Source organism: Sphingobium sp. 22B (genome assembly GCF_001580035.1).
Taxonomy (GTDB): Bacteria; Pseudomonadota; Alphaproteobacteria; order Sphingomonadales; family Sphingomonadaceae; genus Sphingobium; species Sphingobium fuliginis.
On the sequence record NZ_LTAB01000017.1, the window covers coordinates 1 to 55,734 of the forward strand.

The 55,734-nt window shown below is 64.5% G+C and carries 56 protein-coding genes (1 of these 56 only partly in view); 27 read left to right on the forward strand and 29 right to left on the reverse strand.

Annotated features, from left to right (window positions below; all coding sequences use genetic code 11):
• Positions 1-195 precede the first annotated feature (195 nt).
• The 5 genes from A0J57_RS15095 to A0J57_RS15115 all read right to left on the reverse strand — a co-directional run bounded on the left by A0J57_RS15095 (position 196) and on the right by A0J57_RS15115 (position 5,716).
• Positions 196-654, reverse strand: a complete 459-nt coding sequence (locus tag A0J57_RS15095) for a nuclear transport factor 2 family protein (RefSeq protein ID WP_025551479.1) — start codon at positions 652-654, stop codon at positions 196-198.
• A gap of 10 nt (positions 655-664) precedes the next feature.
• Positions 665-1,651 (reverse strand): phytanoyl-CoA dioxygenase family protein, encoded by a 987-nt coding sequence (locus A0J57_RS15100; protein WP_061934421.1) that lies wholly within the window; start codon positions 1,649-1,651, stop codon positions 665-667.
• Between the two features lie 111 nt (positions 1,652-1,762).
• Positions 1,763-2,725 (reverse strand): 3-hydroxyacyl-CoA dehydrogenase NAD-binding domain-containing protein, encoded by a 963-nt coding sequence (locus A0J57_RS15105; protein ID WP_061934554.1) that lies wholly within the window; start codon positions 2,723-2,725, stop codon positions 1,763-1,765.
• 5 nt (positions 2,726-2,730) lie between these two features.
• Positions 2,731-3,564, reverse strand: a complete 834-nt coding sequence (locus tag A0J57_RS15110) for an enoyl-CoA hydratase/isomerase family protein (protein WP_025551473.1) — start codon at positions 3,562-3,564, stop codon at positions 2,731-2,733.
• A gap of 40 nt (positions 3,565-3,604) precedes the next feature.
• Complete coding sequence (locus tag A0J57_RS15115) at positions 3,605-5,716, reverse strand: 3-hydroxyacyl-CoA dehydrogenase NAD-binding domain-containing protein (RefSeq protein ID WP_101756484.1); 2,112 nt, start codon at positions 5,714-5,716, stop codon at positions 3,605-3,607.
• 201 nt (positions 5,717-5,917) lie between these two features.
• On the opposite strand from A0J57_RS15115, the gene A0J57_RS15120 reads away from it, so the two are divergent.
• Genes A0J57_RS15120 through A0J57_RS15130 form a run of 3 tightly spaced genes read left to right on the forward strand, consistent with a single transcriptional unit; the run spans position 5,918 to position 10,117 of the window.
• The gene (locus A0J57_RS15120) at positions 5,918-7,087 is read left to right on the forward strand and encodes an acyl-CoA dehydrogenase family protein (protein ID WP_226869687.1); all 1,170 of its coding nucleotides are present in this window, start codon (positions 5,918-5,920) and stop codon (positions 7,085-7,087) included.
• A gap of 36 nt (positions 7,088-7,123) precedes the next feature.
• Positions 7,124-8,464 (forward strand): SRPBCC family protein, encoded by a 1,341-nt coding sequence (locus A0J57_RS15125; RefSeq protein ID WP_061934423.1) that lies wholly within the window; start codon positions 7,124-7,126, stop codon positions 8,462-8,464.
• Complete coding sequence (locus A0J57_RS15130) at positions 8,465-10,117, forward strand: FAD-binding protein (protein WP_061934425.1); 1,653 nt, start codon at positions 8,465-8,467, stop codon at positions 10,115-10,117.
• Positions 10,118-10,130: 13 nt separating this feature from the next.
• Here the strand turns inward: A0J57_RS15130 and A0J57_RS15135 are convergent, their stop codons facing one another.
• The gene (locus tag A0J57_RS15135) at positions 10,131-11,099 is read right to left on the reverse strand and encodes a GlxA family transcriptional regulator (RefSeq protein WP_025551465.1); all 969 of its coding nucleotides are present in this window, start codon (positions 11,097-11,099) and stop codon (positions 10,131-10,133) included.
• Positions 11,100-11,235: 136 nt separating this feature from the next.
• Between A0J57_RS15135 and A0J57_RS15140 the strand changes: the two genes are divergently transcribed.
• The 3 genes from A0J57_RS15140 (at position 11,236) to A0J57_RS15150 (ending at position 15,572) form a co-directional block, all read left to right on the forward strand.
• Positions 11,236-12,054 (forward strand): SDR family NAD(P)-dependent oxidoreductase, encoded by an 819-nt coding sequence (locus tag A0J57_RS15140; protein WP_061934427.1) that lies wholly within the window; start codon positions 11,236-11,238, stop codon positions 12,052-12,054.
• Between the two features lie 148 nt (positions 12,055-12,202).
• Positions 12,203-14,524, forward strand: coding sequence for a TonB-dependent receptor (locus A0J57_RS15145; protein WP_061934429.1), 2,322 nt, complete (start codon positions 12,203-12,205; stop codon positions 14,522-14,524).
• 169 nt (positions 14,525-14,693) lie between these two features.
• Positions 14,694-15,572 carry a DMT family transporter gene (locus A0J57_RS15150; RefSeq protein ID WP_064232687.1) on the forward strand — a complete coding sequence of 293 codons (879 nt, stop codon included), beginning with the start codon at positions 14,694-14,696 and terminating at the stop codon, positions 15,570-15,572.
• A 7-nt stretch (positions 15,573-15,579) separates the two neighbouring features.
• On the opposite strand, the gene A0J57_RS15155 is transcribed toward A0J57_RS15150, so the two are convergent.
• From A0J57_RS15155 to A0J57_RS15180, 6 genes are all read right to left on the reverse strand, one after another.
• Positions 15,580-16,533, reverse strand: a complete 954-nt coding sequence (locus A0J57_RS15155; protein ID WP_061934433.1) for an SDR family NAD(P)-dependent oxidoreductase — start codon at positions 16,531-16,533, stop codon at positions 15,580-15,582.
• On the reverse strand, positions 16,530-17,405 hold the full coding sequence (locus tag A0J57_RS15160) for an SDR family NAD(P)-dependent oxidoreductase (protein ID WP_235600884.1): 876 nt from the start codon (positions 17,403-17,405) through the stop codon (positions 16,530-16,532). Before A0J57_RS15160 ends, A0J57_RS15155 begins: the two co-directional genes overlap by 4 nt.
• Before the next feature lie 5 nt (positions 17,406-17,410).
• Positions 17,411-18,169, reverse strand: a complete 759-nt coding sequence (locus tag A0J57_RS15165) for an SDR family NAD(P)-dependent oxidoreductase (protein ID WP_061934437.1) — start codon at positions 18,167-18,169, stop codon at positions 17,411-17,413.
• A 26-nt stretch (positions 18,170-18,195) separates the two neighbouring features.
• Positions 18,196-19,539: an aromatic ring-hydroxylating dioxygenase subunit alpha gene (locus A0J57_RS15170; protein WP_061934439.1), complete on the reverse strand. Its 1,344-nt coding sequence runs from the start codon at positions 19,537-19,539 to the stop codon at positions 18,196-18,198.
• A gap of 168 nt (positions 19,540-19,707) precedes the next feature.
• Positions 19,708-20,523, reverse strand: coding sequence for an SDR family NAD(P)-dependent oxidoreductase (locus A0J57_RS15175; RefSeq protein WP_061934441.1), 816 nt, complete (start codon positions 20,521-20,523; stop codon positions 19,708-19,710).
• A gap of 10 nt (positions 20,524-20,533) precedes the next feature.
• Positions 20,534-20,989 (reverse strand): PaaI family thioesterase, encoded by a 456-nt coding sequence (locus tag A0J57_RS15180; protein ID WP_061934443.1) that lies wholly within the window; start codon positions 20,987-20,989, stop codon positions 20,534-20,536.
• Between the two features lie 171 nt (positions 20,990-21,160).
• Here A0J57_RS15180 and A0J57_RS15185 point away from each other — a divergent pair, with 171 nt between their 5' ends.
• The 6 genes from A0J57_RS15185 to A0J57_RS15210 all read left to right on the forward strand — a co-directional run bounded on the left by A0J57_RS15185 (position 21,161) and on the right by A0J57_RS15210 (position 25,507).
• Complete coding sequence (locus A0J57_RS15185) at positions 21,161-22,066, forward strand: crotonase/enoyl-CoA hydratase family protein (RefSeq protein ID WP_235600879.1); 906 nt, start codon at positions 21,161-21,163, stop codon at positions 22,064-22,066.
• 121 nt (positions 22,067-22,187) lie between these two features.
• Positions 22,188-23,168, forward strand: a complete 981-nt coding sequence (locus tag A0J57_RS15190) for a thiamine pyrophosphate-dependent dehydrogenase E1 component subunit alpha (RefSeq protein ID WP_044660664.1) — start codon at positions 22,188-22,190, stop codon at positions 23,166-23,168.
• Positions 23,168-24,193, forward strand: coding sequence for an alpha-ketoacid dehydrogenase subunit beta (locus A0J57_RS15195; protein ID WP_170825573.1), 1,026 nt, complete (start codon positions 23,168-23,170; stop codon positions 24,191-24,193). The genes A0J57_RS15190 and A0J57_RS15195 overlap by 1 nt, the downstream gene beginning before the upstream one ends.
• A 20-nt stretch (positions 24,194-24,213) precedes the next feature.
• A complete protein-coding gene (locus A0J57_RS15200; protein WP_025550263.1) occupies positions 24,214-24,444 on the forward strand; it encodes a biotin/lipoyl-containing protein in 231 nt (76 codons plus the stop codon).
• 5 nt (positions 24,445-24,449) lie between these two features.
• Complete coding sequence (locus A0J57_RS15205) at positions 24,450-24,767, forward strand: DUF4286 family protein (RefSeq protein WP_044660663.1); 318 nt, start codon at positions 24,450-24,452, stop codon at positions 24,765-24,767.
• Positions 24,764-25,507: a 2-oxo acid dehydrogenase subunit E2 gene (locus tag A0J57_RS15210; protein WP_025550267.1), complete on the forward strand. Its 744-nt coding sequence runs from the start codon at positions 24,764-24,766 to the stop codon at positions 25,505-25,507. The genes A0J57_RS15205 and A0J57_RS15210 overlap by 4 nt, the downstream gene beginning before the upstream one ends.
• A 59-nt stretch (positions 25,508-25,566) precedes the next feature.
• Here the strand turns inward: A0J57_RS15210 and A0J57_RS15215 are convergent, their stop codons facing one another.
• Positions 25,567-26,217, reverse strand: coding sequence for a glutathione S-transferase family protein (locus A0J57_RS15215; protein ID WP_061934447.1), 651 nt, complete (start codon positions 26,215-26,217; stop codon positions 25,567-25,569).
• The gene (locus tag A0J57_RS15220; protein WP_061934449.1) at positions 26,214-27,116 is read right to left on the reverse strand and encodes an SDR family NAD(P)-dependent oxidoreductase; all 903 of its coding nucleotides are present in this window, start codon (positions 27,114-27,116) and stop codon (positions 26,214-26,216) included. Before A0J57_RS15220 ends, A0J57_RS15215 begins: the two co-directional genes overlap by 4 nt.
• 239 nt (positions 27,117-27,355) lie before the next feature.
• On the opposite strand from A0J57_RS15220, the gene A0J57_RS15225 reads away from it, so the two are divergent.
• A complete protein-coding gene (locus A0J57_RS15225; protein WP_061934451.1) occupies positions 27,356-28,258 on the forward strand; it encodes a LysR family transcriptional regulator in 903 nt (300 codons plus the stop codon).
• 4 nt (positions 28,259-28,262) lie between these two features.
• On the opposite strand, the gene A0J57_RS15230 is transcribed toward A0J57_RS15225, so the two are convergent.
• Positions 28,263-29,123, reverse strand: coding sequence for a TauD/TfdA family dioxygenase (locus tag A0J57_RS15230; RefSeq protein ID WP_061934453.1), 861 nt, complete (start codon positions 29,121-29,123; stop codon positions 28,263-28,265).
• 110 nt (positions 29,124-29,233) lie between these two features.
• Between A0J57_RS15230 and A0J57_RS15235 the strand changes: the two genes are divergently transcribed.
• Positions 29,234-29,869 (forward strand): TetR/AcrR family transcriptional regulator, encoded by a 636-nt coding sequence (locus tag A0J57_RS15235; RefSeq protein ID WP_061934455.1) that lies wholly within the window; start codon positions 29,234-29,236, stop codon positions 29,867-29,869.
• A 30-nt stretch (positions 29,870-29,899) separates the two neighbouring features.
• On the opposite strand, the gene A0J57_RS15240 is transcribed toward A0J57_RS15235, so the two are convergent.
• The 3 genes from A0J57_RS15240 to A0J57_RS15250 are packed head-to-tail and all read right to left on the reverse strand — an operon-like array spanning position 29,900 to position 32,192.
• A complete protein-coding gene (locus A0J57_RS15240) occupies positions 29,900-31,054 on the reverse strand; it encodes a thiolase (RefSeq protein WP_235600880.1) in 1,155 nt (384 codons plus the stop codon).
• Between the two features lie 2 nt (positions 31,055-31,056).
• Positions 31,057-31,416, reverse strand: a complete 360-nt coding sequence (locus A0J57_RS15245; protein WP_025550280.1) for a Zn-ribbon domain-containing OB-fold protein — start codon at positions 31,414-31,416, stop codon at positions 31,057-31,059.
• 5 nt (positions 31,417-31,421) lie between these two features.
• A complete protein-coding gene (locus A0J57_RS15250; RefSeq protein WP_061934459.1) occupies positions 31,422-32,192 on the reverse strand; it encodes an enoyl-CoA hydratase/isomerase family protein in 771 nt (256 codons plus the stop codon).
• A 166-nt stretch (positions 32,193-32,358) separates the two neighbouring features.
• Here A0J57_RS15250 and A0J57_RS15255 point away from each other — a divergent pair, with 166 nt between their 5' ends.
• Positions 32,359-33,537 (forward strand): acetyl-CoA C-acyltransferase, encoded by a 1,179-nt coding sequence (locus A0J57_RS15255; protein ID WP_061934461.1) that lies wholly within the window; start codon positions 32,359-32,361, stop codon positions 33,535-33,537.
• 57 nt (positions 33,538-33,594) lie between these two features.
• Here A0J57_RS15255 and A0J57_RS15260 read toward each other — a convergent pair whose 3' ends face one another.
• From A0J57_RS15260 to A0J57_RS15275, 4 genes are all read right to left on the reverse strand, one after another.
• Complete coding sequence (locus A0J57_RS15260) at positions 33,595-34,278, reverse strand: SDR family NAD(P)-dependent oxidoreductase (protein ID WP_061934463.1); 684 nt, start codon at positions 34,276-34,278, stop codon at positions 33,595-33,597.
• 65 nt (positions 34,279-34,343) lie between these two features.
• Positions 34,344-34,892, reverse strand: a complete 549-nt coding sequence (locus A0J57_RS15265; protein ID WP_173664368.1) for a nuclear transport factor 2 family protein — start codon at positions 34,890-34,892, stop codon at positions 34,344-34,346.
• Between the two features lie 68 nt (positions 34,893-34,960).
• Positions 34,961-36,718 carry an amidohydrolase family protein gene (locus A0J57_RS15270; RefSeq protein WP_061934465.1) on the reverse strand — a complete coding sequence of 586 codons (1,758 nt, stop codon included), beginning with the start codon at positions 36,716-36,718 and terminating at the stop codon, positions 34,961-34,963.
• Positions 36,719-36,960: 242 nt separating this feature from the next.
• A complete protein-coding gene (locus A0J57_RS15275; protein ID WP_235600881.1) occupies positions 36,961-38,415 on the reverse strand; it encodes an ISNCY family transposase in 1,455 nt (484 codons plus the stop codon).
• Positions 38,416-38,756: 341 nt separating this feature from the next.
• Between A0J57_RS15275 and A0J57_RS15280 the strand changes: the two genes are divergently transcribed.
• Complete coding sequence (locus tag A0J57_RS15280; RefSeq protein WP_061934561.1) at positions 38,757-40,049, forward strand: cytochrome P450; 1,293 nt, start codon at positions 38,757-38,759, stop codon at positions 40,047-40,049.
• A gap of 45 nt (positions 40,050-40,094) precedes the next feature.
• Here A0J57_RS15280 and A0J57_RS15285 read toward each other — a convergent pair whose 3' ends face one another.
• Positions 40,095-40,847: an enoyl-CoA hydratase/isomerase family protein gene (locus A0J57_RS15285; protein ID WP_061934469.1), complete on the reverse strand. Its 753-nt coding sequence runs from the start codon at positions 40,845-40,847 to the stop codon at positions 40,095-40,097.
• A 90-nt stretch (positions 40,848-40,937) separates the two neighbouring features.
• Between A0J57_RS15285 and A0J57_RS15290 the strand changes: the two genes are divergently transcribed.
• From A0J57_RS15290 to A0J57_RS15320, 7 genes are all read left to right on the forward strand, one after another.
• Entirely contained in the window at positions 40,938-42,071 is a 1,134-nt protein-coding gene (locus tag A0J57_RS15290; protein ID WP_061934471.1) for a serine hydrolase, read from the forward strand.
• The gene (locus tag A0J57_RS15295) at positions 42,071-43,666 is read left to right on the forward strand and encodes a GMC family oxidoreductase (RefSeq protein WP_061934473.1); all 1,596 of its coding nucleotides are present in this window, start codon (positions 42,071-42,073) and stop codon (positions 43,664-43,666) included. Before A0J57_RS15290 ends, A0J57_RS15295 begins: the two co-directional genes overlap by 1 nt.
• Before the next feature lie 43 nt (positions 43,667-43,709).
• Complete coding sequence (locus A0J57_RS15300) at positions 43,710-44,324, forward strand: TetR/AcrR family transcriptional regulator (protein WP_025551994.1); 615 nt, start codon at positions 43,710-43,712, stop codon at positions 44,322-44,324.
• 54 nt (positions 44,325-44,378) lie between these two features.
• Positions 44,379-45,620: a cytochrome P450 gene (locus A0J57_RS15305; protein ID WP_061934475.1), complete on the forward strand. Its 1,242-nt coding sequence runs from the start codon at positions 44,379-44,381 to the stop codon at positions 45,618-45,620.
• Positions 45,621-45,641: 21 nt separating this feature from the next.
• Positions 45,642-45,959, forward strand: a complete 318-nt coding sequence (locus tag A0J57_RS15310; RefSeq protein WP_061934476.1) for a 2Fe-2S iron-sulfur cluster-binding protein — start codon at positions 45,642-45,644, stop codon at positions 45,957-45,959.
• A 134-nt stretch (positions 45,960-46,093) separates the two neighbouring features.
• Positions 46,094-47,317, forward strand: coding sequence for a cytochrome P450 (locus A0J57_RS15315; RefSeq protein WP_061934478.1), 1,224 nt, complete (start codon positions 46,094-46,096; stop codon positions 47,315-47,317).
• A gap of 42 nt (positions 47,318-47,359) precedes the next feature.
• Positions 47,360-47,881 carry a MarR family winged helix-turn-helix transcriptional regulator gene (locus A0J57_RS15320; protein WP_061934563.1) on the forward strand — a complete coding sequence of 174 codons (522 nt, stop codon included), beginning with the start codon at positions 47,360-47,362 and terminating at the stop codon, positions 47,879-47,881.
• Between the two features lie 181 nt (positions 47,882-48,062).
• Here the strand turns inward: A0J57_RS15320 and A0J57_RS15325 are convergent, their stop codons facing one another.
• On the reverse strand, positions 48,063-49,037 hold the full coding sequence (locus A0J57_RS15325) for an SDR family NAD(P)-dependent oxidoreductase (RefSeq protein WP_025552002.1): 975 nt from the start codon (positions 49,035-49,037) through the stop codon (positions 48,063-48,065).
• Between A0J57_RS15325 and A0J57_RS15330 the strand changes: the two genes are divergently transcribed.
• On the forward strand, positions 49,036-49,224 hold the full coding sequence (locus tag A0J57_RS15330) for a hypothetical protein (RefSeq protein WP_061934480.1): 189 nt from the start codon (positions 49,036-49,038) through the stop codon (positions 49,222-49,224). The genes A0J57_RS15325 and A0J57_RS15330 overlap by 2 nt on opposite strands.
• Here the strand turns inward: A0J57_RS15330 and A0J57_RS15335 are convergent.
• Complete coding sequence (locus A0J57_RS15335; RefSeq protein WP_061934482.1) at positions 49,203-49,997, reverse strand: SDR family NAD(P)-dependent oxidoreductase; 795 nt, start codon at positions 49,995-49,997, stop codon at positions 49,203-49,205. The genes A0J57_RS15330 and A0J57_RS15335 overlap by 22 nt on opposite strands.
• Positions 49,998-50,008: 11 nt before the next feature.
• Positions 50,009-50,623 carry an EthD family reductase gene (locus tag A0J57_RS15340; protein ID WP_061934484.1) on the reverse strand — a complete coding sequence of 205 codons (615 nt, stop codon included), beginning with the start codon at positions 50,621-50,623 and terminating at the stop codon, positions 50,009-50,011.
• A gap of 83 nt (positions 50,624-50,706) precedes the next feature.
• Here A0J57_RS15340 and A0J57_RS15345 point away from each other — a divergent pair, with 83 nt between their 5' ends.
• Together A0J57_RS15345 and A0J57_RS15350 are read left to right on the forward strand one after the other, a co-directional pair.
• A complete protein-coding gene (locus tag A0J57_RS15345) occupies positions 50,707-51,336 on the forward strand; it encodes a TetR/AcrR family transcriptional regulator (protein ID WP_061934486.1) in 630 nt (209 codons plus the stop codon).
• Between the two features lie 129 nt (positions 51,337-51,465).
• Positions 51,466-52,254 carry an SDR family oxidoreductase gene (locus tag A0J57_RS15350; protein ID WP_061934488.1) on the forward strand — a complete coding sequence of 263 codons (789 nt, stop codon included), beginning with the start codon at positions 51,466-51,468 and terminating at the stop codon, positions 52,252-52,254.
• A 37-nt stretch (positions 52,255-52,291) separates the two neighbouring features.
• Here the strand turns inward: A0J57_RS15350 and A0J57_RS15355 are convergent, their stop codons facing one another.
• On the reverse strand, positions 52,292-53,194 hold the full coding sequence (locus A0J57_RS15355) for an NADP-dependent oxidoreductase (protein WP_061934491.1): 903 nt from the start codon (positions 53,192-53,194) through the stop codon (positions 52,292-52,294).
• A gap of 169 nt (positions 53,195-53,363) precedes the next feature.
• Between A0J57_RS15355 and A0J57_RS15360 the strand changes: the two genes are divergently transcribed.
• Positions 53,364-54,302: an SDR family NAD(P)-dependent oxidoreductase gene (locus A0J57_RS15360; protein WP_061934493.1), complete on the forward strand. Its 939-nt coding sequence runs from the start codon at positions 53,364-53,366 to the stop codon at positions 54,300-54,302.
• Here A0J57_RS15360 and A0J57_RS15365 read toward each other — a convergent pair.
• A complete protein-coding gene (locus tag A0J57_RS15365; protein WP_061934495.1) occupies positions 54,299-55,381 on the reverse strand; it encodes a phosphotransferase in 1,083 nt (360 codons plus the stop codon). The genes A0J57_RS15360 and A0J57_RS15365 overlap by 4 nt on opposite strands.
• A 279-nt stretch (positions 55,382-55,660) precedes the next feature.
• On the reverse strand, positions 55,661-55,734 hold the 3' portion of the coding sequence (locus tag A0J57_RS15370; RefSeq protein WP_061934497.1) for a TetR/AcrR family transcriptional regulator. Its footprint extends 538 nt past the window's final position; only the last 74 of its 612 coding nucleotides appear in the window; the start codon falls outside the window, past its right edge; it ends in the stop codon at positions 55,661-55,663.

A 55,734-nucleotide genomic window follows, 5' to 3' on the forward strand; every position in this document is an offset into this window, starting at 1 on the left:
CAAGACCTTCCCCTCCCGCAGGCGGGAGGGGTTAGGGGTGGGTGCGAGCGCAGCGAGCTTCCAGCTTAGCCGTTGAAAATTCACGCTGATGTCGCGCCAGCCCACCCCCTAGCCCCCTCCCGCCTGCGGGAGGGGGAATGTCCTGATTCCACCCAAATTACTCAGTTCAGCGAGTCCTGAATTTGCCCACGCCGCCTAGAAAGTCGAACTGGGATTAGGCCTCTGACGGACTCGCCCCCAAAAGGCCTGCGCGGGGGCATCCAGCATGTCGGCGCCATAGGTGATCAGGCCCTGCTCCACGCGGTAGAGCATGGCCCATTCATAATGGATGTCCTCGCCATTCGCCGCGCTTTTGCGGTAGGCGCGGGCGTGGACGAAGGCGCATTGCCGGTCGACGCAGGTGATGGCGATGATCTCGTCCCGCCTTTCCGCCAGAGCCTCCGCGCAGGAGGCCGCGAAGGCGAGAAAGGCGTCGCGCCCGACCAGCGTCTCCTTCGTGCCGCTGGGGCCGAACAGGCTGTGCACGACATCGGGATGGAAATAGTCCGCCGGCGACGGCCGGCTTTCGCCTCCGACAGGAAAGATGTCGGGACGGTGCCGGCCTTCTTCCGTGAAGCCGAACATGCGCGTCAACAGCTTCACGGCATCGTTCATCGCCTTGCCCTTACCCCTCCGCCGCCTTGCGCAGCATGACGGCGCGGTCTCCATCCCGCACCACGACCAGCCGCATGCCGGGCTTCATATAGGTGACGAAGCCATCGAAGCTCTCGCGCACACCCGGATCGATGGGCCGCAAATAGCTGTCCTTGTCGATATTCAGCGTGATCTCCCCGACGCGATCCGCGTCCACGGTGACGGTGGTGGGCGTGAAGGACTTGACCGTGGCCGCGATGGCGCTGGGGTTGGCGGCGGACTGCACCCGCGAGTCGAAGGAGACGCGCAGCCGGTCGCTATTATTGGGAAGGCCGCAATGCGGCGTGCACGGATGCACGACCAGCACGTCCCCCGGCATATAGTCGGTCGTCGCCCAGCTTTCCGCCGGGATCGCGTCGCGCGGGATCGGGAAGGGATTGGGCTTGCCGACATTGTGGAAATAGCCGCGCTTGTTCTGGCCAACCGCCAGCGCCAGCCCGCCCATGTCGCGGGTGCAGGGGGTCAGCGACACCCAGACGGGGCGATAGTCCTGAATGCCGGGGCTGTAGAAGCCGTCCTGATGCACGGTGCCCAGCTTGCTCTGGGGCGGATAGGTCCGATATTGCACGATCGGGACGGAGCAGGCCGGTTCGCCCAGCACCTTTTCCATCACCGACTGATTGGCCGGGTCCTCGATCAGCCGCCTGGCGATGCCGGCATAGAGATCGCTTTCCTCCATGCCACCGACCGACGGCTTGCCCGTCCACTTGCCAGTGGGATCGCCCGGTTCGACCAGCCCCATCTGAGCAGCGACCGCGAGCATTTCATCCCGTGCCCGCGCCACCGTATCCGCATCGAACACGCCGCGCAGCAGAATATAGCCCTTCTCCTCGTAGAAGCGGTTGAGCGCTTCCGGGTCGTCCAGCAGATGGTTGCAGCTTTCCAGTTCGCCCGCCGCGACGACATCCTGCACATGCAGGTCTTCGGCTTCCGGGCGATTGATCACATCGACGGTCATCTCTTCCTTCCTCTCCACTCGGACCGGCCAACCTTTGGAGGCGCCGGGACGGGACCATATTATCATGGCCGGGATCGGTAGGGTGGGATGATTTTCGTCTACTTTCGGCTATTATTGCTCATTGTCCGGCGCCAGCAGCTTCAGCATCTGCATCAGCTTCTCGTCCTGCCAGGCGGCGATTTCCGCTACGCTTCGCCCGGCGGCGGCTTCCTCCATCTGCTCGACCAGCATCGCCTGCAAGGCCGGGTCGGCCAGCGGCGGATCGGTCATGCTTTCCCAGCGCCTGACAATGCCCGGCCCGAATTTGGGAAGGAATTCGGCCAGACCGCCCGCCCCGCCTGATGTGTGGAAGGTGGTGAACTGCCCCTGGATCGCCCATTTGAGCGCGAAGCTGTGTTTCATCGCCTTGTCGATGTCACCGACGCTGGCATAACCCTCCGCCACCAGCCGCACCGCCTCCCGGAACATGGCGGCGGTCAGCCGGTTGCCGATATGGCCGAATATCTCGCGCTTCAGCCGGATCGGCTGCTTGCCCATGGCGGCATAGAACGCGAAGGCGATGTCGACCGCTTCTTCCGCGGTCCGTTCGCCGCCGCCCACTTCGACCAGCGGGATCAGGTGCACGGGATTGAACGGATGGCCCAGCACGAAACGATCGGCGGTCGCAAGGCCGGCCTGCAACTCGGTGACGGGCAGGCTCGACGTGCTGCTGGCGATCAGCACATCCGCGGGCGCCAGCCGGTCAAGATCAGCGAACAGCGCCTGCTTGACCTCGGTGCGTTCGGGGGTGCTTTCCTGCACGAAATCCGCGCCTGCGAGCGCATCGGCCACCGTGTCGTGGACCGAAAGGCGCGCAGACCAGTCGTCGTCGGCCTGGGCCAACCCAAGTTCGACCATCTGGTCCCATGCTCCCGCAACATGGGCGCGGGTGCGTTCGCCCGCGCCGGGCATCGGATCGTAAAGGCGCACGGCCCGGCCGCTGCCCAGAAAGGCAGCGACCCAGCCATTGCCGATCACGCCGCCGCCGATCGCGGCGACGGTGCTTATGCTGTCCGCGTCGCGATAGGCGGCCATGGCGATCAATATCCCTTGAAGACCGGCTTTTCCTTGTTGGCGAAGGCGGTCGTCGCTTCCTTGTAATCCTGCGTCAGCATCGTCATCGCTTCATAGGCGATGGACAATTCGCCCGTCAGGTTCACCTGATCGCGGATGCACTTGTTGACCGCCGCCTTGGACCAGCGGACCGCCCACATCGGCTGTCCGGCGATCTCGCGCGCGATCTTCAGCGCTTCCTCCAGCACCTGCTCCTTGGGGAAGGCATAGTTGACCAGACCGATCTCCTCGGCCTTCCTGCCGTTCAGCAGCTTGCCGCGCATCAGATATTCCTTGGCCTTTTGCGGCCCGACCAGCAGCGGCCACATCACCGATCCGCCGTCGCCCGTCACCAGGCCGACGCGCACATGGGTGTCGCCCAGCTTGGCGTCCTCCGCGACGATGCTCATGTCGCAGAAGGCGAAGAGCGACGTGCCAAGGCCGATGGCGTCGCCATTGACCGCCGCGATGATCGGCTGGGGCGTCATCAATATCTGATCCCAGATGCGCAGCGTGTTGATCGGCACGCGCAATGCATATTTCAGGCCATATTCGGTCTGGGCGCGCTCGGCCATCAGCTTGATGTCCCCGCCAGCGGAAAAGGCCTTGCCCGCGCCGGTCAGCACGATGACCTTGACGCGCTCGTCGCGCGCCAGCTTCAGCCAGATGTCCTCCAACTGCCAATGATTATGCGGTCCCACCGCATTCAGCTTGTCGGGATCGTTCATCGTGACGGTGGTGACGCCGTCCTCGGCGATTTCGACCTTGAAGAAGTCGAACTCGCTATAGTCGATGTCGCGCTGAAACTCGTTGTCGCTCATAATCGTCTCCGAAAAATCCCTGTAATATTCTCTGTCTCGTTCAGGCCGCGACGCGGCTTTTCTGCCAGTCGGCGAAGTTCTGGCCCCTGTCCGCCAGCTCCGTCAGAAGGGCGGCGGGCTGCAGCGACGGATCGCCGGGCGTCTCGGCGGCCATCTCGCGCAACTTGGCGACGATCGTCGCCAGGCCGGTTTCGTCCGCATAGAACATGGGCCCGCCCAGATGCCGGGGCCAGCCATATCCGTTGATCCACACCAGATCGACGTCCGACGCCCGCAACGCGATCCCTTCTTCCAGGATGCGCGCGCCTTCGTTGATGAGCGGGAACAGCAACCGCTGCACCATCTCCTCCTCCGCTATGTCGCGGCGGGCGATGCCCAGCTTCTCCGACGTCGCGATGATGAGCGCCTCCGTCTCCGGATTGGGATGGGGCGTGCGGTCGCCCGGTTCGTAGCGATAATAGCCTGCGCCCGTCTTTTGTCCCAGCCGCCCGCTCTCGACGATGGCGTCGGCAATAGGGAAGGGGGTGCCGCGGCGCTTGCGGATCGAATAACCGATGTCCAGGCCGGACATGTCGTTCGTGGTCAGCGGCCCCATCGGGAAGCCCAGATGGGTGAGGGCGGCGTCGACCTGTTGCGGGAAGGCCCCCTGCTGCAACAGCCGTTCGGCCTGTGCGGAGCGCTTGGCGACCATGCGGTTGCCGATGAAGCCGTCGCAATTGCCCGACCAGACCGGCACCTTGCCGATCGTCTTGCCCACCGCCATCGCGGTCAGGATCGCCTCGGGGCTGCTGTGCCGGGCCACCACGACCTCCAGCAGCTTCATGACATTGGCGGGCGAGAAGAAATGCATGCCGACGAAATCCTGCGGACGCTCCAGCACCGACGCGATCTCATCCACATCGAGCGCCGAGGTGTTGGAGGCAAGGATGGTGCCGGGCTTCACCCGCTTTTCCAGATCGGTGAAAATCTCCTTCTTGACGTCCATATCCTCGAACACCGCCTCGATCACGATGTCCGCGTCGGCCGCCGCCGCGCGGTCGGTGGCGCCCGCGATCAGCGCAAGGCGCTCGTCCATCTGCGCCTGACCGATGGACCCGCGCTTGACCGAGGTGGCGTAATTGCCCTTCACCCGCTCCAGACCACGATCCAGCGCTTCCTGCGTCGTGTCGATCACGGTGACGGGCACCCCGGCCCCGGCAAAGCACATGGCGATGCCGCCGCCCATGGTGCCCGCGCCGATGATCGCGGCTTTCTGCACGGGCCGCGCCTTTGCGGTTTCCGGCAGGCCGGGGATGCGGGAGGCTTCCCGTTCGGCAAAGAAAAGGTGACGCAGAGCGCGCGACTGGCTGCCCGCCATCAGTTCCCGATTGGCGGCGGCGTCGATCGCCAGCGCCTCGTCCAGGCTCATGGTGAAGGAGCGGCGGATCGAATCGATATTGGCCTGCGGCGCGGCCTGGCCCTTGCTGCGCGCCGTCAGCTTCTTCGCCAGCGCGTCGAAGGCCGAAGGATCGGCGCGGGTCGCCGCCAGCTTCTCGTCGCGGTCGCGCACCGGCACGGCGGGGATGTTTTCGTCGATCACCCGGCGGGCGAAGGCGGCGCCGATGACGGCAGGATCGCCTTCCTCCACGGCATCGACAATGCCCAGCTCCAATGCCTGCCTAGCGCCGACCGGCTTGCCGGACAGCACATGCTCCAGCGCCTTTTCCGGGCCGATCAGGCGCGGCAGCCGCTGCGTGCCGCCGCCGCCTGCGAACAGGCCCAGGTTGATTTCGGGCAGGCCCATCCGGGCGGAAGGGATCGCGACGCGGAAGGCGCAGCCCAGCGCCGTCTCCAGCCCGCCGCCCAGCGCGGTGCCGTGGATCGCGGCGACCACCGGCCTGGCCGAGCTTTCCAGCGCGGCGATGATGTCCTGCAAGGTGGGCGACTGGCGCGGCTTGCCGAATTCGGTGATGTCGGCGCCCGCGAAGAAGGTCCGTCCCGCGCAATAAAGCACGATAGCCTTCACGCCCGGGTCGGCGTTCAGTTCTTCCAGCGCGCCGACCAGTCCCTGCCGGACGCCGATGCCCAGCGCGTTCACAGGCGGATTGTCGCTGACGATGAAACCTATATCGCCTTCGATGCGGGTGGAGATCTTGTCGTTGATCTGGGTCATGGCTGGATCGAGGGGCCCTGTCTTGAAAATGCGTCTGAAACCTGTCCCCACAAGCTATTTGCCGGTCATAACTGTCAAGCTGGGGCGGCGGGCGGCGGCGATGCATCGTGAATGTGAAGGATCGTAGCGGTAATCTTCGCATCGCGATCATCCCCGATTAGGTCGAGGATAGCAGTTTATCCGCGGCATATGAGCCGCCCTATGGGAAGCGATCGAATGCAGTTCGACCTGAATGAAGAGCAGACCATGTTCCGCGACGCGGTAGCCGCCTTCGCGCAGCGCCATCTGGCCGCCGGAGCGCTGGAGCGCGCGCATAGCGACGATTATCCGTGGGACGTGGCCAGGATGATGGCCGAACAGGGCCTGATCGGCATCACCGTGCCGGAGGACAAGGGTGGTCTGGGCGGAAGCCTGATGGACGCGGTCATCGCGATCGAGACGATCGCGTCGGTGTGCCCCCGGTCTGCGGATGTCGTGCAGGCGGGCAATTTCGGGGCGATCCGCACTTTCGCCCAGTTCGCCACCGACGCGCAGAAGGAACAATATCTGGCCCCCCTGCTACGCGGCGAGGGGCTGATTTCGGTCGCCATGACGGAGCCGAATGCCGGTTCCGCCGTGACAGAGCTGACCACCACGGCAGTGGAGGATGGCGATGGCTACCGCATCACCGGGCAGAAGATCTTCACGACCCACGGCACCCATGCCACCGTGTTCCTGGTCTATGTCCGCTATGGGCCGGGCACCGGCAATATCGGATCGGTGCTGATCGAGCGCGGCCAGGAAGGCTTCAGCTTCGGCAAGCCGATCCGTTTCCTGTCGGGCGAGGAATGGAACCCGCTGTTCTTCGACAATGTCTATGTGCCCAAGGACAAGGTGTTGCTAGGGCCGGGCGGCTTCAAGAAGCAGATGTCGGGCTTCAACGTCGAACGCATCGGCAACACGGCGCGCAGCCTTGCGCTCGGCCGCTACGCCTTCAACGCGGCGGTCGAGCATGCCAAGACGCGCAGGCAGTTCGGCAAGGCGCTGTGCGAATTTCAGGGGTTGCAGTGGAAGTTCGCGGAAATGAAGCTGAAACTCGATGCGGCCCAGTTGCTGCTGTATCGTGCGGCGACCAATGCCGACGCGGGCCTGCCTTCGCCGGAAGAGACCGCCATTGCCAAGGTCGCGTGCAACCGCGCCGGTTTCGAATGCGCCAATGAGGCGATCCAGATCATGGGCGGCGCGGGCTACAGCCAGGACAGCCTGGTCGAATATTGCCTGCGCCGCACGCGGGGGTGGATGATTGCAGGCGGCGCGATAGAAGTGCTGCTCAACCGTATTGCGGAAGGCGTATTCGACATGCGTTTCCCCCAGGGCCCCGCAAAAGGCTGAAAGGCTGAAGCGTCCCGCCAAGGAGAGGATCGGACAATGAACGAAATGATCAGCGTTTCCAGGCAGAAAGTCGCGGTGACGGCCGATCGCATCCCGGTCGACGCCTATATTTCGCGCGACTATGTGCGGCTGGAAAAGGAACGGCTCTGGCCCAAGATATGGCAGGTCGCCTGCCGCGCCGAAGAGATTCCCAATCCCGGCGATTTCTACACCTACGACATCGCGGATGAATCGATCGCGGTCGTCCGCCAGAAGGACGGGACCATCGCCGCCTATTTCAACGTCTGCCCCCACCGGGGCCGCCGCCTGACGGAAGGCTGCGGCCGGATGGGCAAGTTCCACTGCAAATATCATGGCTGGCAGTGGAGCCTGGACGGCAAACCGACAGAGATTGTCGACCGCCACGATTGGGGCGATGCCCTGCCGGACGAGGACGTCGCCCTGCAAAGGGTGAAAGTCGGGCAATGGGGCGGCTGGGTCTTCATCAACATGGACCCGGACAGCGAAAGCCTGGAGGATTTCCTGGGCGAGGCCAAGACGATCCTCGACCCGTTCGAGATCGAGCATATGCGCTATGCCTGGCGCAAGCGCATCGTCATGCCCTGCAACTGGAAGACCGCGCAGGAGGCCTTCATGGAGGGCTATCATGTGCAGACGACGCACCGCCAGCTGCTCGCCTACCAGGACGATTACACCTATTCGAAGGCCTATGGGAAACATGCGATGTTCGGCTATGCGCCGACCGCGCTGTTCGGCCTGCCCAGCCCACGCGTCAGCGACCAGAGCGGCGACATCCGCAAGGGTTTCTACGAGTTCAACAAGGAAATCTGGGACACGCTCCAGGCGACCACCACGCAGGAGATGCTGGCGGCGGGCAAGCGCCTGATGGAATTGCCCGAGGGCGTCGATCCCTTCGCGCTCTACGCCGCCTTCGCCCAGTTCCATGCGGAGGAATCGGCCAGGAGCGGCCGTCCCTTCCCGGCGATCAGCGGGGAGCAGTTGATGAAGGCGGGGACCGACTGGAACATCTTCCCCAACCTCGTCTTCCTGCAACAGGCGACGAACGTGCTCTTCTATCGCGCCCGCCCCTATGGCGACGACCCGGACAAGTGCATCTTCGAGGTCAATGTGCTGGAGCGTTACGCGCCGGGCGCCGAGCCCAAGGTCGAGGTGGAAGACGGCGGCGACGGCAGCGACGGCCAATGGCGCGCCCTCAATTGGGGCCTCATCCTGGAGCAGGACTTCCAGAATATGGAGGAAGTGCAGAAGGGCATGAAGTCGCAGGCCTTCAGGACCGCCCGGACCAATCCCGTTCAGGAGGTGGAGATCAGCAATTTCCACCGCGTCTATCATGAATATATGGAAAAGGTGGACTGAATGGACGAGACGAAGTTCGACGAGGTTGCCGACTTCGTCATCATCGGTTCGGGCGGCGGGTCGATGGCGGCGGGGCTGTACCTGAAGTCCATCGGCAAAACGCCGCTGATCCTGGAGAAGACCGACAGGCTGGGTGGTTCCACCGCCATGTCCGGGGGCGTGCTGTGGGTGCCCAACAATCACATCATCAGGGCCAAGGGCATCAAGGACAGCCATGAGATGGCCCGCACCTATATGGATGCGACCGTCGGCAACGATGGCGGGCCGGGCGCCACGCCGGAGCGCAAGGAGGCCTATCTGCGCAACGGGCCGGTCATGCTGAAATGGCTGGAAGATCAGGGCATGAAGTGGCTGCACACCGAAGGCTGGTCGGACTATTATGACGACCGGCCCGGCGGCGTGACGCGCAGCCGCTCCATTGGCGCGCCGATGCTGGATGCGCGGGAGATGGGGCCGCTGTTCGACAAGCTGCGGCTCGGGCCGATGGTGATGCCGCTGCCGACGGACAAGGCGGGTATTATCGGCCTCGCCACGCGGACCCCCCGCGGCATGTGGGAGGGGCTGAAGCTCCTATGGCGCATGCGTGTCGTCGCCAGGCGCGGAAAACCGATACTCAGCTTCGGTGGCGCATTGCAGGGGCGTCTGCTGATGCTGGCGGACAAGGCCGGCGTCGACATGCGCACGGAGCATGGCGTCACCGAGCTGATCGAGGAAGACGGCAGGATCGTCGGCGTCATCGCGGAGCATGGCGGCAGGACATTGCGCATCGGCGCCCGCGATGGCGTGCTGATCAATGCGGGCGGTTTTTCCCGCAATGCGGAGATGCGCAAGCAATATGGTCCTCAACCCAGTTCGGTGGAATGGACCAACGCCAATCCCGGCGACACCGGAGAGCTGATCCAGATTGCCGAAAGACATGGCGCCGCACTGGACCTGATGGACCAGGCCTGGTGGGTTCCCGGCACGGTCGTGCCCGAAGGCGGACCGGCGAACATGCATAATACGGATATTTCCAAGCCGCATTGCATCATCGTCAACCGCCATGGCCGCCGCATCCTGAACGAAAGCGGCTCTTATATGGAGAATGGCCAGCGTCTGTACCGCAATGACGTGCCTGCCTATGTCATCCTGGATAGCCGCCACCGCAAGCGCTACGCCTGGGGCTATTATCCGCCGGGCAAGACGCCGCAGTCGTGGCTGGACAGCGGCATGATGAAGAAGGCGGATTCGATCGAGGAACTGGCGCGCATCACCGGCATCGATCCCGCCGGGCTGAACGCGGAGATCGAGAAGTTCAACGGTTATTGCGAGACCGGCAAGGATCTGGATTTCAACCGGGGCGGGCGCGGTTACGACAATTGCTTTGGCGATCCGACGGTCAAGCCGAACCCCAATCTGGGCAAGATCGACAAGCCGCCCTTCTACGTCATGGAGATCGTGCCGGGCGACGTCGGCACGTCGGGCGGTATCGTGACCGACGAGAATGCCCGTGTCCTCCGCGCTGACGGATCGGTGATCGAGGGTCTCTACGCCACCGGCAATTCCACGGCTTCGGTGATGGGCCGCTGCTACCCGGCGGCGGGCGCCAGCATCGGCGCGTCCTTCATTTTCGGATGGATCGCCGCCCACCATGCCGTAGGCGGCAATGGCTGATCGGGGTCAGGCTTCATTTTCGCCGCGGTTTCGCCCGCCATTCGCTAGCGGTCATGCCGGCATGCTGGCGGAACATCGCCCGAAACAGGCGGCTGTCCGAATAGCCGACCAGTTGCGCGATGCGGTCTACCGATCGCGTGGATTTTTCGAGCATGCGCACCGCCGCCTGAAAGCGAAGCTGCCCGACATAGGCCTTGGGCGACAGGCCCAGCGCCTTGTGAAAGCGGCGGTTGAGCGTCGCGGGGCTGGTCGACAGATGCCCCGCCAGTTCGGCCATGTTGATCGGCCCGGTGAAACGCTGCTCGATCCACAATTGCGCGCGGGCGACCAAAGGGTCGGGCGCCAGCAGTTCCTTCTCCTCATAGTCCTGCCCCACTATCGAGGAGAGCCATCGCGCGATGTCGGGGGAGATCATCCGCTCCAGCACCCGGATGATCAGTTGCAGGTCGTTGCCCATGCCGTTGCCGATCAGCAGATGGCCGTGATCCACCAGCCCAAACCGCTCCTCGAACGGCTGGCGGGGGAAAAGCATGCGGGTCAGCGGCTGCATCGCCCGCGCCACCGGAACCGCAAGATCGGCGGTGAAACCGCCCGCCATCAACAGGGTGGAAGCCGCTCCGCTGGCCCCGATCACCGCGCCCATCGCCGATTGGCGGCGGAGCCAGTCGAGCAGCGGACCTGCCTCCGCCAGGCGGCGTTCCAATGGCTCGCGCCCCCCGGCGCGGAAGGCGGGCAGCCAGATGAAAGCCATCGGTTCATCCCGGTTCGCCGGGCCGTCGACCGGAAAGGATCGGCCGTCGCCCAGCACGACCGGCCCGCCGTCGGCGGAGAGGATATGCAGCTTCGTTTCCATGCGCATCTGGTCTTCGCCGGCGAAAACATGCTCCACCCGGTCGCGGGCGATCAGGAAGCTGTCCACGAGCGCGCCGATGCTGCTGAAATAGGCGCCGGGCAGCGCGACAAGGGCGAAATCAAAGGCCATGACTGAGAGAAAATAGCCGGTATATGCGCAAATACTCCCTGTCAATCTGCCTCGCCCTGCGCGAACAGCAGGTCTTGCACGCTGGACGGATCACGCGCTTGGGTCCATCTGCGCGACCGACGAGGAGAGAGCCCGCATGCCCGAACCGATCCGCCATTATGACCGCCTTGCCGGAAAGGTGGCGATCGTCACCGGCGCTGGAGCGGAAGGGGATGATGTCGGTATCGGTCGTTCCATCGCCCTGCTCATGGCAGCGGAAGGCGCACGACTTGTTTGCGCCGATCTGGACCCGGCGCGGGCGCAGACAACGGTGGAACGGATCAAAGCCGATGGTGGGTGCGCCGTTGCGGCTGGAGGCGATGTCGGTGACCCGGACGTCTGCGGAAAGCTGGTCGATGCGGCCGTTGCGGCATTCGGCAGGATCGACATATTGGTCAACAATGTCGGCATTTCGGGACCGGCCACGCTGGAAACCATGACGCTGGACCAGTGGAACCGGACGCTGACCACCAATCTGACCAGCGTGATGCTGATGAGCCAGGCGGCCATTCCCCCTATGGTGCGCGGCGGCGGGGGATCGATCGTCAACATCTCCTCGCTGGCGGGCATAAGGGCGATGGGGGCGATCGCCTATGGCCCGTCCAAGGCGGCGATGGCGCAGCTTTCCCGCGAGATCGGCGTGCTGCATGGCCGCGACGGCATCCGGGTGAACACCGTGGCGCCCGGCCATGTCATGACGCCCCATGCAGCGCGTTACATGTCAGAGGATATGCGCGAGATGCGGCGGAAGGTCAGCCCCCTCGGCATTGAGGGCGACGCCTGGGACGTGGCGCAGGCGGTGCTGTTCCTCGCCAGCGACGAGGCCCGCTTCGTCAACGGCGTCGAACTGGCGGTCGATGGCGGCGTCGTGGGGATCGGACCGCTCGCAGGCCATGGCTTCATCGCGGAAAGCTGACGGGGTCGCGGGCAAATATCATGACTGCGATCAATCTCGTCCCGACGCTCGGGACGATTGAGTAAAAATATCCTTTCGACATGATCGTTCCCCAGAGCCGCAACAGCGGCCAGACCGGCGCCAGTGCCGGACGATCAGGAGAGGAAGGATGACCATGTTCCGGTCCGCATTGCTTGCCGCCACATCGCTCTTCGCCACCGCCGCCGCCGCGCAGGACGCCGCACCGCAGGACTCGGGCATGGCCCAGGCGTCCGACATCATCGTGACCGCCCGCCGGCGCGAGGAAGCGTTGCAGGATGTGCCGATTTCGATCACCGCCGTCAGCGGCGACTCTCTTGCGCGGAGCGGCGTCAGCGACGCGCTGGGGCTGCAAAGCCGCGTGCCCTCGCTCAGCCTTACCAACCAGGGCACCAGCCGGAACGAGCTGGGCTTCGCCATTCGCGGTCAGCGCACCCAGGAATCGCAACTTCTCACCGATCCGCCGGTCGGCACCTATTTCGCTGAAGTCGTCCAGGCCCGCAGCGTCGGCTTTGCCTATGCGCTCTACGACCTGCAATCGACCCAGGTGCTGAAGGGCGTGCAGGGCACGCTGTTCGGCCGCAACATGACCGGCGGTGCGGTGCTGATCGAACCCAACAAGCCGGTGGACGATTTTCATGCCGAATTGCGCGGCCAGATCGGCAATTACGACATGCGCGACATTTACGGCATGGTGAACGTGCCCCTTACGGAAGGTCTGGGCGTGCGTTTCGCGGGCAAGATCAGGAAGCGTGACGGCTTCACCAGGGATGTTCTGACCGGTCGCGACTATGACGATCAGGATTACCAGACCTTCCGAACCTCGATCCGCTTCGCGCCGACGCCTGAATTCGAATCCAATACGATCGTCGATTATATCAAGACGAACGAACATGGCACGGCGCTGGTCGGCACCGCCGCCAATCCCGCGGCGCCCGCCATCGCCGGATATGCGACGCTGCGCGCATTCGGCATTCCGGTATCGGACGTCGTCGGCCAGTTCGCGGCGCAGCAGGCGCGGCCGCATTATCGCTTCGCATCGGGATCGGGAACGGGCGGCACGCTCGACGCCTATCAGACCCAGCCTTTTGAACGGCTGAAGAACCGGGGCGTCACGAACCGCACCACCTACAGCCTCGACACCATCACCTTCAAGAATATCGTCGGCTATCGCAAGCTGGACTTCGACCAGGTCATGGACCTGGATGGCGTGCCCGCCTATCTCATCAATTCCAATCGCTATCGCAGCATCGAACAGTTCAGCGAGGAATTCCAGATCCAGGGCAAGGCGATGGAGAACCGGCTGGATTATGTATTGGGCGCCTATTATTTCGTCGAGAAGGGGAAGGATGGTTCCACGTCCAGCCAGTTCCCGGAACTGGCGATAGCCGGCTCGGGATTGCCGCTCAACACTCCGGCCGCGACTTTCCTCAACGCCTATGCGGGCAGCGGCAAGGCGAAGACTTTCGCGCTGTTCGCGGCGGGCACCTATGCCTTTACCGACCAGTTCAAGGTTTCGGCGGGCATCCGCTACACGACCGACAAGCGCAATGCGCGGATTTTCGCCTATTATCCCAATCTGGGCACATGCCTGTTCCGCGTGGACACCGGCACGACCTCCTTCGTCCCCGCGACGCTGGCCGACTGCCCGCAGACCAACAGCAAGAAATGGGACGCCTTCACCTGGGACGTCACGCTGCAATATGAACCCAACGCGAATCTGACGACCTATATCTCGACCCGGCGCGGTTTCCGCTCCGGCGGTTTCTCGCTGCGGGCGGCGTCGACCGAAGAATTGCAGCCCTTCGATCCGGAAACCGTGCAGGAATATGAGGTGGGGCTCAAGACGCGCCATCCGCTGGGCGGCGCCACGCTGACCAGCAGTCTCGCCATCTTCTATCAGGACTATAAGAACGTCCAGAAGCAGACATCGTCCATCGACAGCGCGGGCAATGTCAACACGATCATCGACAACACCGCCCGGCAGAAAAATTATGGCGGCGAGCTGGAACTGGGCCTCATCGCGGGTCCGCTCAACATCAGCGCCTTCTATTCCTATGTCGGCGTGGAGATCAGCCAAGGCCGCCAGCCGGGCGAATTCGCGCTGGTCGGGTCGCCCCATCATCAGATGGGCGCGAATGTCAGCTATGAGATCCCCCTGTCGGGCAATGCGGGCGCGATCAACCTCAACGCCAATGTCAGCTATCGCACCAAACAGCATCTCGACAAGAATGACGTGCTGGCGACCGAACCGGGATATGAACTGGTCAACCTGCGCGCGGGTTGGGACAATATCTTCGGTACCGGACTGGGCGCGGCGGCCTTCGTCAACAACCTGACCAAAAGCTATTATCGGGTGGGCGTGATCGGCATCTACAACGAGGCTGGCTACATCTCCTCCGTCTATGGCGAACCGCGCACCTATGGGATGGAATTGTCCTACAAATTCTGATCGAAGCGTCACCGGCGCCGGACCTTCGAGTCCGGCGCCGATGATTGAGGGCGGGCATGGCCAAGCCGCTTCGACATCCAATCCCGGTACATCAGCACATCGCCAATCACCGGACCGATACTTGCCGAATAATCTATCCTCCCGTCCCGAGTGCGTCTAACGGGGCGGGATGAACGGTGGCGGACAAGGGTATCACGACAATGCGCGCGGGGCGCTGTGGATGCTGGCCTCCGGCTTTGCCTACAGCATCGCCATGGCGCTGGTGAAGCTGCTGGGCGACGACTATTCGTCGGCAACGCAGAATTTCGTGCGGCAGGGCGTCGGCCTGATCGCATTGGCGCCCTTCATCCTGCGGCGGCCCCGCAGCGCTTTCATGCTGCGCCGGCCGATGCTGATGATCCTGCGCTGTGCGGCCACCAGCCTGTCGATCATCCTTGCCTTCAACAGCTTTCACCTGTTGGGACTGGCGGAAGCGAACGCCCTGTCCTTCACCCGCACCCTGTTCCTCGTGCCGCTTGCCGCCCTGTTGCTGGGCGAAGAGCTGGATCGGCAAAGGCTCTTCGCCACGCTGGCGGGCTTTGCCGGGGTGCTGATCATCATCGCGCCCGGCTCCGCCCATTCGCTGATCGGCTGGCCGGCGGCCCAGGGGCTGCTGGCCGCGCTGCTCGTCTCCTGGTCGGTGATCAGCGTGAAGCAGATGACGCGCGATCATAGCGACCTGTCGCTTCTCACCTGGTCGACATTGCTGGGCCTCATCTTCACCGCACCGCTGGCCTGGAGCAGCTGGCGCATGCCCACGGCCGGGGATGCGCTGCTGCTGGCCGCCATGGGCGTGCTCGGCGTCGTGTCCCAGGCCTGCTACATTCGCGGCATGACCTTGGGAGAGGCGAGCCTGATGGGGCCGCTCGACTATGTCCGCATCCTTTTCACCACGGCGCTGGGATATATGCTGTTCAGCGAATGGCCCCAGCCCGGCACCTATGTGGGATCGGCGCTGATCATAGGCACCGCCATCTACATCACCCTGCACGGGCGGCGGCGCGCTTGATCCTCGCTCAGCCTCTTTCCACGTCCGGGCCGAAATCCGGCGTGTCGGCGGCCGTCCAGGGCAGATGGCGGAAATAGCGCGCGCCTGCTTCCGCCTGATTGTGCACGGGCGTGAGCAGGCTTTCGTCCCCAATCTCCCCGATCCTTTGGGCGACCCGCTCGGCGCTGATCTCCGCGTCGAAAATCTCCCCTGTTTCCGCGAAGATCAGGCTCGACAGGCGACCGCCGCCCGTCAGCAGGATGCGGCCGGTCTCGGTGCAATCGCGGCTCAGGAACCAGGCCATTGCCGCCGCCACCTTCTCGGGCGGCAGGTTGTCGCGGAACCAGGCGACCGTGGAGGGATCGGGTATCTGCTCGATCAGCCGGGAATAGGATGTCGGCATCACGGCATTCACCACTATGCCCAGCGGCCTGCCCTCGATCGCGGCGTCCAGCGTCAAGCCCAGCATGCCCGCCTTGGCCGCAGCATAAGGGGCATTGCCGCCGACGCCAAGCGCGCCGTTGGAACTGACATTGAGGATGCGGCCATGGCGCTGCGCCGCCATATGCGGCCAGGCGGCGCGCATCAGATGGTGGCCACCGATCAGGTTCGTCGCATAATGGCGCTCGATCGCCTCGTCATCATGGGCGGTGAAGGGTCCGGCAATGCCCGTGCCGGCATTGTTGACCAGAACATCGATCCGTCCAAAGGCACTCAGGGCCGTTTGGACGATGGCCCGCGCATTCGCCGCCGTGCCGACCGCCAGACCATTGGCGATCGCCTGCCCACCCGCCGCCGTGATTTCCGCGACCACCGCTTCGGCTGGAGCGGAACTGCCATTCTGTTCGCCCAGAACGCCGCCGCCATAGTCGTTGACGACCACGGCGGCGCCGCGCCGCGCCAGTTCCAGCGCATAGGCGCGCCCCATGCCACCGCCTGCTCCCGTCACGATGGCCGTCTGGCCGGAAAAATCGATGGTCATGCTGTCATCGCCTTCACCAGTTCCGGCATGATCTCCGCGCCGGACGCAAAAGAGCTGGTCCATTCGGGCTGCGCGGTCAGGCCCCGCATCACGCTGTCGATGTCGCCTTCCGACAATTGGCGAACCGGCCCTTCCAATATCTGGACGCGGCGGACATGGCCTGCGCCCGCATGATAGATGCCGCCCGAGGTCGAACATCTGTCGCTGCATAGCCAGCCAACGACCGGCGCGACATGATCGGGCGAGGCATAGTCGGCCCATTCCGCCGGAATGCTGCCCGAGGACATAGGCGTATAGGCTGCGGGAGCGACGACATTGACGCACAGGTCCGCGCCAGCCGGGACATCGATCGCCAGGGAACGCGCGATGCCCACCATCGCCGCCTTGGACGCCGCATAATCGGCCGATCCGACCTGTCCCCACAGTCCGGCGCTGGAGCCGGTCAGCACGATCCGCCCATAGCCCGCTTTCACCATGGCGGGCCACACGGCCTTCAGCCCCACCAGCACGCCGCGCAGGTTGATGTCGAGCAACGCATCCATTTCCTCCAGCGTCACCGTGCCGAAATCGCGGAACGCCTGAACACCCGCATTGCTGACGAAAATGTCGGGCGCGCCGAAATGCCGCCCGGCGATCCGCACCATTTCGGCGGCGGCCTGCGGCATCTGCACAGGCCCGTCATGCGCGACCGCCCGGCCGCCTGCCGCCACGATTTCCTCCACGACGGCCCGCGCCGAGGATGAGCCGTCCGGCGCCGAACGGTTGCTTACGACCACGGCGCAACCATGGGCGGCGAGCCAATGCGCATAGGCGCGGCCCAGCCCCTTGGCGGCGCCGGTGACGATGGCGGTGCGGCCCGAAAGGTCGAGCATCCCGCTCACAACATCATCTGCCCGCCGTCGACATTGATCGTCTGGCCCGTCACATAGCGGCTGTCCTCGCTCGCCAGGAACAGCACGGCAGGGCCGATGTCCTCTGCGCAATCGCCCAGATAGCCGAGCGCGACCAGCTTCATGACCTTCTCCGCTTCTTCCGGGAAGTCCTTCACCCATTGTTCGGCAATCGGGCTGAGCGCGGCCGGGCAGATCACATTGACGCGGATCTTATATTTGCCCAGTTCCCGCGCGGCGGTGCGGGACAGGCCGCGAATGGCCTCCTTGGTCGCGGCATAGGCGGCGAATCCGACGCCGCCATGAATCCCCTCATAGGAACCGAAATTGATGATCGATCCGCCCTTTTCCTTCATATGCGGGACAGCCGCCTGCATATGCTGGAACGTGCCGTAGAGACCGGATTCGATCGTCAGCGCGAACAGCGCGTCGTCCGTATCCTCGAACATGGTGCCGGGTTTGGACGTCTGGGCGTTGTTGACCAATATGTCGAGCCCGCCGAACAGTTGGACCGCCCTGGCGACGGCGGCCTCCGCATCGGCGCGCACCCCGGCGGTCCCCGCGATCCACGCCGCTTCGCCGCCCTCCGCCTTCAAGCCGGCGACCGCCGCTTCCAGCTTGTCGGGCGTGCGGCCGGTGATCAGCACCTTCGCGCCTTCCCGCAGGAAAACCTGCGCGATGCCCAGACCCACGCCCTGGCCGCCGCCGGTGACGATCGCGACCTTGCCGCTCAATCTGCCAGCCATATTCTCTCCTTTTGAATCTTTTGGGGTCAGGCGCCGATGAACTCGCGCAGCGCCCGGTGGAAATTCGACACGCTCCGTTCCTGCACGGGATTGGTGCGCGATCCGGTGAAGCCCGTGGAGCGCATGCCCCGCTGCACTTCGGTCATATTCTCGAAATCCTGCGTCAGGATCAGGCCCCAGGCGTCATGATCGCGCCAATCCTTGAATTCCTGCCGTTCCAGCGCCGGCTCCTGTCCTTCGGGATAGAGGACCAGCGAATAGACTTCGAAGATGCACCGTTCCGGATCATTGCGGTCGGGACGCGCGCGATAGGCGAGCATCGCATCGGGCGCGGGAAGGAAGACCATGTTCGGGAACAGGTGCCAGTCCGCCCCGGCCCGCCCGATCTCCTCGGGCGTCAGCGACGGGAAGGGGATGCCGCGTTCCTGCGCCGCCTCGAAGGCGATCTGGCCATATTTCATCAGCACGTCGAGCAAGGAGGCGTCCTCCGGCAGTTCGTCGACAAGCCGGTCCGCCAATTCCGCCATGTGCGGCGGGATCGAGGCTTTCAGATCCTCCTCCAGCATCAGGACGAATTCCCGGACGTTGCGGCGATAGTCGACCTGCGTGCTGGCAAGCCGGGGGGAGCGCTCGCCCAGCGAAATGCGCCCCGGCGCGAGCTGGTAGCTGCCATGGCGCCCCTCGGCAAAGGACAGGGCCTCGTCATCGTGGACCGGCAGCAATTGGGTATGGGTCGTCTGGACGTGATAGCCCTCGTTGAAGGCTTCCAACGCGGTCTTCCAGTTGCAGTCGATGCCCGTGCGCTTGTACCAGCGATAGCGCATCTTCTCGAACGGATAATTGCGGAAAACATCCGGAATGGGCGACAGGAAGTCGAGCAGCGGTTCGGCATCCCCGTCCATGCAGATGAAGACGAATCCGCCCCAGCGATCGACCCGGACTTGCGGCAGGGCGATGTCCTCGTCCTTCAGGCTGCCGTCCCAATTATCGCGGTCGACCACATGGGCGATGGTGCCGTCCAGCTTCCAGGACCAGCCATGAAAGCGACAGTACAGGCGGGCGGCATGGCCGCACCCTTCCGTCAGGCGGCGGCCGCGATGCTGGCACGCATTATGATAGGCCGCGATCCGGTCCGCCGCGACACGCACGACGATGATGGATTCGTCCAGCACGTCATAGGTCACATAATCCCCGACGCGGGGAATCTCCTCCTCGCGGCAGGCCATCTGCCAGGCGCGGGGCCAGAGCCGCCGTTGTTCCAGCCGCGCGAAATCGCGGCTGACATAATCTTCCTTCGGGATGAAATCCTCTGGACCTGCCTTTTTCCTGCGGGTGATCTTCGGCTGTAGCGCGGCGGCTGGCTGGTTCACGATTGCTGCCCTCTCCTGAGACCTTGCCATCAGCTTCCCGCGCCCACATGGCGCAAGTCAATGTCGCGGGTCCACGCGGCCCGGATCATCGCCAGTCTGATCCCTGCCCGCCCGATCGGATGGATTTACCGTCAACCGTTCGGCTGCGAGAAGCGGATCATGGCAGGCTCACATCTGCGGCGACGCGCCGTCATGGGCGGCGATGGAGGCCATGATCTCCTCCGTGGTGGGATTGCGGCGCAGCGTCAGCCCGCCCGTCACATGGAAGGTCTGGCCCGTCATGAAACATTCGTCGCTGGCCATGAACAGCGCCGCATTGGCGATGTCTTCCACCGTGGTGATCCGGCCCAGCGGATATTCCTTCGCATAGGCCTCCACCATGCCGGGCACGTTGAACCCGCCCAGCATCGGCGTGATGGTCAGGCCCGGCGCCAGGATGTTCGCGCGGATGCCATGCCTGCCATATTCATAGGCGACAAAGCGCGTCATCTGGTTGAGCGCGGCCTTGGCGCCCATATAGCTGCAATGATCGTCGGACATGATGTCGGCCACGGCGGAAGAGATGTTGACGATCGCGCCGCCCCTTCCGTCCGGCCGTTCCCGCTTCATCGCGCCGACCATCACCTGCATGAAGAACAGCCCGCCCTTGAAGATGACGGAGAGGATCGAATCGATCTGCTCCTCCGTCTCTTCCTCGAAGGGCGCGAGGAAGCCGATGGCCGCCGCATTGACGGCGATGTCGATCGCGCCATGCCGCGCCAGCACCGCATCCGCCAGCGACTGGATCTGGTCGTGGCTGCGGATGTCGCACGGAATGGCGGTGACTCCGGTCGCGGCGGCGAACGCTTCCAGTCCTTCCTGGCCGCGTCCCGACACGACGACATGCGCGCCTTCCTCCAGGAAGCGATTGGCGATCGCCTGTCCCATATTGCCTTCCCGCGTCGCGCCCATGATCACAGCGACCTTGCCGGACAGACGACCCATGATGCTCTCCTTATCCATTCTGTTCCGATGTCCGCGCGATCAGCGATTCAAAGTCGCGATGGGGCGGGAATTTGCGGCGGAAGACCGCATTGGCGCGCAGCGCCATCTCGCCGTCCGCGCTGAAGCGGCATTGCGCGAAGCCAAGATTGGGCGTCCAGCGCAGAACCTCCGCCCGTCCTTCCACCCATTGGCCTTCCGCCGCCGCGCCCAGGAAGTCGATGCTCATCGAAACGGTGGGCCCGCTCAGTCCTGTCACGAAGCCGACATTCACGCCCATGACCACATCGGCCATCGTGGCCCAGGTGCCGCCATGACAATGGCCGCGCGGGTTGCAGTGCTGCTGTCCGACATGAAAGCCCAGCGTTACATGGCCGTCCGCCTCCCGGCGGATGTAAACCGGGTCGAAGCCGCCCATCACATCGTCCATCCGGTCCAGCCGGTGGAAGCCCGCCGGCACGTCCGCCATCCTCGCCTTTGCATTTTGCATAAGCGGCAGGACTGCGCCCTCCACCCGGACGGGGCAAGACGGGGAGGGTGCAAGGATCACATGGCCGATAGGCGGCGGGGCCAGCCTCGCCAGCGCGGCACGGGGCGCGCTATGCTGGCGCGATAGGGATTTGGAGAGCGGAACATGGGCATGAAATGGCTGAAATCGACGGACTGCATCAGCTTCGCGGTGCGCGACAATGTGGCCCGCATCACCCTGAACCGCCCCGAAAAGCGCAACGCCCTGTCGGGCCAGATGCTGAAGGAATTGCATCAGGCGCTGCTGGAAGCGGACGACCGGCGGGACGCCAATGTCATCCTGCTTTCGGGCGAGGGCAGGGATTTCTGCGCTGGCTACGACCTGACGGACAGCTATGGCGGCGCGGCCGACGCGGCGACGGACTATGATCCCGCCGCCTATCGCAGCCGCGCGGGGACCATCGACGACGACATCTGGAATCTGGAGCGGCAGCAGGAGCTGACCTCCATCATGCTGGACCTGCACAAGCCGATCGTGGCGAAGGTGCACGGCAATTGTCTGGCGGGCGGCACCGACCTCGCTTTCTCCTGCGACATCGTGCTTGCCGCCGACGACGCGAAGATCGGCTTCCCCGCCGCCCGCGCCAACGGCACGCCGCCGACGAACCTGTGGTTCTATCATTGCGGTCCGCAGTGGACCAAGCGCATGCTGTTCACCGGCGACACGATCAGCGGCATCGACGCGGCGCGCATCGGCATGGTGCTGGAAGCCTATCCGGCCGAGGAACTGGATTTCGAGGCGGATGAGATGGTGCGCCGCATCGGCAGCGTCGACGCGGAAATACTCGCCACGCACAAGCGCGTCGTCAATGCGCAGATGGAGCTGGCGGGGGCGAAACAATCCCTGCGCTATGCCGCCGAACTCGACGCCCGCGCCCATCTCAGCACCGGCCCGCGCCGCAGCCGGTTCCGCAAGGACATGGCGGAAAAGGGATTGAAGGAAGCGCTTGCCAATCGCGACGCGCCGTTCGGCAAGGGGCGGATAGAGCTTCGCGCCCGCCGTCCCCGGCCGGAATAGGGACGCCGCCTCATCCTTCACAATTGCGATATGGCAGGGGCGGGGCTTTCCTGCCCGCCAAAACATGGCAGATGCTGGACGGCGTATAGCGAAAATCCGGCCTTTCGAAAGGACGTCTGAAATGAGCAACAGGGCAACCCCCGATGCGGCGACCCAGTTAGAGATCTACCGCCGCATGGCGCTGATCAAGGCGAATGACGAACGGTCGCGCAAGGTCATCATGAACGGGCGGCTGGTCATGCCCTATTACAGCCCGCGCGGTCAGGAGGTGATCCCCAGCGCCATTTCGGTCAATCTGACGGATGAGGATTATATCTGCACCATCTATCGCGGCAGCCACGACCAGCTAGCAAAGGGCCTGCCGCTCAAGGATCTGTGGGCGGAGGTCGCCGGCCGCACCACCGGCACCTGCAAGGGGAAGGGCGGGCCGATGCACGTCACCTATCCCGCCAAGGGCATCATGGTGACGACCGGCATCGTCGGGTCGACCATGCCCATCGCCAACGGCCTTGCCTGGGGATCGCAACTGCGCGGCGACGGCCGCGTGACGGTCGCCTCCTTCGGGGACGGTGCCGCCAATATCGGCGCCTTCCATGAATCGCTCAATCTGGCCGCCGTCTGGAAGCTGCCGGTGATCTTCGTATGCCAGAACAATGAATGGGGCGAGCACACCGCCTATGACAAGACCAGCAACGTCAAGGTCGCGGATCGCGCCGCCGCCTATGGCATGCCGGGCGTGCGGGTGGACGGCAACGATCCCTTCGAAATGTACGCCGTGGCGCAGGAGGCGATCGCCCGCGCCCGCGCCGGAGAGGGGCCGACGCTGATCGAGGCGATGACCTATCGCTTCTTCGGCCACGTCTTCGGCGATGCCGACGCCTATATGGACAAGGCGCGCAAGGCCGATGCGATGGCGAACGATCCCGTCCCGCGCTTCCGCGCGCAGCTCATCGAAACCGGCGTCGCGACGGAGGAGCAATTGGCCGAAATGGAAGCCGCCATAGAGAAGGAGATCGACGAAGCGGTCGAATTCGCGCTGGCAAGCGACTTCCCCGGCGTGGAGGAACTGAAGCGCGACGTGTTCGCGGAGGAGATGGCCTGATGAACGCCGAGACCCCAATGGCCCCCGCAAATATTGTGAAGGCCGCCAAGGCGAATATCCTCCAGGGCATCAACGCCGCCATCGCGGACGCCATGGAGGAGGATGAGAATGTCATCGCGCTGGGCGAAGACCTGGCCGATCCGGAGGAAGGCGGCGTCTGCGGCGTCACCAAGGGGCTGTCGTCGCGCTTTGGCGAGCATCGCGTGCGCTCCACGCCCATTTCCGAACAGGCGATCATCGGCGCGGCCATCGGTGCCAGTCTGGTGGGCTTCAAGCCCATTGCCGAGATCATGCTGATGAACTTCACGACCGTGGCGATGGACATGATCGTCAACCATGCGGCGAAGCTGCGCTTCATGTCGGGCGGGCAGACCCATGTGCCCATCGTCATCCGCACCATGACGGGGACGGGTTTCGCCAGCGGCGGGCAGCATTGCGACTATCTGGAAGCCTGGTTCGCGCATACGGCGGGCATCAAGGTGGTCGCGCCCTCCAGCCCGAAGGACGCCTATGGCCTGATGCGCAGCGCCATCGACGATCCCGATCCGGTGCTGTTCATCGAGAATCTGCCCACCTACTGGTCGCCCGCCGAAGCGCCGGAAAAGGGCCATCGCGTGCCCATCGGCAAGGCGAATGTGCTGAGCGAGGGCAGCGACGTCACCATCATCGCCTATGCCCGCATGATCCAGGAGGCGATGCCCGCCGTCGCCAAGCTGAAGGAAGCGGGCATCTCCGCCGAACTCATCGACCTGCGCACCATCGCGCCGTGGGACAGGGAAACGGTGGTGAAGTCGGTCGCCAGGACCGGCCGCGCCATCATCGTGCATGAGGCGGTGACGCCCTTCGGCGCCGGCGCGGAGATCGCGGCGGTGCTGAACGAGGAACTGTTCGGCAGGCTCAAGGCCCCGGTCCGACGGCTGGGCGGCGCTTTCTGCCCGGTTCCCTTCTCCAAACCGCTGGAAACCGCCTTCGCCCCGCAAACCGCCGACATCGTCGCGGCGGCAGAGGCCCTCGTCAAATCCTAATATCGCTCAGGGAGTTCCCAATGGCTGTTGAAGTATTGCTGCCCAAGATCGGCTTTTCCATGAATGAAGGCACGCTGGCCGAATGGCTGGTGGAAGATGGCGGCCAGGCCGTCGAAGGCCAGCCGCTCTATGCGCTGGAATCGGAAAAATCGACGCAGGAAGTGGAAAGCCCCGCCAGCGGCACCCTCAGGATCATCGCCCAGATCGGGGAAACCTATGAGGTCGGCACCCTTCTGGCGACCATCGGCTAAGCCCGATGCGCTACATCCTGCATGTCACCTCGCGCGCGGTGGCCGGGCGCGAGGCCGAATATGACCGCTGGTATGATGAGGTCCATTCGGTCGAGATGTGCCGGTTGCCGGGCATCCTGTCCTGTACCCGCTACAGGGAACTGGACATGACCGGAACCGAAACCGGCCTGTTCGTTGCCGATTATGAGGTTGAGACGAACGATCCCGCAGCCCTGCTGAATAGCGTGTTCGCGGCGGCGCCGACCATGCGGCTGACGGATTCCATCGACATGGAAAGCCCGCGCTTCACATTCCTCAAGCCAACGGGGCCTGAGCGCATATGAGCGATCTCCTGGCAGGTCTGGCCCCCTGGCCCACGGGCGACTTCTCAGTCTTTGGAGAGGTCGAGCAACGGCCCCTCAGCAAGATCCAGAAATTCGTCGCGGCCTTTCTGGGCCGCAACTGGGTCGCCATTCCGCACGTCACCCATCAGGACGATGCGGACATCACGCAATTGGAGGAACGGCGCAAAGCGCATAACGCGGCGGGCGGCACGAAGCTGACCGCCGTGCCGCTGCTGGTGAAGGCGTTGGCCGACGGCCTGGCCGCCTTTCCGCAATTCAACGCCTCGCTCGATCCGGCGAGCGGCATGCTGACGCTCAAGAAATATGTGCATGTGGGCGTGGCGGTGGACACGCCGGGCGGCCTGCTGGTGCCGGTCATCCGGGACTGCGACCGCAAATCCGCGACGCAGATCGCGGAGGAGGTTGCCGCCCTTTCCGACAAGGCGCGGACCAAGGGCCTGTCGATGGCGGAAATGTCCGGCGGCTGCATCACCCTGACATCATTGGGGCATATTGGCGGGACCGGCTTCACGCCAATCGTCAACGCGCCCGAAGTCGCCATTCTGGGCGTCACGCGCGCCCGGCCGGTGCCGGTTCCGGGGGATGACGGCGGGATTGCGTGGCGGCAGATGCTGCCTCTGTCGCTCAGCTATGATCATCGCGTGATCAACGGTGCGGATGCAGCGCGCTTTTGCCGCTTCATCGCCGACCGGCTGGCGGCGGCCGACCTCTTCGCCTGAAAGCCGAAATGCGGTGCTGAACAAAATGCGGTTCTGGGGACGTCTCGTCTTTCGGCGGATCATTTTCCCGCTCTCATGGCCGCGAGCGCGTCCGCCGTCTCCGTCCAGATCGCGCCCATGTCCGGATGCCGGCGCGCTTTCGCCCGATAGCCCGCCAGATTGGGGCAGTCCGCGAGAGGACTGTCGAGGCCGAAGATTTGGGCTACCACCTCGCACAGCAACAGGCTGGGCAGCAATATGCAGTCCGCCTTGCTGATGGCGCCGCCCGCTGCGAAAGGGGCGTCTGCCGTGAACCGGTCGGTGAGCGCCAGCCCGTTGCGCCAATTGGCGATCTCGGCCGCGACCGTCGCCTCGTCGCGGGTCACAGGGTCCATCTGCTTGAACAAACGCGACATGGCAGGCGTGGCATAGAGTTCGAAACTGCGGATGATGTTGCGCATCCGCACCCGTTCGCCCGTATCGGCGGGCAATAGGGATGGAGCAGGGAAGCGCTCGTCCAGATAGTCGATGATGGTCTCCGATTCGGCAATCGCCAGCCCGTCGTCCGTCACCAGCACCGGCAATTTCCCGATCGGATTGATCGCCAGAAATTCGGGCGACCGCGTGCCGCCGCCCGGCGGAGGCTGCATGGCATAGTCCAGCGTCTTGACGCGCAGCGCCAGCCGCACGCGGGCGGCGAAGGGCGAAAGGGTGACGGCATAGAGGATCATGCCTCATCTCCATCGCGGTAGAGGCGCGCCAGCGTGCCTGCGAGCGGCGTCGGCACGAAACCGTCGCCAAAGGGCCAGTCCAGCATGCCCGCCGCCGCCATGGTGCCGCCGTCGACATGCAGCGTCATGCCCGACACGAAGGTGGACAGGTCCGAACCCAGGAACAGCACGGCATCGGCCAGCGCATCGACCGGCGGCTGTTCGCCCCTGGGGATGTACATTTCCAGGCCCTTGCCCTGGGCGTGAGCGGGCAGCCTGGCAAAACCCTCCGCGAAGGAGGGGGGCATGGCGGCCATATTGCCCCGGCTCAATGTTGTGTCCGGCGCGATGCAACTGACGCGGATCTTGTCCTTGCCCAGTTCCACCGCCATCGAACGGGTGAAGTTCGTCGTCGCCGCCTTGGCGCCCGCATATACCGAAAAGCTGGCGGCGCCGCGATGCGCCTCTATGGTGGTGAAATTGACGATGCTGCCGCCATCGCCGGAACGCTTGATCAGCGGCACGGCGCGCTGCACCGACTGGACGACATAGCCATAGTTGCGATGGATGTCCCGGGCGATGTCGGCCCGGCTGGCTTCGGACAGCAATTGCCGCTTCGTTCCGCCTGCCACGTTCACCACTATGTCGAGACGTGGGCAGGCGCGTTCGACCTCGTCGTAAAAGGCGTCCAGCGCGGCTTCGTCGGTGGCATCGACGACCATGGCCGTGACCTGGCGGCCCATGGACCTGACCGCTTCCTCCGTCCCCGCCAGCGCAGCCGCATCGATGTCGCAGATCGCAAGGTCCACCCCCGCCTTGGCCAGCGCCAGCGATATGGCTGCCCCAATGCCGCCCCCGCCGCCGATGACGGCCGCCACTTTGCCGGCCAGATTGGCGCGTTCGTCCAGAAAACCGCTCATCCAGGACTCCTCTCCGGATCATGTTGTTGCAGGGTTGCATGCAATGCGGCAAGGACGCCGCGGCAGACATCAAAAGGCCGATGAGATGGGGAGGAAGCCTATGCCGCGCGGCATTCCGATGTAGGATGCACGGCTCGACCATCCGGAACTTCCACAGCCTTGCCGAACGCTTCCTTGCATTTCCCTATTCCGGTCCGCCTGCGGCTCTGGACCGTCGCTGACCGCGGCAGGAGCAGAAGATGGATCGACTGACCGCGATGGAGGCCTTCGTCGCCGTGGCTGAGGCCGGTTCCTTCACCCGCGCCGCGCTGCGCCTCAACATCTCGACGCCCATGGTCACCCTGCATGTCAGGCGGCTGGAGGAACATCTGGGCGTGCGGCTGTTCAACCGCTCGACGCGCCGCGTCGACCTGACCGCCGAAGGGGGCCATTATCTGACCTATGCGCAGGCTGCGCTGGACGCCGTGGCCACGGCCGACATGGCGGTGCGGCCGGGGGCAGGCATAGCGGGGCGCGTGCGGCTGGATGCCCCGGCCTCCATGGGGCAGGCGTTCATCATGCCAGCACTGGCCGAATTCCAACGGGCCCATCCGCAGCTGATCCTCGACCTGACGCTAGGCGATCGAGGGACTTTCTTTCGCGTCGACGGCTTCGACCTGGTCATCCGCGCGGGCGAAGCGCCGCCCACGGGATGGAAGACCATGACGCTCGGCACGACAAGGCTGATCTGCCTGGCATCGCCTGACTATATCGCACAGCACGGCCAGCCGTCGGAAGCCGATGACCTGACTCAGCATCGCGCCATACTCTATGCCAGCGTGGAAATGCCGGGCGGCAATCCGCTTCAATTGCGGCACGGCGACCGCACCGTCCGCGTGCGGCCGCCGACGGCCTTCACCTTCAACGACGGCGCGGCGATACTTTCCGCAACCCTCGCCGGTCTGGGCGTCGGCCAGACGCTGGAAATGCTGGCCCGCGACCATATCCGCGCCGGTCGCCTGATCCCGCTGCTGCCGGAAGCGAACTGGCCCCGGCTGCCTGTCGTGCTGATGGGCGCCCCGGATCGTATCGCCCTGCCGCATGTGCAGGCCGCGCTCGCCTTCCTGACGGAGCGGATCGACTGGCGCCTCGACCCCGGCTGATCCGTCAGGCCGCCAGACCGGCCGGCCTGCACAGCGCGGGCGTGCCCTTGGTGCTGATCCGGTAGAGCAGCCGCCGCTTGCCGGGTTCGTCGGAATATTCGATCGGCGTGGCGCTGTGCAGCACCTGGAAATTGTCCCACAGGAAGATGTCGCCGGCCTCGACCTTGTAGCGCGTGACGAACCGGGGCTGGGTGCAATGGGCGCGCAACCGGTCGATCAGCGCGCGCCCCTCGTCAACGTCCAGCCCCTCCGCGCCGAAGGCCGAACCGGACAGATAGAGCGCCTTTCGTCCCGTCACCGGATGACGCATCACCAACGGATGCGAAACGATGCCGTGCCGTGCGGTATTTTCCGGAATGAAGGGGATCTTCTCACCCGGCAGGGCCGGGGACCCGCCCAGGCAGTGCAATCCGATGAGCCCGTCGATCCTGGCCTTCATGTCCTCGTCCAGCGCATCATAGGCCATGACCGTGCTGGCGATCAGCGTTTCGCCGCCTTCATCGGGCGTTTCCACACCATAGAGCATGGTCACGCTGGCGGGCACCGCTTCATAGCTGCTGTCCTGATGCCAGAATTTGGCGCCGTCGCGATAGCGCTCGGGCGTGGCGGCGGCATTGGTGATCCGGATCATCTCCGGAAAGTCATCCTTCCTGTGCGACGGCAGGTGGAACATCAGCGGGTCGCCCCATTGATGGCCAAAGGCGACATAATCGGCATCCGACAGCCGCTGCCCGCGTATCGCGAGAATTTGATGTTCGTGCAGCGCCGCGATCAAGGCGCGCAAGGTCTCGTCGCTCTGGGGGACGGAAAGGTCGACGCCTTCGACGGTGGCGCCGAAGGGCCCGGGCATGGCGCTGATGATCATGGGGGAATCCTCTCAATTTCCTGGGAGGCATCATAAGCTCCGACAAAAATAAAGCAAATGCTTTAATATGAGGTCTGGCCATCCTTTGCGGGCCAGCTACAAGCATCGCCATGGCCTCCACTTCCCGCAGCGAAACCACCCGCCGGCAGCTTTGCCTCGCGGCAGAGACATTGGTGGCGCAATCGGGGATCGGCGTGGCGACGCTGCGCGCCGTCGCGATTGCCGCCGGGCAGAAGAACACCGCCGCCGTCAGCTATCATTTCGGCAGCGTGGAGGAACTGCTGCGCGCCGTCATCGACATGCGGCTCCGGGATACGGAGGCGGAGCGCGCACGGATGATCCGGGAAAGCGGTCCCTCGCTGGAGGATGTTGACGCCTTCACCGCCTGGCGCTGCATGATGCGGCCCTATTTCCTCCTCGACGATGAACAGACGCCGCATGCCCATATCCGGTTCATGATGCACATGAGCGCGGCGGGCCTGCTCAGCGATCCGTTCGATGCGCGCATCCCGCGGCCCGGCGCACCCAGCATCGCGGCCCTGCTGGAGCGGTTGCACGCCGCGCTGGCCTGGCTGCCGCCGCAACTGGGCCGGGCCCGCATCGCGCTGGCGGGGGCGATGATGTGGAATGCGGTGGCGCTGTTCGACAAGCATGGCTTTGGCGAGGAGCAGCCCGCGCTGGAGATGGAGACACTGCTCACCGATGTCGAGAAACTGGCGCGGCTGGTGTTGAGCGCACCCGCCTGAAGGAGGGCAGGGCGCGCCCATTCCGCCCTGCTATACGGTTTCGGCGGTTCCCAGCACGACCGTCGCTTCGCTCGACAACACGCCGCCATTGCCATGCGCGACGGCAAGGCGGGCATTCTTGACCTGCCGTTCGCCGCATTCGCCGCGAAGCTGACGCGTGGCTTCCACCAGCAGGAACAGGCCATACATGCCCGGATGCACGCAGGACAGGCCGCCGCCATTGGTGTTGAGCGCCAACCCGCCGCCCGGCGCGACATGGCCGCCCGAGACGAAGCGTCCGCCTTCCCCCTTGGGGCAGAAACCCAGATCCTCCAGGAACAGGATGGGCGTGATGGTGAACGCATCATAGAGCATCGCCACGTCCATGTCGGCGGGCTTGACCCCGGCCTGCGCGAAGGCCTGCGGACCGGAAATCGCCGCCCCCGTCACGGTGAGGTCGGGCATGGAGCTGATTTCGCGATGGGTGACGGCATGGGCCGCGCCCAGCACATGGACCGGCGCCCTGGCGCAATCCTTCGCCCGGTCGGCGCGCACCATCACCACGGCGGCCGCGCCGTCGTTGAACAGGCAGCAATCGCGCACGGTCAGCGGATCGGACACCATCCGCGCCTTCAGCACATCCTCGATGCTCAGCGGATCGCGCACGGCCGCTTCCGGATTCAGTTGCGCCCATTGCCGCGCCGCCACGGCCACTTCGGCCAGTTGCTCGCGGGTAGTGCCGTAGAGATGCATGTGCCGGCTCGCCGCCAGCGCATAGGAGGAGAGGGGAGCGAGCGGCTTGTACGGCGCTTCCCACGGGCTCTGGCGCGTCATGCCGACGCCGGGCGGCGGGTTGCTCGCCGGGTTGGAGCCATAGGCGATCAGCGCGCAGTCGATCAGCCCCGCCTCCAGCGCGAGCGCCGCCTGCTGCACATAGACCTCGAAAACCGAACCTCCGGTGCGGTTGCAGTCGGTGACCTTCGGCGTCAGGCCCAGATATTCGGCCAGTTCCATGCCGCCCAGCGCCTCATAGGGCGCGGAGGTGTAGAGCGCATCCACTTCCGACAGGGCAATGCCCGCATCGGCCAGCGCCAGCAGCGCGGCCTTCGCCGCCATGTCCACGGCGGACAGGCCGGGGCATTGGCCGATGCCATAGGTCGACGCGCCCACGATCGCGGCGCGCCCGCGCGGGAATCCATTGCCCATGCTCATGCAGGCACGAAGACGAGCAAAGGCTTGTCCCCCTCCTGGATGATGCTGGCCCTGACGGCCATGCCGATATGGATGTCATCGACCGGCACGCCATCGACGCGGCTCATGAGGCGCGGTCCTTCGGCCAGGTCGACCAGAACGACGCTGTAGCTGTCGGCCGGGTCCTTCTTGCGCACGATGGTGACGGCATGCACCGTTCCAGCCCCGGATGCGCTCACCCATTCCAGATCCTCCGCGCCCGTGCCCGGCTCCATGACGCGGGGGTAGAAAACATGGCCGCCGGTCGACCGGCTGCGCTGGATCATGAAACGACCCTCGGCCAGATGCGCGCGCCATTCCGCTTCGGGCTGGAGCATCCGCGTCACTCGCCCCGGAACAGCGGCTTGCGCTTTTCACGGAAGGCGGCCAGCCCTTCCTCATGGTCTTCGGTGCGGCTCATCAGCGGCTGGATCGCGGCCTCCAGCTCCAGATATTGCTCGAACCCGTTGTTCCAGCTCAGATCGAACTGGCGCTTTGCCATGCCCATGGCGATGCTGGGGCCGGACGCGAAGCTTTCCGCCAGTTCCATCGCCCGGTCCATCAATGCATCCTGGGCGACCTTCTCATAAGCGATGCCCATGGCCACCGCTTCGTTGGCACGGATGATGCGGCCCGAATAGACCAGTTCCTTGGCCTTCTGCACGCCCAGCGACTGGCGCAGGTGCCAGACAAGGCCGCCATCGGGCGCCAATGCGATGTTGCGGAATATCGCGGCAAAGCGGGCCTGTTCGCCCGCCAGCACGATGTCGCAGGCCAGCGCGTAGGAAAAGCCCACACCCACGCATATGCCCGGCACGGCTGCAATGGTCGGCTTCTTGAGCGAATATATGGCCTTCGCGATGCGGTTGAGCGTGTACATCCGGTCCATCGATCCGGTGACGCCGCCCTTGCGCATGCCCGATACGTCCATGCCCGAACAGAAGTCGCCACCTGCTCCGGTCAGGATGACCGCGCGCACGTCCTGATCCATCGCAATGTCCTCGAACGCGCCATATAGCTGGCCGCGCATCTCCTGGGTGATCGCATTCTTGGTCTGCGGGCGGTCAAGCGTCACGATCGCGACCGGACCCTGCTTTTCGACGATGATGGTCATGGGGAGCGCTCCCTGTTTCTTGTCAAACCTGCTTTGTGGACCGGCATGGTCCGGGTCAAGAATGGCGCGCGGCTTCATCAAAGACGTGATGAGGCAAGCGCCTTTATGGAAAGCCACGCCATCAGCCCCTATCTGCGCCCCAGCTTCTGACGGGAGATTTCGAAGCATGAAGGATGCGGCCATCGTCGCCACCGCGCGCACGCCGATCGGAAAGGCGCACCGGGGCGCTCTCAACAATATCCATGGTGCGACGCTGGCGGCGCACTCCATCCGCGCCGCCGTGGAACGTGCCGGAATCGATCCGGCGGAGATCGATGACGTCCTGCTGGGATCGGCGCGGTGCGAAGGCGCTGTGGGTTCCAACGTCGCGCGCCAGGCTGCGTTGCGCGCGGGCCTGCCGATCAGCGTGTGCGGCATGACGCTGGATCGAAAATGCTCCTCCGGCCTCCAGACCATCGCCATCGCCGCGCAGCGCATCCGCAGCGGGGAGGGGGGCGTCTATGTGGCCGGCGGCGTGGAAACCGTCAGCCTGGTCGACCCGCATCGCAACCTATTTCGCAGCAAGGACGAATGGCTGCTGGACCATAAGCCCGAAATCTACATGGCGATGAACCTGACCGGCGACATCGTGGCCCGCCGCTACGGCATCAGCCGCGAAGCGCAGGATGCATTCGCCGTGACGAGCCAGTCTCGCACCGCGAACGCCCAGGACAAAGGCTGGTTCGACGAGGAGATCGTGCCGGTCGCCACGACGAAGAATGTCGTGGACAAGGCGCTGGCCGTCACGGGTCAGGAAAAGGTCACGCTGACGCAGGACGAATGCAACCGGCCCGGCACGGACATGGAGGGGCTCGCCAAGCTGAAGCCCTTGTTCGAAGGCGGTTCGGTGACGGCGGGCAATTGCAGCCAGTTGTCGGACGGCTCCAGCGCCTGCGTCATCATGGACGCGGACGAAGCGGCACGCCGCGGTCTGCCGATCCTGGGTCTCTACAAGGGCATGCAGGTGGCTGGATGCGAGCCGGATGAAATGGGCATCGGGCCGGTCTTCGCCGTGCCGAAGCTGCTCGACCGGGCCGGGCTTTCGGTATCCGACATCGACATTTGGGAACTGAACGAGGCTTATGCCAGCCAGGCGCTCTACTGCATCGACCGGCTGGGCATCGACCGGGCCAGGGTCAATGTCGACGGCGGCGCCATTTCGATCGGACACCCGTTCGGCATGACCGGATCGCGCATGACCGGCCATGCCCTGCTGGCCGGCAAGCGGCTGGGCGCGAAGAACGCCGTCGTCACCATGTGCATCGGCGGCGGCATGGGCGCCGCCGCGCTGTTCGAAATCATTTGACGGCCAGGCGGGCGATCGCGCCCGCTTGCCGCTTCCTTTGCGGCAGGGCGGGGACGTTCAACCGCCCTTCGTCACCGGAATCAGCGCTCCACTGACGGCGCGTGCCGCCGGCGAGGCAAGGAACTGGATGACCTCGGCAATCGCGGCCGGTTGCACCCATTGGCTGAAGTCGGCATCCGGCATGTCGGCGCGATTGGTCGGCGTGTCGATAATGCTGGGCAGGATCGCGTTCACCGTGATGTCCTTGCCCGCCAGTTCGGCCGCCAGGCTCTCGGTCAATTTATGCACGGCCATTTTCGATGCGGCATAGCCGCCCATGCCCGCGGCGGCGACGACGGCGCCCCCCGCGCCGATGTTGACGATGCGGGCTTGCGCCGCCTTCTCCAGTTCCGGCAGAGCCGCCTTGGTCATGTTGACGCAGGTGGTGGCGTTCATCGCGAACATGCGGTTCCATGTCGCGCTGCCTCCATCCGCCAGCGTCTCCCATATGAAGCCGCCCGCGACATTGACCAGCACGTCGATCGATCCCAGCGCTTCCACGATGTCCGCCACCAGCTTCTGCGTTGCGGAGAAGTCGGTCAGATCGACGCCGCCCATGTCGAGGCAGCCCGCCGGAGTCTCCGCCGGGGCAGGGGCGTAATCGACCCGCGCCACCCTGTCTCCTGCTGCCGCGAAGGCAGAAGCGACGGCGCCGCCCAATATCCCGAAAGCGCCGGTGACGACGACAGTTCGTGCGGTCATGCAATATCCTCTGGTCAGATGTTGAACCTGTCATATCCATATATTCGGCAAGTGGAGCGGGCAAATCAGCCCGCCGCGGCCTTGCGCACCAGCGGCCGGACATAGGAGATGTCGCTCTTGTCGCGCCGGTTGGGGCCTGTGCTGAAGATGCGCGCCTTCCATTCGTCGGGAATTTCGGCCGCCGTCAGCGTCGCCGTCATTTCATTGACGCAGACCCTGTCGGCAATGCGCCACTCGCCGTTGCGCCTTTCGAACCGGTCCACATAGCGGCCGAAGCTGAGCTGGGGCGGTGCGCCCTTATTCTCGCCCCAGAAAGTATAATAGGTTTCCCCATGCGCCGTGTCGCCGTCGATCTCGACCGTGTGGTTGCTGATCGCGTGATGATGCCTGGTCTGGAATTCGCCATGCCATCCGATCGCCCAGTCGACGAAATCGGCGGCATAGCCTTCCGCAACGCCGTGATCGTCGAAAGCGTCGGGCCAATAGGCCGACAGCATCAGTTCGCGGTCGTGCCGGTCGACGCCGCGCGTATAGCGCAGCAGGCAGTCGTGAATGGCGGTGCGGTCCTTCATCTCCTGAAGGAAGGCGATGAGGTCGGACGTAAGTTCGGTCATGGCAATCCCTTTGCGCTGTCGGTGCATGGGCGAACGAAGCGGCGGTCAGCTTCGCCCGCCCTGATCCCTCAGGCCGGTTGCAGGCTCTTTTCGGGCGCGGTTTCCGGCGCTTCCTTGCCCCCGCGCACGAGGCGGCCGGGCAGGGCGCCCGTGGAGCGGCCGTTGCGATAGGTGACCACGCCGCTCACGATCGTCGCGTCATAACCGTCCGCGCGCTGTTGCAGGCGGCGGCCGCCCGTTGGCAGATTGTAGACGACATGCGGGGCGTAGAGGTGCAGCCTTTCCATGTCGATGATGTTGAGGTCCGCCTTGTACCCCGGCCTGATCAGGCCGCGGTCGTGCAGGCCGACGGCATGGGCCGGCTCATAGGTCAGCTTGCGCACGGCGTAGGGCAGGTCGACCTTCCTGTCGCCCTTGGCGTCGCGCACCCAATAGGTCAGGAAGTAGGTGGTATAGGCGGCGTCGCAGATCATGCTGTAATGCGCGCCGCCATCCCCCAGCGCCGGGAAGGTCCTGTCGTTCTTCACCAGGTTGCGGCCGGAGCTTTCGAACTTCTCGCCTTCCGAATTGCCGAGAGGACGATAAAGCACTTCCCGCCCGTCGCGCTGGAGCAGCGCGTCGTAGATCAATTCCTTGGGATCGACGCCCATGGCGCGGGCGCGGGCGCCGATGCTCTCGTCGCTGCGGGGATTGTAGTTCGGCGGATTGCCGAGCACGAACATGGCGTCGAGATCGGAGATGACATAGACGAAGAAGGCCTGCGGATCGTCCGGCTCCTCCGCGATCAGCTTCTTGCGGAAGGCCGGCTCGCGCATCCGTTCCACCTTCTCCTCCAGCGGCAGATGCTCGATAGCGCGGAAGCTGGGGTTGAAGGAGAAGGGATGCATGGACAGTTCAAGGCCCAGCAGCGCGCCGGTCGGACGCGGGATGATCTGGCCGCGCACTTCCAGGCCTTGCTGCTTGGAGGCTTCCAGCCGGGCGACCATTTCCTGCCAGTCGCCTTCGCCCTTGGGCGTCTGCATGAAGGTGAAGGAAACCGGGCGGCCCGACGTCCGCGCAATGTCGTCCAGCAGGTCCATGCGCTCGGCCGCCGTCACGTCATAGCTGGGCACCATCTGGAACACGCCCTTGCCGGCGTCGCGCAGGCCCTCGGCCAGCGCCAGCACTTCCTGGTCCTCGCTCTTGACCGAAGGGGCGGGGCGACCGTCGCGGAACTGGTGCGCATAGCTGCGCGACGTGGTGACGCCAATGGCGCCGGCCTGGATCGCCTCCGCAGTAAGGCGGCGCATTTCCGCCAGATCCTCTGGCGTCGGCGGTTCCAGATTGGCGCCGCGTTCGCCCATCACATAGACGCGCAGAGGACTGTGCGGCAATTGCGCGGCGAAATCGATGTCGCTTTCGCGCTTCTCCAGCGCATCCAGATATTCGGGGAAGGTTTCCCAGTTGAACGGCACGCCTTCGGCCATGACGACTTCGGGAATGTCCTCTACGCCTTCCATCAGCTTGATCATCAACCTGCGATGCTCGGGACGCGAGGGAGCGAAGCCGACGCCGCAATTGCCCATGACCACCGTCGTCACACCGTGATCGGAGGAGGGGGCCAACCTGTTCTCCCAGGTGATCTGCCCGTCATAATGGGTATGCACGTCGACGAAACCCGGCGTGACGATGCGGCCGGCGGCGTCGATCTCTTCCCGCGCGACGCCCCGGACATCGCCCACCGCCGCGATCAACCCGTCCCTGACGGCGACATCCGCAACGAACGGCTCTCCGCCGCTGCCGTCATATATGCTACCCCCCCGGATGATGAGATCATAGTCGGGCATGAATGCTTCCTCTCAACTTGGCCTTCGGGCCTGTGATCTGATTGAGCAGTTCGATCGCAAAGCCTGCATCGCGGCCATTGCATCCTGTCAGCACGGAAGCCTGACTTATGGCCGCCCCTGTGCCAAGCCGTCTCGTCCCGCACCGCGCCACATTTCAGATAAGCGATACCTGCACGGCCGATGGAGGAGGAAGAAGGAAGGAAGCAACGCCAAAATCCACGTGTTCCTGCCGGTTAGAGAAGTCACAATCTCTGCCATTTAGAAATGACACCCTTTGAGGGCAGCAGGGGCTGCGTGGAGCCCTCGGGATAGCGCAGCGACTCCGCCTGGCTGAGACGGGGACGACGTTTGAGCTTGGCTCCGCCCAACCTGCGTCCATCGATCTTCACCGGCACCTCCGGTTCGGGGAACAGATGCGTGGGCTGGTCATGCCGGGCGGGAGCATTGTTGTTCCGTTGCCGGTGATGCGGTGCGATCGCTTGGATCTCCTTCGCCAGCAGCAGCGCCGCATCGAGATGGCGGTTCTCCACGATCGTCGGCTGCCTCACCTGCCGCATCTTGTCGAAATGCCGGTAGGGGAGGATATGCCCCTCATGCTGGATCTCCAGCCGGCCATCGGGATATTCACACACCATCACCCGCTTGCGCACCAGTTTCCGGGCGATCTCGGTCGGTTCCAAGATGAACATCGCCTTGTTGTAATGCAATGTCAGCGCCGAGGTAACGCTGCGCTGTTCCCGCCACACCATGATCGCGCGCAGATCGTCATGCGGGGCGAGCGGGCGGTGGAGATCCCGACTGTCAAAAGCGGGGCGGGCAAACCGCGCATTATGCCGAACCATATAGCCTGGCAGGAAGGCATTCGCGCCTTCGATCGACGATATGCCCTCCAGGCGCATTGCCTTGACCAGCCGATCTTGCAACGTGCCGTTGGCCCGTTCGACCCGGCCCTTGGCCTGCGGTGAGTTGGCGCAGATGATCTCGATGTTCAGCGCATCAAGCGCGCGGCCGAAATGCGTCATGCCGTCGCCGCGCGCCGCGCTGGCGCGGGAATTGCGGAAGACGCTGTGCTGATCGGAGTAGAAAGCCACCGGCTTGCCGTGCCGCTCAATATAGGCCCGGGTCGCTTCCATGTAGGAAAAGGTGCTCTCGCTCTCGACCATCTGGAGATGCATCAACTCACTGGTTGCATCGTCGATATAGACGAGCAGGGTGCATTGCGGGCCGCGATCCTCGAACCACCAATGCTTCGAACCGTCGATCTGGACCAGTTCGCCGCGGCAATCCCGGCGGTAACGCGGCTGATACGGGCGCGGACGACGCGCTGCACGATCCTTCCACAGACCAGCCTCGATCATCAGCTTGCGCAGCGTCTCGCGGGAAATGTGCACATCATGGCGCTCCGCCAGATACTCAGCCGCCAGCGTCGGCCCAAAATCATGATAATGCTCTCGGACCAACGCAATCGCATGGTCGCGAAAGCCATCGCCAAGCCAACGGTTGCTACGGCGCCCGCGACGACGCGAAACCAGGCCTGGCGCACCGTCTGCACGCATGCGTATCAGCAACCGATAAACCTGCCGCCGGGACAAGCCGAGTAGCGTCGCTGCATCCTCGGCTCGCAACTCGCGACGTTCAACCCGTAGCAGCGTATCGAAGCGTGTAAGCTCGCCATGGCTCATGGATACCACCGTCATCCGCGCACTCCCTGCATCCAGGGAGCACCATGCCACCAGTGACATCTCTAATTTGCAGAGGGTGACATTTCTAAATGGCGCTTACACCACGAAAGTACGATAATATATCTTATGTTAAATCAAATTGCGGCCGCTTCCAGCCTGTTCGTCCTGCCCAGCTTCATGGCGGCGGGCTGCGTTTACCTGATGATGGGCCGCTATCCTCGACACAAGGACTAAGCGCTGTCCCACCAATGGCCGCCCGGAGGACTCCACCGATAGTTAGGCCCCTAAAGGACTTTTCGTTCAATCCCGGAACAGCACCCCTTATGCTTCCGTCCGGCATCATGACGGAGGATGGGATGACAGAAATCACCAGGGCGAAGACACAGGAGCCCAAGGAACGGCGGCTCAAGACTGCGGTCGATCATGTCTTCGATCCTTTGGACCCGGAAACGATCCGCAATCCTGGCCCCGCCTATTCGGCGCTTGCCGCCCAATGTCCCTTTTATCACTATAAGGGAGAGGAATATCAGTTCTACATCACCAGCGATTACAAGGAAATTCGCGACAAGATCCTGTCCGACAATCCCACATGGTCGTTCAAATGGGGCGATGCACCCATGGATTGGGAAGCGTTCAGCGATTTCGGGATATTGACCGATCCCCCCTTCCACCTCGAATATATCGCCGCCCTGCGCAGGGGGATGACGCCGGCCCGCATGCGCTATTATCTGCCGGAGGTGGAGGCGATTGCGGAAGATCTGGTCTCCGGACTGGAAAGTCGGGCGGACAAGCAGGGCAATTTCCACGATCTCTTCTGCCTCCCGCTGCCTGCCCGGACCATGTGCTTCATGCTGGGGGCTGACCAGGCGCTCCATGCCGATTACAAGCGCTGGGCGGATGAATTGCAGTCGCTGCTGTTCAACGACAGGAATCCGAACGCCGAACAGACGCTCATCGCGGAAATCCAGCCACATTTCATGGGCCTGATCGAAGCGCGCAGGCAATTGTTGCGCGACGCGGGCATCGATGAACCGACCCATGAACATTGGGGAACGGTGCTGCCGTTCGACTATATCTCGCTCGGTCTCGTCAGCCGCGTGGAGGATCGGCGCTTCAACGACATGGAATTGTTCCAGATCTGCACCGCGCTGTTGACCGGAGGGCAGGAAACGACCACCAGCCTGCTCACCAATGTGGTCTGGCGGCTGCTGGAAGCCCCCGAACGGTGGGAGCGGTTGAAGGCCGAGCCGCATCTGGTGGAAAATGTGATCGAGGAAAGCCTGCGCTTCGACCCGCCGATCAATTCCCATTTCCGCACCAGCCTGTGCCCGGTACAGATGCATGGCGCAGAGCTGCCCGAACGCAGCAAGCTCATGTTCTCGATGATGGGGGCCAATCGCGATCCGGACATCTTCCCCGATCCCGACAGCTTCATCATGGATCGGCCGCTCAACCAGGTGAAGCGGCATTTGTCCTTCGGCTATGGCGTTCATTTCTGCCTGGGCGCGCCCATCGCCCGCCTGGAGGCGCAGGTCGGCTTGCGGAAGCTGGTCGAACGCCTGCCCGATCTGCGTCTGACGGGAAGTCCCGAGCGGATCGATAGCTGGATCTATTGGGGACAACGCGAACTGCCTGTCGCCTGGGACTGATCACCTCTTTTCGTGGACTGAATGGCGATGGACACGGTGCGGCGATCATCGCGCCTGTCCCTGCATCCCCGCAAGGATCGCCATGCCCTCCAGGGCCAGTCCCTGATCCAGTTCCGCGGCCAGCCGCCCCTTGATCTCACGCGTAAGCAGCATGCGGGTATAGCGGTTGGCAATGGCGGGTCGCGCGGCAATCGTGCGGGCCAGTTCCCACGCGCGGGGCATCAGGGCTTCGGGCGACAGCACCTCCCCCACCAGGCCCAGCGACAGGGCTTCGGCCGCGCCGATCTCCTGCCCCGTCATCAGGAAATAACGGCCGCGGTTCGGCCCCAGCAGCATCGGCCAGATGCTGTGCACGCCATCGCCCGGCACCACGCCGGCCAGCGCGTGCGGCCTGTCCGCAAAGACGGCCCCTTCGGCCGCCAGCACGACATCGGCCAGCAGCGCGATCTCCGCGTGGATGAAGGCGGGTCCGTTGACCGCAGCCAGCACCGGTATCTCGATCGCCAGCAGATTGTTGAGCAGCGCCCTGCCCTCACGGAAGATCACGTCCCACGTCGCCGCGCCCATTTGCGGCATGTCGCAGTCCATGTCGAACTCCGCGCAGAAGCTGTCGCCCGTGCCGGTAATCAGCAGCACGCGCGCGTCGGGATCGGCGGCGACCTGCGCGAAGGCGATGCCCAATTCCCTGTGCAACCCGCCCCAGAGCGCCCATTTGGCCGGGCCGCCGCGATGGTGGATGCGCAATTCGACGATCCCGTCATCCTGCGTCATTATGATATTGTCGAACGCCTCGCCCATCGCTCTTCCCCTCGTCCTATTCCGTGCTATCAAGTGCATACTTGATAACTGGCGCCGACGCCATGGCAAGCAGGAAAGGCGATTGGAAGGATGACGAAGGTCAACGACGCGGTTCAGGACGTGCTGGACCGGCTTGTCGCGGAGGGCAGGGAAATCGGCATTCAGGTCAGCGCCTGGCTGGGTGAGGAACAGATTGTCGACTGCTGGGCGGGCCTTGCCGATGCCGCCACGGGCAGGCCGGTCGACGGCGACACGCTGTTCAACGTCTATTCCGTGTCGAAGGCGGTGACCGCCACCGCCCTGCATATCCAGGCCGAACGGGGCCTGGTCGAATATGATGCGCCCGTCGCCGCCTACTGGCCTGAATTCGCCCAGGCCGGAAAGGGCGACGTCACCCTCCGCCACGTCCTTTCCCATGTGTCTGGCGTGCTGCGCATGCCGCCCGATGTGACGCCCGAACTGATGACCAACTGGGACTGGATGTGCCGCCGCATCGCCGAGATGGAGGGGGTCTATCCCGCCGGCAGCCGTTCCTCCTACCAGTCGATGACCTTCGGCTGGATGGTGGGCGAAGTGGTGCGCCGGACCGATCCGAAACGCCGCCCCTTCGGCCAGTTCATCAAGGAGGAGATAGCGGACCCGCTGGGCGCCGCCGATCTGTGGATGGGCATAGCCGATGCCGTCGAACCCCGCATCGCCAGGCTGGACGCCGCCGCCGTCTATGTCGCCCCGGACAATAATATGATGCGGGAGGCGCAGCCCCTGATCGTCGACCTGATGCCCGATCCGTTCGAACGCCCCTATGTGCGCCGCGCCTGCATTCCGGCGGTCGGCGGCATCTTCAACGCGCGGAGCAACGCCCGCTTCTGGGCGATGCTGGCCAATGGCGGGCAGTTCAACGGCGTCCGCCTGCTGTCGGAGGAACGCGTCGCCAGCTTCGCCGCGCCGCGCCCGCATTTCGAGGACGCCGATCCCGTCTTCTTCGGCATGGTGGTGCCGATCGCCTGGTCCGGCTTCTGGCTGGGCGGCGCGGAAAATCCGCCCGTATCCGCCCCGCGCAACATGCGGGCGCTGTGCCATCCGGGCATGGGCGGCAATATCGGCTGGGCCGACCCTGATCTGAAACTGGCGGTCGGCATCTGCCACAACCGCATGTTCGATACGGTCGATATTGCGGAAGACAGCCGCACCATCATTGGCGACGCCATCCGGGCGGCGCTCTGATGACCTATGATTATATCATCGTCGGCGGCGGCTCCGCCGGATGCGTGCTGGCCGACCGCCTGTCGGAAAATCCGGCGAACAGCGTGCTGCTGCTGGAGGCGGGGCCGGAGGACCGCAACCCCTTCATCCACATGCCGCGCGGCGCTGCAAAGCTCTACACCGACCCCCGCCATGTCTGGTATTTCCAGACCGAGGAGCATGAGGGCATTCCCGCCGAAACCTGGATACGCGGCAAGATGCTGGGCGGCTCCTCTTCCGTCAACGGCATGATGTATTTCCGCGGCCAGCCCGAAGATTATGACGGGTGGGAAGCGCTGGGCGCGAAAGGCTGGGGATGGAACCGGATCGGCGCGGCCTTCCGCGCCATGGAGGGGCATGAGCTGGGCGGCGACGCGCTGCGCGGCGGCGACGGGCCGCTGCGCATCTCGGTGGAGCCGATGCGCGACCCGCTGACCGAAGCCTTCATCGCGGCGGGCGAACAGATGGGCGTGCCCCGCGTCGACGATCTCAACCGGTTGGGCCGGGCCGGCGTGGGCTATACGCCGCGCACCATCTGGAAGGGCAAGCGACAGAGCGCGGCCCAGACCTTTCTGAAACGGGCGCGGGGCCGATCCAATCTGCGCATCGTCACCGGCGCGATCGTCGACAAGGTCTTGTTCACCGGCCAGCGCGCAACCGGCGTCCGCGCCCATGTGAACGGCGTCGCCCAGGACTTCGCCAGCGGCCGCGACATCATCGTCAGCGCGGGCGCGCTGATGTCGCCGCAAATCCTCCAGCGCTCCGGCATCGGGGCGGCCGAACTGTTGCGCGACCTGGGCATTCCCGTCGTGGCCGACAGTCCGGGCGTGGGTGAACATATGCTGGAACACCGCCTGCTCTCCATGGTCTATGACCTTGCTGTTCCGCACAGCCACAACAAGGAACTGGCCGGCCTGAAACTGGTCGGCAACGTGCTGCGCTATTATCTCACCCGCACCGGGCCGATGGCGGCGGGCTACGGCAATGTCGGCGCCTTCGCGACCGTGCTGCCGGAATCGGAGACGCCCGACATAGAGATATTGCTTTCCCCCGCCGTCGCAGCGCCGGACGCCAAGGGCAATATGGTCGCGGATGCGGCGCACAGCATCACCCTGTTCGGCTATCCCTTGCGCTCGCGCAGCGAAGGGTCCGTGCGGATCACGGCGGCCGACCCCATGGCACCGGCGAAGATCCGCGCGGGCTATCTGACCGATCCCTATGATTGCGCGGTCACGGTCGCGATGCACCGCTATCTGCGCGACTGGATGTCCCGTCCCGCCATCGCGCCGATGATCGCGGGGGAGCGCGAGCCGACCCGATCGCTCCGGACCGACGATGAAATCCTCTCGGCCTTCCGCCAGATCGGCCAGGCGGGCTATCACGCCTGCGGCACCTGCCGCATGGGCGATTTCGACGATGCGGTGCTCGACGAAAAACTGCGCGTGAAGGGTGTCGACGGCTTGCGCGTCATGGATGGATCGATCATGCCTATGATGGTTTCGGCCAATACCAACGGGCCGATCATGGCGTCGGCATGGAACGCGGCCGACATTATCTTGGAGGGGCGCAATCGCTAAAATCCTGACAGACGAAACCGCCTCCGCCGAAGATGGCGGGCGCATGCGGCGGCGGCGGCGCACGCGGGAGGATGTGGTCCAGCGCATCTGCGACGCAGCGCGGCAATTGTTCGCGGAGCGCGGCTATGGCGGCACCACCACGCGGGAGATCGCGCGTCTGGCCGACGTCAGCGAAACCCTGCTGTTCCGCTATTATGGCGACAAGGCGGGACTGTTCAATGAAGTGGTGATCGCGCCGTTCGACGCGCTGATGGCCGACTTCGTCGAACTCCATCCCGATCCCACCGCGCCATTCCCCAGGCAGGCGGAAACGCGCCGCTTCACCCGGCAGGTCTATGAATTGTTCGAAGGCAATGAGGCGATGTTCCGCGCCCTGCTGGCCGGACCGCCAAGCGGCGGCGAGGATGCGGCGCCGGGCCTGCGCGGCCTTGCGCCCTTTTTCCAGCAATCGGTCGATCAGGTCCGTCAACGCTATGCGCTGGCGGGGATCGATCCGCCCTTCGACCTTGGCATCGGCGTGCGTCTGGGCTTCGGCATGATCGCCGCCAGCGTGATCCTGCGCGACGCGCTCTTCCCCGATCCGCCGGGCCGTGAGGCCGTGTTGGACGTGCTGGAGCAACTGATCGCCCAGTCGCTGGTGGGGCCGCCCATCGATTGACAGCCCGACTGGCCGGACTTATGTAGCATATGCTTCATAGGAGAGATTCCGGCCATGGAACCCGCCGTCAGAATTCAGGAATATGACGATCCGAGCTACGATCCGTTCAGCGCGGACGACATCAATTTCGGGGACACGCTCGATCCCTATTCGAAGATCGCGAAATGGCGGGCGCAGACCCCGGTGCTGGAAGGCGATTACCGCCCCAAAATGGGCCTGCAATCCGCCACTTACCCGGATCGCAAAATGTTCACGATCGTCGGTTCGGACGAGATATTGACGGTCCTGACCGACACCGACCGCTTTTCCAACCATGGCTACAGGTTCAACATCGGGGAAACCTTCGGCCAGGGCAGCATCAGCGTCATGGACAATCCCGAACATGGCCGCTGGCGGAAGATCTTCCAGAAAATATTCCTGCCCCAATATGTGAAAACATGGGGTGAAACCATCGTCGATCCGGTGGTTCATAAATTGATGGGCAGGTTCATGGGCACCGGCCGCGCCGACCTCATCGAACAATTCACCCTGCTTTATCCTTTCGAGGTGATCTATCAGCAGCTCGATCTCCCGGAATCGGACGTACGCACCTTCCAGCGGCTGGCCATTGGCCAGACCGACTATATGCACATCGACAAGGCGCAGGAGGCATCGCGCAAGCTGGGCGAATATTTCACCACCCTGGTGGACGAACGGCGGCGCAATCCGGGCGACGATCTGGTCAGCCTGCTCGCCAATACCGAAGTGGACGGCGATTATCTGCCGCCGCTGGTGCTGATCTCCTTCCTGCGGCAATTGATGAACGCGGCGGGCGACACCACTTATCGCGGGACCAGCGTGCTGCTGACCGCGCTGCTGGAAAATCCCGACCAGCTCGACGCCATCCGGGAGGACCGAAAGCTCATTCCCGTCGCGATCGAGGAGGCGCTGCGCTGGGACGGCCCCGTCGCCGTGCAGCTTCGCATGGCGAAACAGGATGTGGTGCTTGCCGGCGTCGGAATTCCGGCCGGATCGCTGCTCGACGTGGTGGCAGGCGCCGCCAATCGCGACCCGGCGATCTTCCCCGATCCCGACAAGTTCGACATCTTCCGCGAGCGCAAGGCGCACTTCTCCTTCTCGCGCGGACCGCATATCTGCGTCGGCCAGCATCTGGCGCGGGTGGAGATGACCCGCGCGCTGCATGCGGTGCTGGATCATCTGCCCAATCTGCGCTTCGACCCCGACAAGCCGCGGCCCGAGATACGCGGTTCGATGATGCGCGTGCCCAGGCATCTCCATGTCCGCTTCGGCGACTGATCTTCATTCAGGGGACCCAATATGCCAAATGTGATCGTCACCACCCGCGATGGCGCGGAAAGGGAAATTGCCGCCGAAACTGGACTGTCCTTGATGGAAGCGATCCGCGATGCCGGGATCGACGAGATGCTGGCGCTTTGCGGAGGATGCTGTTCCTGCGCGACCTGCCATGTGAAGGTCGACCCGGCCTTCTTCGGGCTGTTGTCGACGGTCAGCGAGGATGAAAGCGACCTGCTGGACAGTTCCGAACATCGCGACGAATATTCGCGATTGTCCTGCCAGATTCCTCTCACGGCGGAGCTGGACGGCCTGCGCGTCGCGATTGCGCCGGAGGATTGAGAGGCGGCGACCGGCGGGAGCCGCGATCCATCGCATCTGTGAAATCCTGACCCATGCGCAGGCGCGGCCCTTGCCTCGCCTGCCCCCTGGGTCAAGACAGTTTCGGAGAGGGAAAACAGAGAATGAGCGCTGACATGACAAGCGTGGCTGAAGGCGAGCTGGCACCGCGTCCCGACCATGTACCGGCCGCGCTGGTGCGCGATTTCAACATCTACGATATTCCGGGGTCGGCAGAGGATGTGCAGGCGGCCTATGCCGCGATCCAGCAGGCCAATCCCGATATATTCTGGACCCCCCATAATGGCGGGCACTGGGTTGCAACCCGCAGCGACGACATCATCGCGATGCAGCGCGACTATCATCATTTCTCGCACAAGCACATCGTCCTGCCCCCGATGCCGGAAGGCACGCCGCGCCAGATCCCGCTGGAGATGGACCCGCCCGAACATGCGCGATACCGGCGCCCGCTGATGCAGTCGCTGATGCCTGCCGTGGTCTCCGAACTGGAGAGCAAGGTGCGCGATGTCGCGGTGGAGGCGATAGAGCGCGTGCTGCCGCGGGGCGAATGCGAATTCATCGAGGATTTCGCCAAGATCCTCCCCATCCACGTCTTCCTGGAACTGGTCGATCTGCCGATCTCCGACAAGCATCGCCTGTTGCCGATCGCGGAACGTTCGGTGCGCGGCCACACCGCCGAAATACGGTTGCAGGCGCAGCAGGAAATGGGCGGTTATCTGATGGATGAAATTCGCGCCCGTCGCGACAATCCCGGAGAGGATTTGCTGAGCAAGCTGGTCAACGTCAATGTCGGTGAAGGTCGGATTTCCGAAATGGAGGCCGTCAGTTACGCAACGCTGGTGTTGTTCGGCGGGCTCGACACCGTGGCCGGCATGATTGGTTTCATCGCCCGTTTCCTGGCGCTGAATCCAGGTCATCGCCGTCAGTTGGTCGATCGGCTGGATGATGAGGATTTCATCAAGCATGCGATTGAGGAGATGATTCGTCGCCACGGTCTGGCCAATACGTCCCGCGTGATCACCGAGAACCTCGAATATAAGGGCGTATATTTCCAGGCGGGCGACCGCATATTGCCCGCCAATCTCTGGGTCGGTACGGACGACCGGGTGAACGCAGATCCGCTGGTGGTGGATTTCAGCCGTGAAAAGCCGGTGCACGCGGCGTTCGGAAACGGAGCCCATGCCTGTCCGGGCGCAGTGCTGGCGCGGCGGGAAATTCGCATTTTCCTCCAGGAATGGCTGAGCCGCATTCCGGATTTCCGCATCAAGCCGGGAACGAAGCCGGTACTGGCGACGGGCATGGTCAACGGTGTGCTCAGTCTGGACCTGTGCTGGCCCTGAGCCGCCGTCGATAGCTCCATGCCGGTGGAGGGCAGCGCGAACATGCCTCGCAAGCCTCTGGACCAACTCAACGCCGGCCGTTCCTTCTATGCACAGCGCATGCCCGAGATGGAGAGCGAGCATTTCGGGCCGCTCTGGCATCTGTTCACGGTCGGGCATCTGGTCACGACCGATCTGGACGGCATCGCGGGCAAGCTGGGATATAGTTTCGCTGATCTCGACCTTCTCGGCACGCTGGCGATCGATCAGGACATGCCGCACCGGGCGACCGATCTCGCCTCCACCCTCCATATATCCAATGCCGTGATCTCGACCAGGATCGCGCGCCTGGAAAAGGCGGGCTTGCTGAAGCGCCAGCGCAACCCGGAGGACCGGAGGGTTTTCGACCTGGCGCTGACGCCGCCGGGACGCGCGCTCATCGAGCGAGCCATTGTCGACATTGCCGCGCAGTCGAAGCTGGTCCGCTTCTTCCGCCAACTCAGCCCCACCGACCGGCAGACCTTGTCCCGGCTGCTGGGCGACCTGCACCAGCGGTTCGACCGCGAATTCATCGGCGGGCTGTAGCACCGCCAGGTCTGGAGCGCGCTGCGCTGAATCGGACGCGGGTCGCGCGCTCCAAATTCCGCTTCAGCATCCTTTCGGGCGGAAAACCGGTTCTCGCCCTTCGACAGGCTCAGAACAGGCTTTTCCGCCCGATGCTTTAGCCCGATGCCCGGTCCGCCAGCGACCGCGAGGCATGTTCCGGTCAGATCAGGCCTTGGCGGCGCGCCGCTTTGGCAACGGCGGTGAATTCATCATAGACGGTCAGAGGTTCATGAACGATGGCGTCGTCCGTGACGCTGCCCCAGTGAGCGGCAATATCCTCCACGCTGGGCGGCATAGGCCCCATCGGCGCAACCCAGCCATCGGCGGCGCAGATGCGCACCTTCGCGTAACGGCCGCTATTCTGCGAATAGATGCCGTGGGTGGAAGTGCATTGTTCGCTGACCAGATATACTGCCAGCGGCGTATTGAACGCCACTTCGATGCGACCCTCGCTCGCGGCGTAATCGGCGCCTTGCACCGCCTCCGCAAAGGCGGGGATTTCCATGAAACCAGCGTCCATTTCCGCTGCCAGCCGGGATTGCGCGGTGGGCAGCAGCAGGTTCGACGTGATGCCATAGGCCGATCCCTCTATGGCGACGATATGGCTGAGGCCCATGAGGCCGCCCTTTGCCGCTGCGTAATTGGCCTGCCAGGCGTGGCCGAACATGGCGGATGCCGAACCGGTGAAAAGGAACCGGCCGTAGCCGTTCCGGCGCATTGCGCGATAGGCGGGCTGGGCGACATAGATGGCCCCTTTCAGATGCACGTCGATGATCGCGTCGATCTGCTCATCGGTCAGATCTTCGAACCGGCCATTGCGCAGGAAGCCTGCATTGTTGATGCAGATGTCGACCTTGCCGAAGGCATCGAGCGCGGTCTGGACAATGGCCGCACCTCCCTGTCGCGTCGACACGCTGTCGTAATTGGCGACCGCTTCCCCGCCCTTGCCGCGAATTTCCTGGACCACCAGGTCCGCCGCATTATGCGATTGCCCCTGCCCCGATCCGCTGCCTCCCAGATCGTTCACGACGACCTTCGCGCCGCGCCGGGCAAGCTCCAGCGCGTAATCCTTGCCCAAACCGTTGCCCGCGCCGGTGATGATCGCCACGCGGCCGTCGAAACGCAAATCGGTCATGTCCATCCTCTTCTTCCATTCTCTTTCGGCCCATGCGTTCGTCACGCGCGAACAGGCGGTCATCCACGGCGAGCGGCAGCCGGGGCGATCCTATCCCTTCGCCCGACCGGCGCCAGCATGGGCAAGAAAGATCGGCTATTCGATGAAAACAGGCGTCAGGGACACTCAGTTGACGCTCTGGACCTGACCGCCGTCCACGCGGACATTGGCGCCGGTCATGTATCCGGCATGCGGGCTCGCGATCATGCAGACGACATGGGCGATCTCCTCGACCCGGCCGATGCGGCCGACGGGAATCGGCGTCAACTCGCGAGCGGCGCGGGCTTCTGCTTCCTCCAGGGAAATGTCGCCCCAGCCCATGTTCCGCTTGAGATTGCCGAGCCAGGCCTCGACCGCCGGAGTGAGGATCATGCCGGGGCTGACACTGTTCGCGGTGACGCCGCAGGGTCCCAGTGCCTTCGCCAGGCTGACGGTCATGTTCAGCATGGCCGCCTTGGCCGCGCCATAATCCGGGCCGAAGGCAATGGGCTGCGTGGCCGCGGCACTGGCGATGTTGATGATGCGGCCCCATCCTTTCGCCTGCATCGCGGGCAGAAGCCGCCGGATCAACCGCGCGGCGGCAATGGCGTTGAGCTGATAGGTACCCTCCCAACCCTCTTCGTCCACCTCCGTCCAATGCATGGCAGAGGTGCCCACGGCGCCGCCGGCATTGTTCACCAATATGTCGACCTCCCCGGCTGCCTTCGCCACCGCGTCCGCCCCAGCATCGGTGGAAAGATCGCCAATCGCCACGCAGGCGCCGGGGCCAATCGAATCCGCCACGGCACGCGCCTTTTCCGCATCGCGGCCATGCACAATCACGGCGCAGCCTTCCGCCGCCAATAGTCGGGCTATGCCCGCGCCGATGCCGGAACTGCTGCCCGTCACCAGCGCGCGCCTGCCTGCCAGTCCAAGGTCCATGCCTGCCTCTCCTATGCTTTCACGATATGCTCGATGGCGATCATGGTCGCGTAATCGCTGACGAACTCGGCCACGTCCGCCGTAATCACGGCGATGTCCTCCGGGCTTCTGAACAACCCGTCGCGCAGCGCCGCTTCGCTTGGAAAATGAAGATGGGCCATGCCGAACCAGGGAACCGCCGGCGAAAAACGATCCTGCACATAGCGGTTCATGCCGACATGGATTTCGCAGGCGAGCGGGATATGTTCGTCCCAGTGCCGTTCCACATCCTGTCGCGGCAAAGCTTCGATGGCGCGGATGAAGGAAAGCTGGGAAAGGCCCGGCGTGATGCCGGTCGGCAAGGGCGCAGCCGCTGCCTTGCCGACGACCTGGGCGGAGGAGCGCACCTCCACCTCTTCCCAATCGGAGCGGATGCTGTGGGCATCGAGCGCGGCGTCGGACCAAAGTTCGATCACCGCATCGTAAACCGGCGGCGTCGGAACACCGCCGGGCTCAGCCGGAGCATTCAGCCCCTTATGCACGACGATCCGCTCGGCCGCCTTGGCCCAGGTCTGCGCCGCGGCCCATTCGGGCGCGGATGCGGCCATGACGGACCGCGGTCCGCGCAAAAGGATGACCCGCTTCATCTTGCCCTCTCCCTGATCGCTCTTGCGCGACCGACTCGCATTTAATAAAATAAACGGTATAGTTTTATTTCGATGGAGCAAGCGTGCCCGGCGAAGACATCACAAGACCGCGCCGGGGGAGGCCGACCAATGCGGATGCGCCGGTGCGCGAGGCCGAACTGATCGAGGCAGCGGCGCGCGCCTTTCTGATGCACGGCTATGCCGGCGCGAGCATGGACCATATCGCCGCCGTCGCCAGGGTCAGCAAGGCGACAATCTATGCCCGCTTCAACAACAAGGCCGCGCTGTTCGAGGCCGTCGCCCTCCACAGCGTCGCGTCCATGCGCAGCGATGTGCGAAGCATCGCGACCGAGGGGCGGGAACCCGCCGGGGTGCTGACGGACTTCGCCCTGCGCATCACCGGCGAAGTGGCGGAGGCGGAGCGGATCGCCCTGCTCCGTCTCGCCATCGCCGCGAAGGAACGCTTCCCCGACATAGCCAAGCGGCTGCACGGCCATATCGCTGATACGGTGGCGCCGATAACCGCCTATCTCACCCATTTGCGGGAGGCGGGGTACGAGATCGACGATCCCGCCCAACTGGCCCAGCACTTCATCAATCTGGCCAATGGCGGGCTGCGTTTCCTCCTGACCGACGACTTCACGGATGAGGCGTTTCGGCAGCAATGGGCGACCCGCGTGGTCGCATTGTTCCTGCGAGGGATAGAGCGCTGAGCGGCAGACGGCATCCATGTCGATAGGGACATGCATCAAGCATGTATTGTTTACGCGCTTCTCCTCCCTCCGATTGTCGACCTCGCGCTTTTCTGAGACGCCTGGGGCGAGTGGTCTAGGAGACGGGATATGAGGCGCTGGCTGATCACAGGCATTTCGAGTGGCATCGGCGCGGCGTTGGCGAAAGCCGCTCTGGCGCGGGGCGACCAAGTCACTGGCGCCGCCCGCGACGCGCAAGCGATCAGCGCATTCGAAGCGGAGGGCGCAGGCCGCACCAGGGGAATCGTCGCGGACATGAGCGATCCCAGGCAGGTTTTGAGGCTTGCATGCGAAACGCTGGCGGCCGGGCATGTGGACATATTGGTCAACAATGCCGGGCAGAGCCTGTTCGGCGCGGTCGAGGAGGTCGATCTGGATGATGCGCGCGGGCTGTTCGAGGTCAATTTCTTCGGTCCCTGGGCATTGACCCAGGCGCTGCTGCCGCATTTCCGCTCGCGCGGATCGGGCACGATCGTTCAATTGTCGTCGGGCTGCGGTCTGAACGGCACGCCCGGCCTCGGCGCTTACTGCGCGAGCAAATTCGCGCTGGAAGGCTTGACCGAAACGCTGGCGCTGGAGGTTGCAGCCCTGGGCATCCGCACCATGTTGGTCGAGCCGGGCGCGATCGCCACCCGCTTCATCAGCCATGGCACGCGCGAAGCGCAGCTCCGCATTGCCGATTACGGCTTTCTGTCGGGGCAGGGCAAGACGGTGCTGGACGGCTATTATGCCACCGCCGCCAGCCCGCCGGAAGCGGTGGCGGAGGCGATATTGGCGGCGCTGGACGGCGAACCGCTGCCCCTGCGCCTACCGGTGGGAGAGGATATGCGCGGGGCGCTGGCGCAAAAGGCATCGGCGCTGGCTGCGCTGGCCGGTTGACGATGCGGCGCGGAAGACTGCGCTATCGCAAGGATTTTCAGTTCGTCAGGATGACCTTGCCGTTCAATCCGCCCGCATCGACCAGCCGCTGCGCTTCCGCCGCCTGATCGAGCGGCAGGATGCGGGCGATGGGCACGGCGATCCTGCCCTGCGCGACGGCGGCGCCCAGACGGGCGGCGTCGGGACCGCTCGGGACGACCGCGAAAAATTCTGGCGCAGACGGCAATTCGTCGCTCGGGATCGGCGTGGTGGCGGCGGTCAGCACCCGGCCGCCGGGCTTCAGGTGCCGGCAAAGCGCGCCGACTGCTTCGCCGCCCACAGTGTCGATGACATGATCGAAGGACGCGCCGCTCCAATCCTCCTCGCCCAGGGCGATCACATCGTCAGCACCCAGAGCGCGCGCAGCCTCGATATGGCCGGCGCGGACGGCGGCGGTCACATGGACGCCCCGCTCCTTCGCCGCAAACAGGGCGAAACGGCCGACGGCGCCCAGCGCGCCCGTCAGCATCAGCCTCTGGCCCGCCTGAAGGTCCAACCCGCGTTCGACCATCTGCAATCCGGTCAGGCCAGCGGTGGGTATCGCGGCGGCGGTCGGCAGATCGAGGCCATCGGGCACCGGCGCCAGATGATCGGCGGCCACGGCGACCTGCTCGGCATAGCCGCCCTTGCGAAACGGATCGAGCATGCCGAAGACACGGGCGCCTAAAGCAAAACCCTGCCCGCCGATGACTTCGCCCGCCACGTCATAGCCCAGGACATGAGGGAAACCGACAGGCGCGAAGCTTTCGAACAGGCCCGCCCGCCATTTGCCGTCCGCCGGATTGACGGCCGCGGCCAGGATGCGCACCAGCGTTTCCCCCTGCTTGGGCTGCGGTGGCGGCAGATCGGCAGGTTCCAACACCTCCGGGCCGCCATAGCGGTTGATCACGATCGCCTTCACCCCTGCATCTCCTTCATTCGGCCAGGATCATCGACGCGCTCCGTTGACGCTGATCTTGTGGCGAAGCCGGGCATCGTCGGGAAGCATGTCAGGCGCAATCATCACGTCGGTGATTAGGGTCTGAGGATGGCAGCGGCTACTCTCCCGGCACAACTGATGGGAGCAGGATATGCAGAGACTGAAGGGCAAGGTGGCCGTCGTGACCGGCGCGGGCCGCAATATCGGCCGGGCCGAAGCGATGCTGCTGGCGGAGCAGGGCGCGAAGGTCGTCGTCAACGATCTGGGCGGCGGCCCTTATGGCACGGAGAGCGGCGACGCATCGCTGGCTGAAACCGTCGCGCAGGAGATACGCGACGCGGGTGGCGAGGCGATTGGCCAATATTCCAGCGTGGCGACCCGCGAGGGCGGCGAGGCGGCGGTGCAGGCAGCCATCGATGCCTTCGGCCGGATCGACATTCTGGTCAACAATGCGGGGATCGTCCGCCCGGCGCGGATAGACCGGATGACGGACCAGGACTGGAACCTCTGCATGGACGTCAGTCTGACATCGAGCTTCTTCACCTGCCGCGCCGCGGCGGCGCATATGATCGCGCAGCGGTCCGGCGTAATCGTCAATACGGGGTCGCCATCCGGCTTCGGCCATTGGGGCATGGCCAATTATTCCGCCGCCAAGGAAGGCCTTCTGGGCTTCACCCGCACCATTGCGCGCGACCTGGGGGAATTCGGCATTCGGGCCAATCTGATCCGCCCGGTGTCGCACCTGACGGGTACGCATACGCCGGAAATCGACGAGACCATCGCTGAATCGGCGCGGCTTGGCATTCCGCTGCTGTGGAACAAGCCGATGGCGCAGCCGCGCATGACCGCCCTGCCCGCCCATGTCGCGGCGCTGGTCGTATGGCTGTGCACCGATGCCGCCGCCCATGTCAGCGGGCGGGACTTCTACATCCAGGGCGACGAAGTGGCCCTGATCCCCGAACCTGAAGCGATCCGCACCAGCATCCATCCCGGCGGCTGGACGCTGGATGCGTTCGACGAGCAGGCGAACCGCGACTATCTGTTCGGCTCGATCCAGAACCGGTTCGTGCGGACGCCTGATCCGGTTTAAAGCGGACCAACCGGCGGGGCGGCATGATCGACCGCCGCCCAGCCGAAACGCGGCGCGGTGGCGGCGTTATTCTCCTCCGCCTGCCATTCGACCGGATTCACCATCCAGTAGAACAGGCCATAGACGATATGCGCGCGGATGGCGCGCCATGCCTCTTCCTCGGACGGCGGATGGGCCACGCCATGGCGGGCCAGCGCGGCAAGATAGCCCGCGACCAGATCCCTCTCCCAAGCCCGCCGGTCCAGCGGATCGAGCGCGGAGATGTAGAAATAGGTCACGTCCTGCGCCCAATGGCCGCGACGCGTGGTCTGCCAGTCGAGGAAGCCCGGCCGCCCCTCGCGGGTGAGATACATATTGCCCAGATGCGCGTCGCCATGGATGACGCAACGCGGACCCTGCTCCCCGAAAAGGCGCAATTCCTGCAGCGCCGCATGAACCCCGTCCCGGTCGCGGCAAGCCGCCGGAATGCCGAGCGACCGGGGCAGCCCCATATAATGCGCCCATGTTTCGGGCTGGAGCTGACCGCGCCCGAAATCGCCCCAGGCTTCGTCCGGCAATGGATCATGGCGCATCAGCCAGCCAAGATCGCCATCGTCCTCCAGCGCGGGACTGTTCCACCAGCGCGCGTGCAACGCGGCCATGTCGTCCAGGAAAGCGGCGGCCTGATCGCGGGTCAGCGGCTGCTGCACGCGGCAGATATGGGCGCCGGTCGGTCGCAGATCCTCCATGACCACCATCCCCTGATCGGCATTCGCCGCGGCGTAGAGGATTTGCGGCAGCCCCAGCAGCAGGCGCGGCGCCAGCTCCGCGAAAAAGCGCGCCTCCGTCTGGTAGCAGAATTTCACCAGCTCCCGATGCTCGGCAAGACCCGCCTTGATGCACAAGGCCCGCGGCAGGCCATGGCCCCGCCCGGCGTCATTATAGGTCGCCGTCACCATCATCTTGGTGCCCGTGCCCCAAAGGATTTCGTGGACGTCGAGCCTCTCGACCCGCGTTCCGGGATAGCGCGGTGCCAGCGCGTCGCCCAGCCAGGAGGCGGTGACGTCTTCAGGGACCAACGGCAACCAGGGTTCTTTCATGCAGCCTCCTCCATATGCAGCTTCGATAACAGGCAGGCGACCAGATGACCGACGAGCGTTTGCAGCAAGACATGCCCTTCCCCGTCATCGCAGCGCCGGCGGGGAATTCGGCGTCCATGGAGCGCTTGACCCCGGCGGAAAATAAGGTTCGCATGGGATGGTCCGGCAGATCGCAACATAGCCTAAGAAATCCCGCCCAGGGCTGAGGGTCGGCCGCCGACGCGCCCGGTGCCGGCCACAGCCGTTCCCGGCCATCCGCGATCGGAGCAAGACCCTGCTTCACATTCCCTTCACGCCCTGAAGAACCAGTCTGACGATGGCGGCGACGTCCATGTGCAGATTGTCCGTACCCA

Coding starts and splice junctions, on each gene's coding strand:
- A0J57_RS15210 (WP_025550267.1), top strand. CDS start 24,764: ATGAGCGATCTCCTGGCAGGTCTGGCCCCCTGGCCCACGGGCGACTTC.
- A0J57_RS15235 (WP_061934455.1), top strand. CDS start 29,234: ATGGCCTCCACTTCCCGCAGCGAAACCACCCGCCGGCAGCTTTGCCTC.
- A0J57_RS15280 (WP_061934561.1), top strand. CDS start 38,757: ATGACAGAAATCACCAGGGCGAAGACACAGGAGCCCAAGGAACGGCGG.
- A0J57_RS15290 (WP_061934471.1), top strand. CDS start 40,938: ATGACGAAGGTCAACGACGCGGTTCAGGACGTGCTGGACCGGCTTGTC.
- A0J57_RS15245 (WP_025550280.1), bottom strand. CDS start 31,416: ATGCTCCAGCCCGAAGCGGAATGGCGCGCGCATCTGGCCGAGGGTCGT.
- A0J57_RS15250 (WP_061934459.1), bottom strand. CDS start 32,192: ATGACCATCATCGTCGAAAAGCAGGGTCCGGTCGCGATCGTGACGCTT.
- A0J57_RS15265 (WP_173664368.1), bottom strand. CDS start 34,892: ATGACCGAACTTACGTCCGACCTCATCGCCTTCCTTCAGGAGATGAAG.
- A0J57_RS15285 (WP_061934469.1), bottom strand. CDS start 40,847: ATGGGCGAGGCGTTCGACAATATCATAATGACGCAGGATGACGGGATC.
- A0J57_RS15175 (WP_061934441.1), bottom strand. CDS start 20,523: ATGGGTCGTCTGTCCGGCAAGGTCGCTGTGATCATGGGCGCGACGCGG.
- A0J57_RS15105 (WP_061934554.1), bottom strand. CDS start 2,725: ATGGCCGCCTATCGCGACGCGGACAGCATAAGCACCGTCGCCGCGATC.
- A0J57_RS15330 (WP_061934480.1), top strand. CDS start 49,036: ATGTCCATCCTCTTCTTCCATTCTCTTTCGGCCCATGCGTTCGTCACG.
- A0J57_RS15275 (WP_235600881.1), bottom strand. CDS start 38,415: ATGACGGTGGTATCCATGAGCCATGGCGAGCTTACACGCTTCGATACG.
- A0J57_RS15180 (WP_061934443.1), bottom strand. CDS start 20,989: ATGGCGGACGTGCCGGCGGGCTTCCACCGGCTGGACCGGATGGACGAT.
- A0J57_RS15200 (WP_025550263.1), top strand. CDS start 24,214: ATGGCTGTTGAAGTATTGCTGCCCAAGATCGGCTTTTCCATGAATGAA.
- A0J57_RS15205 (WP_044660663.1), top strand. CDS start 24,450: ATGCGCTACATCCTGCATGTCACCTCGCGCGCGGTGGCCGGGCGCGAG.
- A0J57_RS15315 (WP_061934478.1), top strand. CDS start 46,094: ATGACAAGCGTGGCTGAAGGCGAGCTGGCACCGCGTCCCGACCATGTA.
- A0J57_RS15360 (WP_061934493.1), top strand. CDS start 53,364: ATGCAGAGACTGAAGGGCAAGGTGGCCGTCGTGACCGGCGCGGGCCGC.
- A0J57_RS15320 (WP_061934563.1), top strand. CDS start 47,360: ATGCCTCGCAAGCCTCTGGACCAACTCAACGCCGGCCGTTCCTTCTAT.
- A0J57_RS15155 (WP_061934433.1), bottom strand. CDS start 16,533: ATGACCATCGATTTTTCCGGCCAGACGGCCATCGTGACGGGAGCAGGC.
- A0J57_RS15115 (WP_101756484.1), bottom strand. CDS start 5,716: ATGACCCAGATCAACGACAAGATCTCCACCCGCATCGAAGGCGATATA.
- A0J57_RS15125 (WP_061934423.1), top strand. CDS start 7,124: ATGAACGAAATGATCAGCGTTTCCAGGCAGAAAGTCGCGGTGACGGCC.
- A0J57_RS15195 (WP_170825573.1), top strand. CDS start 23,168: ATGAACGCCGAGACCCCAATGGCCCCCGCAAATATTGTGAAGGCCGCC.
- A0J57_RS15165 (WP_061934437.1), bottom strand. CDS start 18,169: ATGGCTGGCAGATTGAGCGGCAAGGTCGCGATCGTCACCGGCGGCGGC.
- A0J57_RS15300 (WP_025551994.1), top strand. CDS start 43,710: ATGCGGCGGCGGCGGCGCACGCGGGAGGATGTGGTCCAGCGCATCTGC.
- A0J57_RS15270 (WP_061934465.1), bottom strand. CDS start 36,718: ATGCCCGACTATGATCTCATCATCCGGGGGGGTAGCATATATGACGGC.
- A0J57_RS15310 (WP_061934476.1), top strand. CDS start 45,642: ATGCCAAATGTGATCGTCACCACCCGCGATGGCGCGGAAAGGGAAATT.
- A0J57_RS15295 (WP_061934473.1), top strand. CDS start 42,071: ATGACCTATGATTATATCATCGTCGGCGGCGGCTCCGCCGGATGCGTG.
- A0J57_RS15230 (WP_061934453.1), bottom strand. CDS start 29,123: ATGATCATCAGCGCCATGCCCGGGCCCTTCGGCGCCACCGTCGAAGGC.
- A0J57_RS15335 (WP_061934482.1), bottom strand. CDS start 49,997: ATGGACCTTGGACTGGCAGGCAGGCGCGCGCTGGTGACGGGCAGCAGT.
- A0J57_RS15340 (WP_061934484.1), bottom strand. CDS start 50,623: ATGAAGCGGGTCATCCTTTTGCGCGGACCGCGGTCCGTCATGGCCGCA.
- A0J57_RS15190 (WP_044660664.1), top strand. CDS start 22,188: ATGAGCAACAGGGCAACCCCCGATGCGGCGACCCAGTTAGAGATCTAC.
- A0J57_RS15120 (WP_226869687.1), top strand. CDS start 5,918: ATGGGAAGCGATCGAATGCAGTTCGACCTGAATGAAGAGCAGACCATG.
- A0J57_RS15240 (WP_235600880.1), bottom strand. CDS start 31,054: ATGGGCAATGGATTCCCGCGCGGGCGCGCCGCGATCGTGGGCGCGTCG.
- A0J57_RS15110 (WP_025551473.1), bottom strand. CDS start 3,564: ATGAGCGACAACGAGTTTCAGCGCGACATCGACTATAGCGAGTTCGAC.
- A0J57_RS15095 (WP_025551479.1), bottom strand. CDS start 654: ATGAACGATGCCGTGAAGCTGTTGACGCGCATGTTCGGCTTCACGGAA.
- A0J57_RS15225 (WP_061934451.1), top strand. CDS start 27,356: ATGGATCGACTGACCGCGATGGAGGCCTTCGTCGCCGTGGCTGAGGCC.
- A0J57_RS15185 (WP_235600879.1), top strand. CDS start 21,161: ATGAAATGGCTGAAATCGACGGACTGCATCAGCTTCGCGGTGCGCGAC.
- A0J57_RS15305 (WP_061934475.1), top strand. CDS start 44,379: ATGGAACCCGCCGTCAGAATTCAGGAATATGACGATCCGAGCTACGAT.
- A0J57_RS15255 (WP_061934461.1), top strand. CDS start 32,359: ATGAAGGATGCGGCCATCGTCGCCACCGCGCGCACGCCGATCGGAAAG.
- A0J57_RS15150 (WP_064232687.1), top strand. CDS start 14,694: ATGAACGGTGGCGGACAAGGGTATCACGACAATGCGCGCGGGGCGCTG.
- A0J57_RS15325 (WP_025552002.1), bottom strand. CDS start 49,037: ATGACCGATTTGCGTTTCGACGGCCGCGTGGCGATCATCACCGGCGCG.
- A0J57_RS15365 (WP_061934495.1), bottom strand. CDS start 55,381: ATGAAAGAACCCTGGTTGCCGTTGGTCCCTGAAGACGTCACCGCCTCC.
- A0J57_RS15160 (WP_235600884.1), bottom strand. CDS start 17,405: ATGCTCGACCTTTCGGGCCGCACCGCCATCGTCACCGGCGCCGCCAAG.
- A0J57_RS15140 (WP_061934427.1), top strand. CDS start 11,236: ATGCCCGAACCGATCCGCCATTATGACCGCCTTGCCGGAAAGGTGGCG.
- A0J57_RS15215 (WP_061934447.1), bottom strand. CDS start 26,217: ATGATCCTCTATGCCGTCACCCTTTCGCCCTTCGCCGCCCGCGTGCGG.
- A0J57_RS15220 (WP_061934449.1), bottom strand. CDS start 27,116: ATGAGCGGTTTTCTGGACGAACGCGCCAATCTGGCCGGCAAAGTGGCG.
- A0J57_RS15350 (WP_061934488.1), top strand. CDS start 51,466: ATGAGGCGCTGGCTGATCACAGGCATTTCGAGTGGCATCGGCGCGGCG.
- A0J57_RS15260 (WP_061934463.1), bottom strand. CDS start 34,278: ATGACCGCACGAACTGTCGTCGTCACCGGCGCTTTCGGGATATTGGGC.
- A0J57_RS15145 (WP_061934429.1), top strand. CDS start 12,203: ATGACCATGTTCCGGTCCGCATTGCTTGCCGCCACATCGCTCTTCGCC.
- A0J57_RS15100 (WP_061934421.1), bottom strand. CDS start 1,651: ATGACCGTCGATGTGATCAATCGCCCGGAAGCCGAAGACCTGCATGTG.
- A0J57_RS15135 (WP_025551465.1), bottom strand. CDS start 11,099: ATGGCCTTTGATTTCGCCCTTGTCGCGCTGCCCGGCGCCTATTTCAGC.
- A0J57_RS15130 (WP_061934425.1), top strand. CDS start 8,465: ATGGACGAGACGAAGTTCGACGAGGTTGCCGACTTCGTCATCATCGGT.